Origin of the sequence: Actinomyces succiniciruminis (assembly GCF_900002405.1) — a bacterium.
GTDB lineage: Bacteria > Actinomycetota > Actinomycetes > Actinomycetales > Actinomycetaceae > Actinomyces > Actinomyces succiniciruminis.
In genome coordinates, this window is the sequence record NZ_LK995465.1 from 9,612 (window position 1) to 54,922 (window position 45,311).

Here is a 45,311-nt window from a genome sequence, read left to right on the forward strand (position 1 = left end):
CCCGCCGGCCCGTGCTGCACCTGGCCGCCCGCAACCTGGCCCGCAACCCGGGGCGCGCCGCCGCCACCACCGCCTCCCTGCTGGTCACGGTCACGGTCGGCGCCACCCTCCTGTCCGGCATTGCCACCACCAACGCCTCCGTGAACGCCATCCTCGGCGCCAGCGCGCCGGTTGACATCCGGGTGGACGGGATCGCCGCCGCCGACGACGCCGCGGCGCTGGCCGCGCGGGCGGAGGCGGCCGAAGGCGTGGAGCGCACGGCGGTGGTTCCCGTGCTGGACGTGGGCATCACCCCGAGCGCCGACGAGGTTGATGAGATCAGCGTGTCCGCGGTGGACCTGGCCGCGGCCGCCCCGGTTCTGCGTTCCGACAAGGGCCTGGAGGGGTTGGACGACGACACCCTGGTCCTCTCCCGCGAGTACCGCCTGGAGGAGGGGACGGCCGTCACTCTCACCGGCACCGGGGGCAGCAGGGAGCTGACCGTGCATCTGGCCGAGTCCGGCGTCGGGCCGGTAGTGACCCCGGCCGTCGCCGCCGAGCTGTCCGGAGGCGAGGTCACGGACGTATCCGTGTGGGTGCGCACCGTCGGGGACGGCACCGACACGAGCGTGGTCGACGCGGTGCGTGACGCGCTGCAGCGGCCGGACCTGGTGGTCAGCACTTCCGCCACCGAGCGCGCGAGCTTCAATAACCAGGTGAGCCGCATTGTCACCATCATTGTGGCGGTGCTGGCCTTCACCCTGCTGATCACTCTGTCCGGGCTGGCCAACACCACCGACGTGAGTGTGCTGGAGCGCTTCCGGGAGATCGGGGTGCTGCGCGCCACCGGGGTGCAGCGCGGCCAGGTGCGGCGCCTGTTCATCACCGAGGCGGTGCTCACCTCCCTGCTGGGCGGGGTGCTCGGGGCGATTATGGGGACGGTGTTCGGCATGGCGGCCGTGGTCGCCGTGTTCGGGCTCGACGCCGCGGACAGTCTGGTGCTGCAGGTGCCCTGGGTGGGGCTCGCCGGAATTCTGCTGGCCGCCGCGGCCATCGGCGTGCTCGCGGCGCTGCGTCCCGCCGGCCGTGCCGCTGCCGTCGCCCCGGTGAGCGCGCTGGCCCAGGAGTAGGGGGCGGCCCGGGGCGGGCGGGCGATGAGGAATGTCCGAGATCGGCATAAACGCCGGATCTGGCCGCCCCACCCGATTTCCCATCCGCATGATTCCAACGGTTGCGGGGGTGCGGCTCGATGCGGCAGGCTCGTTTATGCCGGTTTCGGACAATCGACAGATGGTGGGCCGGTGGGTTGTGCGGAGACGGGGCCGGCTTCAGGAGAGAGTCGGCGCGTTCTCCTACGGAGCAGGAGCCGATGGTTCCGGCCCGCCCTCGGGCGCGTCGGGGATGACGACGTAGCCTCGACGCGACTCGCGTACATGCTGGTCGCAACTTGTACAACAAGTCGATCGCCTTCTCGGTCTGCGAAGTAGCTCGGGACCTGTTTGCCAGGAGGACATGACCACGTCCACCTGCTTGGTGTATGCGCGGCCCAAGATTGTCGCATCCTGAGGGGCTACCGAGCGCATCCGCGTCGGTCGCCGACGCAAGTCGGCCGCCGTGCTGCTGGGCACGGCGGCCAACAGTCGAGTGATGTCGCGGGGAAGCACACGCGGATCTTCCGCCCGGGGCCAGACGCAGTCGGATTCGAAACCGGCCCTGCGGAACTCGTGCGCGAACCATGCATCCACACCCTTCCCAAGCAAGCCGCTCTGGGAGGTGGCGCCCTCGCCGAGGGGGATCGCGAGAATGCTCCCGAGCAGCTCGAGGTCGGGGACGAAGTGGCGGTTGGCGGCCTCACCCACCCAGGCAGGATGAGCAGGCGCGTCGGCTATGACCTCGTCGTAGCGAGCAATGCCTTTGACAGCGGCTAGGAGGTTCTCATCATCGGCCAGTTGTTGCGTCATAGTCGTCTCCTTGCCCGTACACGACGCCGCTGAATGAATCTGTCGTGGGTACCACGGATGGCAGCGAGGCCGTCTTCCCCGACCAGGGCGTCGAGCCCGAGTGCAGCGTCGACTTCGCGACGCACATTTCCGTCCTCTCCCCGGGCAAGCAGCGCCCGAGCATGGGGAAGCAGCGCCTTTTTAGGGACTGCGCGTGGCGACTGACCAAAGCAATCTCCGGGACGGGTAGTCGCCCCGCTTCCCGTGGCTCAAGTTTGAGTAGACCGCCGCCGTACGCCCTGCCGATGAACTCGGCGCCCAAACCGGTCACAGAGTTAGTCGCTGCGAGGGCCAACACATCGCGTTCAATCCGCTGTGACTCGCCCGCGAGGACCAGCCCGTGCACCGAGTTCAGGTGATGTACGCGGGCATCATTGGCGTAGAATGCGATGGTGCGTCATTCATATAGGTGACGAATAGATCCGCCGTCGGCGGCAGCGGGACTCGCCACCATGGATCGCGCACGCGGCATTTGTAGGCCGGATGGACGCCGGTTGCCTCTCCGGCAGTGATATACGTCCAAGCGGCCTCAGAAGGCTCGCGTGCGGGCGAGAAGAGTACGGTCGGCTTATCTGCCTCCGCCAGTGCGTGCATCGCAGCGGTGTCTAGGACCAGACCGCGTAGGTGCCGTGACCCCGGCGGGCTGAGGGGGACGACGTCGTCATCGGTCAGGCCGAGTTCGTTCGCTCGCCGAGCGGTGAGCGCGAAGAACCGGTTGGCTCCGGTTACCGCTCCAAGCGTGACTCGGCCCCAGTTGATCAGCTCCGTGAAGGCCCCGGTGTGCTCCTGATCATGCCATGCCGGGCGGTCCTGCTGCGGACCGCGGCTCGTGCAGGGCGGGCGACGCGGGGAACGGGAGCGTCAGGGACTACCCCGAGCGGTGTGACCGTGGTCTCGTCCTGGAGGGTGAGACGGGGGTGGTGCGGAGGTAGTAGACGGGGCTGGAACTTTCGTCCGCGGGCAGTCAAAAGTTCCGACTTTCAGCGGATTTCCAACGGATTCTTGGGATTCTAGCGTTGATCACGTCAGCCAAAGCAATCCGTTACGGAGGAACCCCCCGATGTCCGTCCCCACCGAATCCACCTACCTGGGCCTGTCCGGCGCCGACCCGGCCGCCCCGAAAGTGGTCGAGGCCCGCATGCTCACCAAGATCTACGGCACCGGCGGCGCGCAGGTCACCGCCCTGGACCACGTCTCCCTGGCCGTCAGCCGGGGCCAGTTCGTCGCCGTCATGGGACCCTCCGGATCGGGCAAGTCCACCCTGCTGCACTGCCTGGCCGGCCTGGACACCCCGAACTCCGGCAGCGTCTTCATCGCCGGGAAGGACCTGGCTCGAATGAACGACCGGCAGCTGACGGCGGTGCGCCGCGACCAGCTCGGCTTCGTCTTCCAGGCCTTCAACCTGCTGCCGCAACTGACCGCGGAGGAAAACATCCTGCTGCCGCTGCGGCTGGCCCATCGCAAGCCCGAGCGGGACTGGTACAACGCCGTCATCGACTCCCTGGGGATCGGAGACCGGCTGAGCCACCGGCCCAGCGAGCTGTCCGGCGGCCAACAGCAGCGCGTGGCGGTGGCCCGCGCCCTGGTGGGGCGGCCGGAGGTCATCTTCGCCGACGAGCCCACCGGGGCCCTGGACACCGCGTCGGCCGCCTCCCTGCTGGAGACGCTGGCCCGCATGTGCCAGGCCCTGGGGCAGACGGTGGTCATGGTCACCCATGACCAGAACGCGGCCGGGGCCACCAACCGGATCGTCCGGCTGCGGGACGGGCGGATCGTCGGCGACGACGCGGTCGCCCGCCCCGCCGGCCAGCACGCCGCGCCGGCGGCCGCCATGCAGGGGGCGCGCTGATGCCCGCCATGCTCGACCTGCGCCGCACCGTGGCCGCCCTGGTGGCGGTCGCCATGAGCGCGGCGCTCATCGTTGTAAGCCTTATCATCTCCGATTCCTCAACCGCGCAGATGACGGCGGCAGCTCGCGCCTCTGTCGGCGACGCCGATGTGGTCGTCATCGCCGACAGTCACGATGACGCCACGGACGGGACCCTGCCCCAACAGGCAGTCCAGGACGTCGCTGCCGCCGACGGCGTGGCCAGCGTGCGTCCCTACATCGAAGGTTCGACGTGGATTGATCACCCGGCCGGTTCCGCGTACGTGTCACATGTCTTCGTGCTGGAGGTGCCCGAGATAGGCGGCGGCATACGCTTGACGGCGGGCCGCCTGCCAGACAAGGAGGGAGAGGTCGCCCTCTCCCCGGCCGCCGCGCAGGTCCAGGACCTTGAAGTTGGAAGTACCGTCTCCTTCAAAAAAGCGGCCACAGACACCGAAACAAGCTCGACTGCAACGGTTGTGGGCATAATTGAGCCTGGTGCTGAGATAACCCGACACGGTGCCGCTAGCGAGTATGTCTTCGCGACCGCGGAAGAACGTACGCTGCTCGGAGTCCCGGATACGCCTGTGGTCCTTTACGTGACCGGTGCGGCAGGCACGAGCACCGAGGCGCTCATGAATTCGGTCGAGCAGGCTGCCCAGATTTCTCAGCCGGGCGCGAGTGTTTACACCGCTTCTGATATCGCAGTCATGCGGACTTCCGAGCAGAGTGCGGTGGATTCGCTCACGATGACACTGTTCCAGCTGCTGGGGCCGGTATGCGCCGTGGTTGCGGGGATCGTGATCGCCACGACGTTCAGTACGATGGTTGCCCGGCAGGCGCGCCAGACCGGTCTGCTGCGATGCATCGGCGCGACCCGCCGTCAGGTGCTCGGATCGGTGCTCCGTACCGGGCTTATCACCGGGTTGGTGGGCTCGGTTCTGGGCGCCGGGCTCGGCGTGGGATTGGCCGCGTTGGTGTCACGCGCAGGATTGATTGATGGTTTGGAGCGGCAGTACTTCACGGTTTCTTGGCGTTCGCTCCTACTGGGGGTACTCATCGGCACCGTGGTAACGCTGGTGGCGGTGCTGCGTCCGGCCCGTCGCGCCACCCGGGTCTCGCCGCTGGTGGCCCTGACCGGGCAGGTGGCCGATGATCGCTCGCTCAGCCGTTGGCGCGTGATCAGTGCGATCGCGGGGCTGGTGGTAGTCGTGATCGGTTTGGTCATTACCGGATTGAGCATTCAGATGCGGGTCATCGAGTACACGGCGGCGGGTGCAGTGATTCTGGTACTGGGTGTGCTAGTAGGACTGCCGCTGCTGGTTATCGGCGCCTGCCGTGCCACGGAGCGACTCGCTGGCGGTGCGCGTCGGCCGGTGCTGCAGCTCGCCACCCGCAATCTGGCCCGCAATCCGGGGCGCGCCGCCGCTACCACCGCCTCGCTGCTGGTCTCCGTGGCAGTGGCCTCCACTCTGGTCACCGGCATTGCCAGCGTACGGGCATCAATGGATGGATATATCAGTAGCGGCAGTCCCATAGACATCCGGGTCGGCGGTATTCCCGCCGATGCTGATACGTCTGCACTGGCCGCCCGGGTAGAGAACGTGGATGGCGTTGACCGGACGGTCCTGGTGCCGACCTTCGATGTGGGAATTTCTCCGGGAACGACGGCGGACAACGAGATCACCGTATCCGCAGTGGATGTAGCTGAAGTCACTCCGGTCATTCGTTCTCATACGGGGTTGGAGGGGCTTGATGACAACACACTGATCGTCGGCGGAATCTACGACCTTTCCGAAGGGACGCCCGTAATGCTCACAGGACCTGCGGGCAGTGCCGAGTTGAACGTGCACGTGGAGGAGGGCGGCTTCGGGCCGGTCATTACGCCCACTGTCGCTGAGAAACTGGTCGGGGACAATCCCACAATGACATCCCTGTGGGTGCGCACCGTCGGAGACGGCAGTAACGCTGCGGCAGGTTCGCAGGTGCATCAACTCCTACAGGGAGAGGGCTACTACATCACGACCTCTGCAACCAGCCGTACCACCTTCACTAACTACATCAACTGGATTATCGCGGTTATCGCCGTGGTGCTGGTCTGCACACTCCTGATCGCCCTGTCCGGCATGGCCAACACCACTGACGTGAGCGTGCTGGAACGGGTCCGAGAGATCGGTGTGCTGCGCGCCACTGGCGTACAACGGCGTCAAGTAGGAGGACTCTTCATAACCGAGGCGGTACTGACCTCGCTGCTGGGCGGCGTGATCGGAGTCGTCCTGGGGGCGGGCCTGGGCCTGGCCGGCGTAGCCGCGGCCATGGGAGCCGGCACCGGGTCAGGGCTCGTGCTGAGGGTGCCCTGGCTAGGGCTGACGGCGATCCTCGTTGCAGCCGTGGCGGTCGGTTTATTTGCTGCTCTGCGTCCCAGCAGCCGTGCCGCGTCGGTAGTTCCGATCACCGCGATTGCTCAGGAGTGAAGCAGGTTCGTCTGCGTTACTCCTTCCCATCGCCCATCACATAGAACACACAGACTTCCCCAGACCGGGGAAGGCGTGCGGAAATCTCCGTGCGCCAACAACTCCCAGGCGCGATCACGCCCGGGGATATCCGAAAGGAACACACCATGAAGAAGTTCATACGCCGCAGCAGCAGCCTTGATGCCGTCAGTTTCGAGCAGGCGCTCAAGTCCGAGACCCACGTGCCCCTCGAGGGTGCCGAGGGCTTCGGATGCCCCTTCCGCCCGGGGGACTGTTACAAGTACTGCCGCTCCAAGGGGTTCAGGGTGGGAGTGTGTGACAGCCTGGCCAACATGCGGTGCCACTGCTACTACTGATCAGCCGTGCCGTACCGGACTCATCACACCTCACCGCTCATCCATCTGACTCATTGACTCGGGACAAGATCCCGGAGAGGAACACACACCATGAAGAACTTCATTCGCCGCAGCAGCAGCCTTGATGCCGTCAGTTTCGAGCAGGCGCTCCGGTCCGAGACCCATGCGCCCCTCGAGGGTGCCGAGGGCTTCGGATGCCCTTTCAGCGAGAGGTCCTGTGACACCCACTGCATGACGAAGGGGTACCGCGGCGGGTACTGCAAGGGCGCTGTGCGCCAGACCTGCGTTTGCTACAAGTGAGCATTTCGTGGCCCTGTTCCGAGCCGTCGCACCGGCTCGGAACAGGGCCACGGCCCGAACCTCTGACAACCTCAAGGTCCACACCAATGAACCCACAGACTACATCTTCCGCCTCCCCCTGGACAGGGGCTACGGAACTGCTGCGCAACGACGCTGGCTCCTGTGATTCCGTGACAGAGGAGGCGCTGGCTGCAGGCCACGCCTCCGCCAGCCTGATGTTCGTGATCGCCGGCATTGCCAGCGTACGGCCGCCCTTCGGTCAGTCACTCTTCGATGGGGTGCTCCGCCGCACCCCCGGAACCCGCCTTGAAGGAGACTCGATCACTCCGTACGAGCAATCGCAGTATGACCTTGAGCCCCGTTCTCTCGGCGAGGCCGAGCGGGTGCTCGCGAAGGCGCTGCTCCAGCACGGTGTGGGTGAGGACGTCCGGTCGTCACACGTAGTCGATGACCTCGTAACTCGCTACGTCAGCGAGCTGGCCACTTCCGCGGCCGCGTCCTCATCCGAGCCTCCCGCACAAGTGGAAGCACAGGACATCGACCTGCGTGGCATACGTGACCTCATCGGTGCTGTGGAGGCCGAGCAAGAACAGCAACAGTCACGCGGTGGGTTCCTTGACCGATTACTGCGCAGCGGTCGCCAAAACTCCAAGGCCGATCAGAAGGAATACCAATCCACGTCTGAGGATGCCGTACCGGAGATCGAGATCGCCCCGCAATGGCTCACGGTTGACGCCATCAACATGATCGATGTGGCCCGCATAGTATCGCTCGCCTCATGGCAGGAGGCCATGAAAGGGTTGCCCCCGCGGGTGTGCCAACTTCTGTGGACCGCGGCGGACAACCCAGCAACCTCTCAGACCAGCGCCTACCGTCCCGCCCACGATCCGCAGGTGATCGCCGCCTTCGCCGCGGTCCCTTACGAGGAGCGCTCGGCGAGCGTACGGCCCGGCGTGCGCACCCATGACGCCGCCATCTGCCGCCGTTACGGACGAGACCCGATCGACGACGGCGCGGCCGCACGGCTCCAGGCGGTACGCGAGGCGGCAAGCACCTGGAGCACCTGGCAGGAGGAACTGGCCGACGGCAACCTGGCCGCCCGCGGGCTCATCGACACCGAAGGGTTGGCGCAGATCGGCAAGGACCCCTTCCTCAGGCAGCAGTACGCCCCGGATGTGAAGAACACTGTAAAGACAGAGAGGTGGGTGACGTCATGGCTGGACGCTGGCGGCTCGCTGAAGGAATGAGCCTCACACACCTTGAGAACGGTGGCTGGGCCATTGCCGACCTGCGCCGACTTTCCGTATACGAGCTCGATGAGGACACCGGCGCAGTGGTCGAGCAGGCCCTGCGCGGATACCTCGTGCCCATGGACTCGCCGGTTCTCCAGGAGGCGCTCACCTCCGGGGTACTGATCGACGTCGGCCTCAATGGGGCACCCGAAGCCGAACCCAGCGACTCGAAGCAATGAGGAAGAACTGAGGAAGAACAAGGAGACACAATCATGAATGCACTGATCACCGTCCTGATCGGGGGAGCAGCCGGGGTCCTGATCGGCACCGCCGGAGCCAAGCTCTGGGCCACTGCGCGCATGCGCCTGGCCTGGCCCAAAGGCGCCAACTTCCTCAACCTCCACCTGTCCAGCGGGTTCGTCATCGCCGTGGAGATCCTGGCCGCGGCTGCCGCGCTCGCCCTACCGAGTGCGCGCCTGGCCTGCCTCATACTCGCCGGTGTGTATGCCGCCTTCGTCATCGGCGCCACCACTCTGCGCGGGCAGGAATGCGGCTGCTTCGGCGTGACCGGAATGAAGGTCGGCAGGCTGCATATCTGGGGCTGCGCGCTCGCTGCCGCGGCGCTGACCGCGGCAGCCGTACTCGGCGACGCAGTCGCCTCGCCTCTGCTGGCGCGCCTGGCAGTCGCGGCGGCCTCGGCACTGGTCATGACGCTGGCTATCGCCCTGTGGAACAGTCGCAGCAAGCAGGCACATGCGCCCAGCGCGGAGCACGACCGCCTTCTAGTGGTGCTCTCTCCGACCTGCACCGCCTGCTCCGCGCTCAAGATCATGGAGAAGCATGATGTCAATGACATTGAGGCAGGCGGCACGATCCGCTGGGTCGATCGCGACTCCGAACCCGCCACTCGCCTGCGTGAGGTCGGCGTAGACGTATCCGCGTTCCCGGCTGTCGTCTCAATGTCCGCCGCGGACCCGAGCGAAGCACACGTGGAATCCGGACTACAAGAGTGTCGGGAGGTGCTGCAATCATGGCGGGAACGTCACCTGGCCGCCCAGCCGTGAACTCCATGCGGCACTTCCGGGCCTCCGCGTGCGGTAGAGCCACGCGGGCCATCCTGCCTGCCATCATCGGCATCTCCCTGCTACTGGCCGCCCAGGCTGGACTGGCCGTGGTCTCGCCACTCATGCTGCAGCGCATCATCGACGCCGCCGGCCCGGGCGTCTCCGTCACGGTGGTCATCATCCCAGGGCTGCTCGCCGCGGCCGCCGCACTGGCGAACGCGGTCGTCGACTTCGCCGCGCAGCGAATGACCGTAGTCACCGGGCAACGCTTCCAGGAGCGCCTGCGGGTACTCATGCTGGACAAGCTCACCCGGCTTCCGTCCTCGGCCGTTGCCGCGGCGCCGAACGGCGACGCACTCTCGCGCATCACCAATGACACGGCCCAGGCGCAGTCATTCGTCTCCAGCATTCTCCCGCAGCTGACCGGACTGGTGACGCGGTTGGGCGTGCTGCTGGGAGTCATGTGGTCGCGCTCCTACACCATCACCTTGACCGTCCTGGTGCTGGCGCTGGTGCTCATGGTGCCCACCGAGAAGGTCTCACGCACGCTGAGCGCCGCGACCGACCACATGCTCGAGGCGATGTCCGCCTTCAGCAATACGGTCGCCGACCGGATGGGGGTCTCCGGGCAGCTCTTCGCCCGCACTGCGGCCAGTATCCGGGGTGATCACCGTCGCGCCGAGCAGACAGCGGCGGGGGTGCGCATCTCCTACGCGCGCATGATCACGATCGATGGTCTCTTCTCAACGGCGCTGGACCTGATCGGCACGGTGGGGACCGTGGTGGTGCTCGTCATCGGGGGTCGCTCGGTCATTCGTGGTGAGATGACCGTTGGTGAACTCGCTGCACTCTCCGCCCTCGTCCCCCAGCTGTACGCGCCGCTGCAGGGTGCCTCGGGAATCCGTACGGGGCTGGCCACCTCCTGGGCGGCGCTCTCACGCGTGAACGAGTTCCTGGAGGCGGGCGAGCACTGGTATGAGCCGACTAACGCCAGCACCGCCATCACGCCGCACGGCAGTGAGAGTCTCGCTGTCCGGAAAGTCGACTACTCGGTCCCGACCGACACCGGCAGCACCGTACTGCTAGACGCCGTCGACCTGACCGCCCGCCCTGGGGAGATCGTCGCCGTGGTCGGGCCCTCCGGCAGTGGGAAGACCACGCTGCTGACCCTCATTGCCGGAGCCAATCCGCCCACGCACGGAAGTATCACCGTGGGCGGCTGCTCCCCGGCCGAAACCGGCACCGAGGCCTGGAACAGTATGGTGCAGTTGTGCCCGCAGGAGCCCTTCTTCCGCAGCGGAACCCTGCTGGAGAACTTCCGCGCGGTGCGGCCTAACATCAGCGAGGAACGCGTGCGACAGCTCTGTGCGCGCGTGGGCCTGGACCTGGATCGCCTGGGAGACCGTTCCGGCATGGACACCATGCTCGGTGAACACGGCATGCGCATCAGCGGCGGCGAGCGCGCACGCCTGGCGATCGCCAGGATGCTCGCGCTGGACCCCTACGTGCTGCTGCTGGATGAGCCCACCGCCGCGCTCGACGACGAGGCCGCAGATCGCTTCATTGCCACCCTCCTCGACCTGCGCCGGGATCACTGCATCGTCGTCACCACCCACGACGCGCGCCTCACGCCGGTCACCGACCGCAGGTACCGCATGGACGGCGGCCGGCTCACCCCGATGACCACCGCTACAGTGGGAGCAGCGGGCTCCGGAGTCCTGTCATGACGGGGCAGGCGACCGGACACGGCCCGTGGGAGGAGCACCCTGAAGCGATTGGTGCGGGCCTGGGGCGCGTGGAGGTCCACATACTTACCTACGCTCGGATGGGCGCACAGGTCCGGCTCGAACAGCCCACCTATACCGCTGCGGCACGCCCGCGCACGGATCTACTGCGTCACCGGGGCATCGCCTATGACCGCGTCAGCGGCGACTTCATTCCCACACCCGTCCCCGAGGGATACCTGGGCATTGTCGAACCGGGCGGGAAGAGCACGCTGCTCGCAGAAATCGCGCAGGGCTTGCCCCGCCGGCACGGCGAACACGGCTGGGTCTACTGCCACCGCTGGGAAGAGGGGCGAGTACAGGTCAACATGCGCGAGCATATGGAGGCCGACCCTGTCGACTGGGGCGCCTCCACCCGCTCGTTGCTCGGCCTGCGTCCGAATAACGCCGGACGGACCCGTCTGTGGCAGCTCGGCAGGCACGTGATTTGGCTCCGCCAGGAATACCCTGCCTGCCGGACGACTCCCCGGCACAGCACGGGGGAGGGGACGTGGCCGGACGCGATCGTTGAGGACCTGTTCTGCGCCGGGGCATGCACCGTCATGATGGATGACACCGCGTTACCCGGGCTGCCCACCGGAGCAGTAGTGCTGCTCGAGGCGGAGGACTCACTCATCCTCGGGATCGCCGCCACGGCGACCGAGCTGGCGATATTTCTGGCAGAAGACCACGTCAACCACTATGTCGTGTCGGCGACCTCGCAGGGAGACATGTCCGAGTCCTCGTTGATCGGGGACCTTTCCCGAACCTCGGTGGCCCACCGGGAAATCGAGGGCCGCAGGGTCGTGGTCTTCACCGAGCGCCTGCCGGACCGGACTACCTCCTACATGGTGGAGGACGGCACCGTCATCGCTACGCTGGGTGAGGCGGTCGATCACTACACTGGCGTACCCGGGCTCAACGGCGCCTGGGTGGAGCGTCGGAGACCGGACACCGTGCGCTGGCCCGGGGGATGGTGGAGTGACGGCAGCGAAGTGGAGCGGCTTCTACCGGGTGACGACCGCCGCCGGGTGCGGGTGACGACCGGACGCAGTCACGGATACCGGCAGATTGCGATCACAGCGGACCAAGCCGGAGGCCTTGTTGACCGTGATGCCATACCACCTGGTTCTGCCGACGCAGCGCCAACGGTGTACAGAAGGCACGAATCCGTGTCGCAGCCAAGCCGGACGTTATGGGCTCCTCCCGTTGACGACCCTGTGGCAGGCACTTCCGCATCGGTCGTTGTTCGCAGCGCACTGGGACATGAAGTTGAGTCGATTACCAGTGAGTCGGCTCAGGGTGCCGCACCGTTGGTCTGGTTCGACTCCTCCTGGACCGTCCCCGGGCTGGCCCCGCATCTGACGCACATTGACATTGGCTCGCTGCCGGTCGGGTCCGCCCAGTGGTGCCACGCCGACTCGCGCCCGGTGATCCGCGTCGGCATCGACTACGAGGCCCTGGCCCGCACGGACACCGACGGAATCATGAACCTCCTAACCCAGGCCTGGCAGGCGGCCCTGAGCGTGATCGCCGAAACGCTCCCCGGCAATACCGGCACACCGTTCCTCGGCGGCCATAGCTTCGGGGCCGCCCTGGTCGCCGTCGCCGTGCTCCGTGAACTGGTGTCACCTGCCGGAGTGATCCTGCGCAGTGGTGCCTACGACCGCTACGCCACTCCCGGCGGATTCGAGCATGACCGGCGCACCGTCGCTTCTGCTCCCGATCTGTACCGCCTGATGACCGTGGTACCGCGAGCGCATGCACACCAGGGCATACCGTTCCTGATCACCTGCGGCGGCGACGACGAGAACTCCGCCACTACGCCCCGCCAGTCCCAGACCCTCTACGAGAACCTCACGCTGTGTGGCGCCGACGCCACGCTCGCCGTCTTCGCCGGTGAGGGGCACGTCTTCGCTGCCAGGAAGTCGATCCTGGAGCAGCGCAGGCTAGAAGCCGAATGGATGTCCGAACACGTTGGGAAGACGAGCCTCGATTCCCAGGGCATCAGAAGCCAAACTACAGATTCAACACCGAACAACCTCTGACTCTGAAGGGCAGTAACCACTATGAACCGCAGCATGCGATCCGAACTCAAGGCCGCCGTCCGCACCGTCCGCTCCTCCCGAGAGGAAGCAGGCATACAGGACTGGACGCCACGCACCGGTGATCCCTCCCATGAATCCCTGGAACAGGTTGAAGCGACACTGCTGCGCCTACGCGACCTGCTGCAGAAGGAAGGACACGAACTCGTCGGGGACGTGGAACGCGACGCCGCCGTCGTCCTCGCCGCTAGACGCCAGGGCTACGTGGTCGATCTGGTGATCGGCAGGGAACGCGCACCCTACAGCGGTGAGGCCGGATTCCTGTCGTGGATCGAGCACAATGGCGAGGTTGCACTGACCACTGCGCCCGTGCGGCAGCTGTATGAGGAGGTCGCCAGGTGGTGAGCTCGAATTCACTGCTGCCTCCGTGTCCCCTGAGGTGCCGGTCGGGAGGCAGCCTTCCGGCCGCCGCGATCTTGCTTGTGTTGGCGCTGGTTGTCATGCCGCTCGCCTCGGCCGCGCCGCGGACGGAATACCGGCGTGCGGAGCCGCTTGCATCCCAGCAGTGGTACCTGAACTGGAATGAGCGTGGCATCCGCCCCTGGGACGGCACCGGAGTAGCGGTGGGGATCATTGACACCGGAATCGACGCCACCCACCCGGAACTGGCCGCCGCCTACAACACCGAGGACAGCCGCTCCTTCCTGCCGGACCAGGCTTGCGGCCTGGACCCCGGCTGTGCCGATCCCGGGGTGGATCCGCTCGGTCACGGCACCGGGGTTGCTGGCATCATCGCAGCGGCACGAGACGGCCGCGGCATCGATGGAGCCGCGCCCGGAGTCGACCTGGTCAGCCTGAAGGCGGGCGACGCCACCGGCAGTTTCTTCGCCGAGGCCGTATCCCAAGCGATCCGCTACGGGGCTGACGCCGAACTAGACATCCTGGTCATGGCCTTCACCACCGACCCGTGGTTCCGATACTGCGCGGAGGCCCCAGGTGACACTGCAGAGGAACGTGCCCAGCAGGCCGCCGATCTGGAGAAGATTGAGTCCGCCCTGAACTACGCGGCGGATCACGGGATCATCCTCATCGCGGCAGCCGGCAACGAGGGATTCGACCTCGACCACGGCACCGTCGACTGGTACAGCTCCGGCTGGTCCGGGCAGGGAACGCGTGAAGTCAATGAAGGGTGCGTCACCATGCCCGCCCAGTCCGACGCCGTCATTACTGTGGGCGCGGTCAACACGATGGGGGAGCGTGCGAGCTACTCCAACATCGGCCAGGCCGTGGATATCGTCGCTCCCGGCGGCGAGATGCTCTGGTACGACGAAGACGAGACGCTGCACGGGCAGGACACGGCCATCCTGACCACCGTTCCCGAGAGCCTGCTCCGCGAGGCAAACGTGATCGCCGACGACGGCAGTTCCACGTCCCCGGAGGTCATCGCCGGATGCGACCAGCGCACTGACACGTGCCGCTACTACTGGTACGTGTGCGGCACCTCCTACGCCGCACCACAGGTCGCCGCCGCGGCGGCCATATTGATCTCGCGCGGCACGCCCGCCTACCGAGTGGGAAACAAGCTCAAGGCGATGGCCTCACCGATCGGCTGTCCTGCACAGGAAGACAAACTTGTGTGTCAGGACCGGGCGACCGGGGGAAACACCTGGTACGGGTCCGGGACCCTCCGGCTAGGCCGGTACGGCAGGTGGTGACTTGGCAGGCTACGACTGTTGAGCCTTGGTGGCTTCAATAACGAGCCGCAGGCGTGAGTTGACGCCGTACTTGTGCATCAGACTGGACACGTGGCGTTTGACGGTGCTCTCCGCGACAGTCAGCATATCCGCGATTTCCGCGTTGGACATGCCCTCACACAGCAGGTCCAGGACGTTCTGCTCGGCCGGGGTAACGCCGTCGGCAGCATGACCTTGCCGCACCGGCCGCAGGTGGTCGGCGACCAGCCTGGAGGCAGCATCCGGTGAGATCGGGGTGCCGCCTTTGTACGCTGCGAGGACGGCCCTGACGACTTCACTCGGATCATCGGTTTTGTACAGGAAGCCGTTGGCGTGCTGAGTGAGCGCCGTCAGCATGGCGGTGTCGTCATCAAAACCAGTGAGGACCACCACGGTGACGTCTGGAGACTCCTGCTTGATGCGTGACAGCAGCTCAAGGCCGTCCATGCCGGGCATGCGCACATCGGTGAGCACAACGTCCACGTGCCTGCCGCGCAGGAAGTTGAGCGCGTCCGTGGCGGACTCGAAGGCGCGCAGGACCTCAATCTGCGGCGCTTGCTCAAGGTAGGCGCTTAGCGCGTGTAAGGCGTAGACATCGTTGTCGACTACGACGACCCGGATAAGGGCATCGCCGGTTCCCTCGGTCGTGAGCGCATCAGGGGCGGGCATGACCTAAGCTTAGCTTCGAACCCGTTCCCGTCGGGAGCTGTTGCCGTGTCTGTGTTCTCTTCGCTACGTTCATCCCTTGCCTCGTCGCAATCGTTGCTCCTGCCCGTACCGGACGAGCCGGGTCTGTGGCGACCAACGCGCCGGACGCACCTGCTGCACCTGGGCGTGGCCGTGTTCCTGTTGATCTTCGCATACCTCTTCACGGGACTGCCTCACGAACCGGTGCCAGTTGGGCTGACGGTGCTCGCCTGCATTGCGCTCCCTGTGTTCTCTGCGATGCCGGTAGCCGGCATGTTGCTGGGCATCGTGGCGACGTGGGCTGCTTCATCTGTTGAACAGGACACCGGTATCGTTGCGACTCTGGCGGTATGGGGTGTAATTGGCATATTGATTGCCCGCGGTCACCCTAGGTGGATAGCTTATTGCTTCGCGTATCTGGTTGCTGTTCCAGTAGTTTGGGTCTCGGCGCGTCAGGGGCAATGGGTTGATGGTTTTATTTGGATAGTGCTTGTTGGGATTCCCTGTGTGGTGCTGGGTGAACTATTGCGCCGTCAGCGCGACCGCGCCAAAGAAAACGCTCGTGACAGGCGTCAGGCGCTGGTACGGCAGCGTCGGCTTATCGCCTCCGAGCTACATGATACGGTCGCGCGTGACCTCACCTACGCGGTAATGACTGCCGAGCAATTGAAGTTCACTCACCCAGAAGACGATGATCTCTTGCGTGGACTTGATGCTGTGATCGAACCCGTGCGCACGGCCGTGGGCCAACTACGGCGCAGCCTGCAGAATATAACCGCGGCGGACAATGATGACGCTGTGCTGCTTTCGTCTGTCACATCGCCGCGGCCTATTACATCAGTGCTCGCGGATGCACGGCGCGTGCTAGAGGCGCGTGGAGCTTCGTTGGAGGTTGAAGGAGTGGAACTGTTCGAGAGTGAGGGAGTCCTCACTCCGGGTACGCGGCAACAGGTGCTGCGGGTGGTCAACGAGCTTATTGATAACGCTACTAAATATACATCCGTCGATGGTCGAGTCCGAATAACGGTTGAGATCAATGGCCGTGCGCTCGAATGTATGGTAACGAACCCCATTGATGTGAACCCCTCGAAGGATGTCACGCTCTCGTCGGGGATCGGTCTGGAGGGTGCGCGCCGACGGGTAGAGACCCTGGGTGGAGAGCTTGTCACTAACCAGGGCGGAGGGCGCTGGACGGCGGCTTTTACCGTACCTGTGCGGGGTGCGTGGCAGAACGCGTTGAAGCTGGGGTAAGTCAATCACCTGCCCGGTGTATAACTCTACTCCTTCCGGTGGACGCGGATGCTATAGAACTACTACCAAAGTTGCGTGCGAATATGGACCTACGTGGTATGGCCGTTGTGAGGTGTTGTGGTGCATGATGGACTTAAGCGTCCAAACGCAAAGGAAGGTTGTTCATGTCTTCGTGCGCCCGCATTCCTGCTCTGTTCGTCAGTGCCGCTCTCGTGGTATGTTCGCTGTCAGTTAGTGGTGTAGATGGTTCCGGTCAGCGGTTTATCGGTGATGCTGAGACTGCTGTTTTCGTTGCGCCGGCCAATATCAATTTTTGTCCCGTTATTGCTGGTCAACGTATTGGTCGCTGCGCTAGGTGACCGCACGGATTGTTCTCGGTGTGCCTGTGTGAGCCTTGACCGAGCTGACGCAGCTGGCCCAGGTTGGGGAACCGCATCTGCCGCAGATCACCGGCGTTGACCTGGGTATGGCCGGAGAAGACTCGGAAGTAATCGTCAACCGGTTTCGAGTTCAGCCAGACCGCTAAGCCGACAGCAACCTCGGGGTCCAGCCCGTGCCCAGCGCAGTGGATGTAGTTCAACTTGTTGTCGAACGCTGGCTGCCTGCCGTCGTCGGACCACACGGCGGCGACCAGGCGCCGCTTCTCCTCCTTCGCGGAGAAGCGTTTGACCAGAACATATGTGCCTGCCGGGACCAGGAACTTCGTGCGCACCGGTTCGGTCGCACGGAACCACTGCGGTTTCCTCACGCTATCGCGGGGATGCACTACTCGCTGCCGGGTGATATTGGCCGGGTACACCATCGGTACGGCACCGTCGGACGGCTCGTATGCCAAGTATTCACGGGATCGGAAGTTCACCACGCGTCCGGTTGAAACCGTCATGCCGAGGTCGGCAAGCGTGTATCTGGCGCAGTTCATCCACTTGACCGCCTCGGCGTCCTGTGAGGATGCGGGAACGAACACGAAGTCATTCGTGACTACCTGAGCTGCCGATACATGTCGCGTCACGGGCGTGTCATGGTGATCCACGGATGAGGAGAGACGAATCGTGTCCGGCTGTGGACCGTTTATGGCAGACACAATGATCGTCTCCTGAAGTACTCCCAGGTCGCCGAATACCTCGGAACGTGACTGGAAGGTGTGGATGGCGTCGATCCCAAACGATGCCAGCAGAGTGCGACGGAAGTGGCTGAAGTAGGTGCCGTTCATCCACGAGCGCGGTGTGATGGAGACCTGCTGTCCGCCGGCGTCCAGCAGGAGTGCGCCAAGCGCCATGAAACCAGCGTAGATATTGGGAACGGCTATGCCTGCGCTGCGAAGATCGGAATCCAGCGTCGAGCGAGAGCGGATCTTGTGGTACGGCGGATTCTGAATCACCAGGTCGAAGTGCTCATCCGTGTGCAGCGCCCACTGCACGAAGTCGCTCTTGACCAACGACGTGCGTACGCCCGAATCGGCAGCACAGTAGGCTCCCCAGTGCCGCCTGGCGCCGGTTCGCGGCACGCTCCAGAAGATTCATGCCAGCCAGCGTACCGGTCCGCTGTGACGCGAACTTGCTGACTAGTTATCGTCGGTGCGGAGAACTGCGTCCAGGCGCTCGGCCAAGTCGGGCAGGTCAGGCCGCGGCATAGAGTGTCTCCGCGTCGGCAAGGACCTGTTCTCGGATGAGCGGGCGCAGGGAGCGGCGGAGATCTGGTCGCCGCTAGTCCTGCGCCGTTTTCACCTCGCGCAGCACCCGGGCGGGCACGCCGCCCACCACAACGCCCGCGGGCACATCCCGGGTGACCACCGCCCCGGCGGCCACGATCGCACCGGCCCCGATACTCACCCCCGGGCAGACGACGGCGCCCGCCCCGATCCACACGTCGTCGCCGATGCTGATGGGGGCGGGCAGCAGCGTGCCGCGCTCGGCCACGGGCTCGGCATGGTTGAGGGTCGCCAGCACCACGCGATGGCCGATCAGCACCCGGTTGCCGATGCTGATGCCGCCCTGGTCCTGGAAGCAGCAGCCGGCGTTGATGAAGACATTGTCTCCGATGTGAATGTTGCGGCCGAAGTCCGTGTGGAACGGGGGCACCAGGCCCAGCGTCCGGTTCACCGGCGTGCCGCTCAGGTGCGCGAAGAGTTCCTGAACCTCGGCGGGGGAGTGGTAGGCCCCGTTGAGCTCGGCCGTCACCCGCAGGGCCTCCTGCATCGTCCGGCCGGAAACACCCTTAAGCGGCGAGTCAGACGTGATCGGCAGTCCCGCGGCCGTGTGGGCCACAAGGTCCTGCGGGCCGAGGACGGCGCCGCCGCCGGGCTGCATGCCCGACGACGGCGCCGCCTCCAGCGATTGAGCCGCGGATGTCATCGGCTCAGACCTCGAGCAGGACCTTGATCTCGCGGCGCTCGTCCATGGCCTTGTAGCCCTCGGCGGCGTCGTCGAGCGGAATGCGGGTGGTGAAGACCTTGCCGGGGTGGATCTCGTCGGCCTGGATGCGCCTGATCAGGTCGGGCAGGAAGCGGCGCACCGGGGCGGGGCCGCCGTGCAGGTGCACCTCGGCGAAGAACAGGCCGGTGCCGTCGATCTGCTGATCGTGGCCCACGCCGACGAAGCCGACGTAACCGCCGGGCCGGCAGGAGGCGATGGCCTGGTCCATGGAAACCTGGTTGCCGACCGCCTCGACCACGCCGTGGGCGCCGTAGCCGCCGGTCAGCTCCTTGACCTTGGCCGCGCCCTCCTCACCGCGCTCGGCGATGACGACGTCGGCGCCGAACTCGCGCGCCAGGGCGGCCCGGTCCTCGTGGCGGGAGAAGGCGATGACCTTCTCGGCGCCGAGCGCCTTGGCGGCCAGCACCGCGGACAGGCCCACGGCGCCGTCGCCGACGACGGCGATGTTCTTGCCCGGTCCGGCCTCGGCGGCCACCGCACCGAACCAGCCGGTGCCCAGCACGTCGGAGGCGGCCAGGTAGTCGGCCAGGCGGTCGGGGTCGTCGGGCTCCCCGCCGGGCACGGCCACCAGTGAGCCGTCGGCCAGCTCCACGCGCATGTACTGCGCCTGGGAGCCGGTGTAGGAGCCGGCGTTGGCGCAGCGGGACGGGTAGCCGGCCTGGCAGATCTCACAGGTGCCGTCCGAGAGCATGAAGGAGCCGATCACGAAGTCGCCGACCTTGAGGGTCTTCACCTCGTCGCCGGCCTCCACGATGGTGCCGACGTACTCGTGCCCCATGGGGCGGTTCTCCACCGGCTCCAGGCCCCGGTAGGGCCACAGGTCGGAGCCGCAGATGCAGGCGGCGGCCAGCTTGATGACGACGTCGGTGGGCTTGACCACGCGGGGCACCTCCACGTCCTCGACGACGACGTCGCCGGGGGCGCGCATGATGACGGCGCGCATGGTCTCGGGCAGAGTTGTGGCGGTCACGAATACTCCTCGATTCGGGATGATGCGGGCGGACAACCCGCATCGGTTGTTCCTCGCCGACAAGGTTAAAACCGTCCCGGCGTCCGTCGCCAGGTATTGCCAGGGCCTGGCGACACGCCGCCGCGCCTGCCGACTATTGCCTCCTGCGCGGCAGCGGCAGAACCAGCGGGGTGTCCGTGAGCGGGTCCGGGGTCACGTGCACTTCCAGGCCGAACACCTCCTGCACCAGCTGCGGGGTGACCACCTCCCGCGGGGTGCCATTGGCCATAATGCGGCCCGAGCGCATGGCGATGATCCGATCCGCGTAGCGGCACGCCTGGTTCAAATCGTGCAGGACCGCCACGATCGTGGTGCCCAGCTCGGCGTTCAGCTCCCGGCACAGCTCCAGCACGTCCACCTGGTGGGCCAGATCCAGGTAGGTGGTGGGCTCATCCAGCAGCAGTACGTCGGTGCGCTGGGCCAGCGCCATGGCTATCCACACCCGCTGCCGCTGCCCGCCGGACAGGGAGGCGACCCGCCTGCGGGCCAGGTCGGCCACATGCGTGCGCTCCATCGCCGCCGTCACCGCCTCGTCGTCCTGCTCGGACCACTGGTGCAGCAGCGACTGGTAGGGATAGCGGCCGCGGGCCACCAGCTCGTGCACGGTGATGCCGGTGGGGGCGATCGAGGACTGGGCGAGCATGCCGACCCTGCGGGCGAAGGACTTCGGGCGGATGTCGGCGGCGTCCTTACCGTCGAGCAGCACCTGCCCGGCGGTGGGGGCGAGCACCCGGCTGAGCGCGCGCAGCAGCGTGGACTTCCCACAGGCATTCGGCCCCACAATCATGGTCACCGCGCCCGGCTCGACGCGCACGGTCAGTTCGTCGATGACCGGATGCTCGGGGTGGTAGGACAGGCACACGCCCCGGGCCTGGAGCACACTCCGGCCCGGGGCGGTCTCGGCCATGGTCTGCACAGCGTTCGCGCTACTGCTCGTGAGCGGCGCTCACTTCACCGTCTGGGTGACGGTGTCCAGGACGAAGCGGGCCGCCGTCGGGCCGGCATTGAGATAGAAGGGATCGTCCTCCACCTGCACGGCCTGGTCGGCCTGCACCGCCGACAGCGTCGGCCACAGCGACATGCCGGTCAGCTCGGAGGCGTCCCCGCCCTGTACGCCGAACAGGATCCAGTCGGCGTCGGCCTGGTCGAGCTGCTCCTCGGAGATGTCGATGGAGGTGTCGTCGGTGAAGGTCTGGGTGTCCGGGCGGGCCACGCCCATATCGGCCAGCACCGAGCCGGCGAAGGAGACGGTCCCGAAGATGCGGGTGCGGTCGCCGTTCTTGCGCAGCAGGGACACGGTCACGTCATCGGCGATGCCCTCACCGGCGGAGGCGGCATCGGCGTGGAAGGCCTCCAGCCACGCCTGGGCCGTCTCCGGCTTGCCCAGGGCGTCCGCCAGCAGCAGGAAGTCCTGCTTCCAGTACTGGCCGGTGCCCTGCGTGGCCACGGTCGGGGCGATCTCGCTCAGCGAGCCGTACAGGGACTCGGCGTCCTTGCCCGCGATATTCATCAGGATCAGGTCGGGAGAGAGATTTGCGATCGCCTCCACGCTCGGCTCTGTGCGCGAGCCCACGTCGGTGATCGCCGCCAGCGCGTCGGCGTCGTCGGGGAAGGCGGTAGGCAGGTAGTCGGGGACGGTGCCGGCCCCGTCGCCGGAGGTGGCGCCGACCGGGACGATGCCGAGCGTCAGGGCGGCGTCCAGCTGGCCGGTGGAGATGATCACGACTCGTTCGGGCGCGGCTTCGATGGTGGTGTCCCCCAGGAAGTGGGTGACGGTGCGGGGGAACACGTCGTCGCCCTGACCGGAGCCCATGCCTTCGGGGATCGCGGTGGGCACGGTGGCGTCCGCCGCGGTGGTACTGGCCGCCTCCCCGGCTGCGGTGGAGGCGTCTGCCGACGCCGAGCCGGTCGCGGTGGAGGTCGTGGAGCCGGAGCAGGCGGCGAGGACGGGGACGGTGACGGCGGCGCCGAGCACGCCCAGGGCGGTGCGGCGCGAGAACAGAGAACTCATACGGTGAGGCTATCCTAAAGAACTATGTTCCGTGCAAGTGGCCTCCGTCCCCTCGCCCTGGACGCGGGGGCGCTGTGCGGCGGCCTCGGCGTACTCGTCGCACTGTGTCTGCTCAGTCTCGCCGTCGGCTCCCGGCCACTCGGCCTCGCCGAGGCCTGGGAAGGGCTGCGCGCCCACGACAACACGGTCGCCTCCCTCATCGTGTGGCGGCTGCGCCTGCCCCGCACCGCCCTCGCCGTCGTCACGGGTGCCGCCCTGGCCGAGGCCGGGGTGGTGATGCAGGCCCTGACCCGCAACCCGCTGGCCGAGCCCGGCATCCTCGGCGTCAACGCCGGCGCCTCCCTGGCGGTGGTGTTGTCCGTCTGGCTCGGCGGCATCACCACCGTGTCCGGCTATCTCTGGTTCGCCTTCGCCGGTGCGGCACTGGCCGCCGCCCTGGTCCAGCTCATGGCCCGTCGCAGCGGGGAGACCGGCCCGGCTCGACTGGTGCTGGCCGGCATCGCCCTGGGTGCGAGCCTGAACGCCATCACCGGCACCATCACGATGTACGACACCAGCGCCTTCGACTCCTACCGCTTCTGGGTGGTGGGCGCCCTCGAGGGCCGCGACGCGGCGCTGCTGGCCTGGGTGGCCCCATTCCTCGCGGTCGGGCTTGCGCTCGCTCTCGCCTCCGGACACACCCTCAACGTCCTGACCCTGGGCGAGGAACAGGCCGCCGCGCTCGGCGCCCGGCTGGGACGGGCCCGGATGCTCGCCCTGGCCGCCATCACACTGCTGTGCGGGGCCTCGACGGCGGCGGTGGGTCCCATCTCCTTCATCGGGCTGGTGGTGCCCCACGTGTTGCGGCTGGTCCTGGGGGCCGATCAGCGGCGGCTGCTGGCGGCCTCCCTGGTGGCCGGGCCGATACTGCTGCTGGCCGCGGACATCGTCGGCCGACTGGTCATCCGCCCCGACGAACTTGAGGCGGGCGTGGTCACCGCCTTCATCGGCGGGCCGGTGCTGCTGGTCATGGTGCTGCGACGTGGGGAGACGGCCGGATGAGGGCGTGGGGCAACGGTGCGGGGGCGTCGCGCGGCCAGGCGGCGCGTTCCGCGGGCTTGCGCACCGTCGCGGGGCCCGATGCCGACACACGGGCCGCGCATGCCGTGGGCCCGCCCGCCGGGCGTCTCCTGCTGCGCCCGGGCCCGGGCCGCAGTTTGATGGTGCGCCGTCGCGCCCTGGCTGTGGCGACGGCGCTGGTGGCAGTAGCCGCCGCGGTCGGCGCCTACACGCTACTGACCGGTGCCTATGAGCTGTCCGCCGCAGATGCCCTGCGCGTACTTGCCGGCGGCGGCAGCGAGCTGGACCGGTTCATCGTGTTGGGGCAGCGGCTGCCCCGCATAGTCGCCGCCGCCCTGATCGGGGCCATGCTGGCGCTGTCGGGCGCCATCTTTCAGAGCCTGTCCCACAACCCACTGGGCAGCCCCGACATCGTCGGCTTCACCACCGGCGCCACCACGGGCGGCCTACTGGTCATTCTCGTGTCCGCTACCTCCTCCACTGCCACCATCGCCCTGGGCACCACCGTCGGCGGCTTCGCCACCGCCGCCGTAGTGGTGATGGTGGCCTTGCGGCGCGGCGGGGCCGGCGAGAACCTGGTGCTGGCGGGCGTCGCCCTGTCCCAGACCCTCTCCGCACTCAACGACTACCTGCTCTCGCGCGCCACCATCCAACAGGCCGAGGTGGCCCGTGCCTGGCAGTACGGGTCCCTGAACGCCATCACCTGGGCACAGGTGCGGCCGCTGATCGTGGGGGCCGCCCTTCTCATTCCACTTTCCGCCTGGATGGGTCGGCCCGCCGCGGTCCTGGAGCTGGGTGACGACGCCGCCACCTCCCTCGGGCTGGGCGTGGGACGGCTACGGGCCGCGATGGTCGGCTACGGGGTGGTGCTCGCAGCCGTGTGCGTGGCCGTGGCCGGCCCCATCGGATTCCTGGCACTGGCAGCACCCCAGTTGGCGCAGCGACTGGCCCGGACGGCGGGGCTGACGCTGTCCGTCTCCGCCGCCATGGGCGCCGCGCTGCTGGTGGTCGCCGACCTGCTGGCGCAGCGGCTGCTGGCACCCTTCCAGATCCCGGTCGGTTTGCTGTCGGCCGCCTGCGGCGGGCTGTACCTCATGTGGCTGTTGGGGCTGCGAGCACCAGGCGGACCTGGGCGGCCTTGATCACCGCCGTCACCGGACGGCCTGGGCGCAGCGCCAGTTCGACGACGGCGGCGGGGGTGAGCCGTGCCCGCAGGAGTTGCCCGTCGGCCAACTCCAGCACCACCGCCACCAGGCCCCCGTTTCCGTCGATCTCGTGCACCGTGGCACATAGGGCATTGCGGGGGCTGCCCGCCGGCATTCCGCCCGCCACGGAGCCGTCTGCGGACGAGGAGTCGCGGACGTAGAGGGCGACCGCCTCGGGTGGAAACAGTGCAGAGGCCGTTGTGCCGATGCGGAAATCCGCACGGTTGGCGGCTCCGTCCAAAGGCGCGGCCACCACTTCGGTGCCATCCCGCAGGCGCAGGCGCGGCTGCTCGGGGCTGCCGGCGAGCGTCCCGCGCAGCAGCGTGGTCCCGGTCAGACGGGCGGTGAAGGCACTTGCGGGGGCGGCCAGTACCCGGGCGGCGGGCCCGGACTCAACCACTCTTCCGCGGTCCAGGACGGTGACGTCGTCGGCCAGGGCGGCCGCCTCCGCCACGTCGTGGGTGACCAGCAGGACCGTCAACGCGGACTGGGCGGCGCGGTGGGCCACCAGAGAACGCAGTTCCTGGCGCGCGGTCACGTCAACGGCGGCGGTCGGCTCATCCAGGACCAGCACCGCGGGTCGAGTGGCCAGGGCGCGGGCCAGGGCCACGCGGGCCGCCTGTCCGCCGGACAGCTCGTCTCCGCGGCGTGTCGCCAAGTGCGTAGCGCCCACCGCCGCCAGCTCTGCCCGGGCCAGCTGCCGGGCGGCGGCGCGGGAGGCGCCCCGGCAGCGCGGGCCGAAGGCGACGTTGTCCAGCACCGACATGTGGGTGAACACGCCCGGGGCCTGGGAAAGCAGAGCGACGTCGCGTCCTCCGGCGGGCACGAACCCATCCGGCCCGTCCACCACCCGCTCGCCTAGGCGGACCTCCCCAGCGGTGGCGTCCAGCAGTCCGGCGACCACCTCGCAAACGGTCGACTTGCCCGAGCCGTTGGGGCCGATCAGGGCCAGGGTGCGGCCTGCCGGGATACTCAGGTCCACGGCGACGTTGCGGGCGGCGGAGGCGAAGCGCACATGCACGGCCACTCCACACGGGGAGGCCGCAGCGGAGGACTGCGCTTGAGGGACGGCGGGGGCAGCGGCGTCGTCGAGCGAGGCAGGGTCACCCTCGGGGGAGCCGCCGCCGCGGACGGCCGCCCCAAACCGGAACAGGCGACGAACAAGCACGTTCCAGCGCACGCTCGTGGCGCCGACCACCAGGAACGATGCGGCGATCAGTACCACCGCCAGCGCCAGGGCGGTGGGGGTGTCGTGTTCCCGCTCCAGGTAGACCGCTAGCGGCACGGTTCGGGTGACGCCCTCGCGGGAGCCTGCGAAGGCGATGGTGGCGCCGAACTCGCCGAGGCTGCGCCCCAGTGCCAGAGCCGTGCCGCGCGCGAGGGCCGGAGCGGCCAGTGGCAGCGTGATACGGGCAAGCACCGTCGTCGGTCCGGCTCCGAGCGTCCGCGCAATCGTCTCGGGGCGAGTGTCGCGTGACCGCAGGGCCGCCTCCAGGGTGACCACCAGGTAGGGCATGGAGACGAATACCTGGGCGATCACCACGGCGGCGGTGGTGAAGGACACCTGGAGGCCGAGCCGCTCCAGGAGGGGACCGAGCATGCCCCGCTTGCCCAGAGTGGCCAGCAGGGCCGTGCCGGCCACCACCGGCGGCATGGTCATGGGCAGTACCGCTAGTACTCGGGCCGCGCGCACGCCGGGCCACTCGTGGGCGAGCACGATTGCGAGCGGCACTCCCAGCACCACCGAGATGGCGGTTGCCAGTAGGCAGGTGCGTAGTGACAGGCCGAGTGCCAAGCGGGCGGACTGCGAACCGAGCAGAGCGGGCAGCTGCATCCAGGCAACACGGGTGCCCAGGCCGACGAAGGGCAGGATGGTGGCGCAGGCGCCGACGACGGCCAAGAGGACCACGGTCACCGGCAGGCGGGTGCGGGCTGCACGGGAACGCGCGGACGGTACTCCGGCCAATACGGTGGAGGCCGCCTCCCGCACAGTCCGGGGGCGGGAGGCGGATCTGGGGCGGGTCACTTGCCTGCCGGGGCGCCGAAGCCGTACTCGGCCAGAATCGCCTGCCCGGCGTCGGACAGGGCCAGGTCGATGAAGGCCTGGGCGGCATCGGGGTTCGTGGCTCCCCGCGTGAGCGCGATCGGATAGTGGTTGACGACGTCGTTGTCGGGCAGGGCGATGACCTCGACGGCGTTGCCCGCATCGGTGGCGTCGGTGGTGTAGACGATGCCGGCGTCGGCCTCGCCCGACTCCACCTTGCCGCGTACGTCGGTGACCTTCTGTTCCTCGGAAACCGGTGTCAGCGTAACGTCGAGTTGGGTGGCAAGTGTTTGGGTGGCCTCGCCGCAGGGCACCTCCGGGGCGCAGATGACCAGGTCGGCTCCGTCCAGGGTGCCGTCGTCGAGGCCAGTGACGCCGGCGGGGTTGCCGGCCGGGACGATGAGGGTGAGCACGTTGGTGGCGAACTCCGTCTGGTCCTCGACCAGTGACTGGGCGGCGGCGTCATTCATGGTGGAGTTGTTGGCGGTGGCGAGAACGTCGGCGGCCGCGCCCTCGGACAGGGCGGCTACCAGATCCTGCGAGCCCTGGAAGTCGAAGGTGACGGAGACGTCTGGGTTGGCCTTCTGGAAGTCCTCGGCGAGATCCTCGAAGGCGTCCTGGAGGGAGGCGGCCGCGAAGACGACGACCTGGCCAGAAACGCCCGCGCTGGTTGCGGTGGAGCCGGGCAGAGCCGTGTCGGAGGACGACGAATCGGCGGCGCCGCAGGCCGCAAGCGCCAGGGCAGCGACGAGCGCGGCGGCGCTCAGAGCGGTGCGGCGCGTGGGCAAGGCCGAGGTTCTGCGACGTGATGGGTGCATGGCGGGCGTTCCTTTCGAATCGTGGGCGTTTGCGAGGCCGGGGCGTGCGCGCGTGGGCGACGCCGGATCGGCCCCCCGGGAGTTTCCGCGGCCCGGCAGCGCAGGTGCGTTGTCGAGCTAGGGCTCCACGGGCCAGGCTACCGGCGCCCGATGCCTCTCCGTCCCCTCGCCGAGATCGGTGAGGGGACGGGGAGTGGTGTGGATGTTTGGCTAGGCGCCCTGGGAAGGGGTGAGGTCGTCCGTGCCCTGGTTGCCGGTGCCCTGGGTGTGCACCGGCCGCCAGCCGCGTCGCGGCGGTACGGTGGAAGTGACGCCCGGGCGGGAGCGGTAGACCACGTAGGGCCGAGTCACATACCCCACCGGTGCGGAGACCACGTGGACGAGTCGGGTGAAGGGCCAGATGGCGAACAGCAGCAGCCCCGCCACAATGTGCAGCTTGAACACCATGGGCACGTCCGCCATCAGCTCCGGGCTCGGGTGCAGGGCGAAGATCGAACGGAACCAGGGGCTTATCGTCTCCCGGTAGTCGTAGCCCCCGTCGGCGCCGCCCAGCAGCTGCGTTGACAACGTCGCCCACGCGCCCAGACACACGGGCACCACCAGCAACACGTACATGATCTTGTCATTGGTGGTGGTGGCCAGGCGCACCGATTTCACCACGATGCGCCGATAGAGCAGCGCCGCGAGCCCCACGAGCGTCATCACCCCGGCCAACGATCCGGGAATCACCGCCATGAGGTGGTACACGTGCTCGGGGATACCGGCCGCCTCGGTCCAGCTCTTGGGAATCACCAATCCCATGAAATGGCCGAGCGCAACCAGCAGAATCCCGAAGTGGAACAGGGGAGAGGCCCAGCGCAGGATCGCTGACTCCTGCCACTGCGAGGACCGGCTGGTCCACCCGAACTGGTCATTGCGGTAGCGCCATATCAGTCCCGCCACCAGCAGGATGAAGGACACATAGGGCAGGGCGGTCCACAAAACCGCCGACTCGAAGGTGTTCATGACTGCTCCTGGTTACTGGTGGGAGTGAATCCGGGGGGAGGCGCCGATGGGCCGGAGGATGACGGCGGTACGGTGCGGGCGGCGTGAACAGGCTCGTGGTGCAGCGGTAGGCCAACCGTTGCCGCGGGCGGCATGCTCGGGAATGGCAGCGTGTCGGTGACCCCCACCGTCTCAGTGGGCGGGCCGGCCGCTACCAGGGCCCGCACCCGCTCGGCGGTGGCGTCATCCACCGGCGGCAGGGTGGCGACGACGGCGTCGAGCAGGCGGGCGTACGGGGAGGCGGCGTCGGTCAGGGCCCGGCGCAGCACCTCCAGGCCGTCCCGGTGGGAGGACAGCAGCACATCGGCGACCTCATCACCGCTGCGGGCACTCAACTCCAGCACCACTGGCAGGTAGTCGGGCAGCTCGTCGCGGTCCAGCTCGTAGCCGACCGCGGCCAGGGCCTGCTTGAAGGTGACCAGAGCGGCACCCCGGTAGCGGGTGTCGCCGACGGCGTAGTAGCTCAGGTACAGGCAACAGCGGCGCCGCCGGTCGAAGACCTCCACATAGTGCTCGGCCAGGGCGCGCGTGCCCTGCGCCCGTGCCTGCGCCACGAACTCCGCCAGAGGCCGGGCAGCCGCCTTGGGCAGCGCGGGGCAGGTGGCCAGAGCCGCGGCGACGGCGTCGAGCCGCTCGCTGAAGAGGTCCTCGGCCGGGTAGTCGAGCAGCAGCGAGGCGCTCATATGGACGATCGCCCGCCCGGCGGCATCGATATCCGCCGGGGCGGTTGCCGGCGGACCCATGCCTGCGCCCGTCTTCGCATCCATATCAGCGGCCCCCGACGTGGCCGGCTACGCCCACTCCGACGCCGGGGCCCGCCGTCGGCATCGGTTCACGGCGCACGGTCGGCAGCGGCAGCGACACCGGCCCTTCCGTGCCCTGGCCGACGGCGGAGCCGCAGGCGGCCGGAGCGCCCTCACCCAGCAGGGTGCGCACGTCCTCGCCCATGGCGGTCATGCCGCGCGGCACCTCCGGGCTGGCGGTGGGGATGACATAGCGGTCGTCGTACTTGGCGATCGCCAACAACCGGTACATGTCCTCCAACTGTGCTCCACTCATGCCGACGGCGGCGGCGATGGCCGGGTCGGCCTCACGTCCGAGCCGAACCTCTCGCATGTGGGAGCGCATGGCCGCCAGCCGCCGCAGCACCAGCTCCACGGCGTCGGTGTCCCCGGCGGTGAACAGGCCCGCCAGGTACTCCAGCGGGATGCGCATCTCGGACACGGCGGTAAGCAGCACCCGGTGGTCCTCCCCATCCAGGCCCGCGGCGGCTACCTCGTCCACCACCGGCGACAGCGGCGGGATGTACCAGACCATCGGCATGGTGCGGTACTCCGGGTGCAGCGGCAGCGCCACGCGGTAGGTGGAGATCAGGTCCCACACGGGGGAGTTCTGGGCGGCCTGCACCCACGAGGCGGGCACACCCGCCTGGCGGGCCGCCCGCACCACCTCCGGGTCATGGGGGTCCAGCAGGATCTCCCGCTGCGCCGCGTACAGGTCCTGCGGGTCGGCGACGGCGGCCGCCTGGGAGACCCGGTCGGCGTCGTACAGCAGCACCCCCAGGTAGCGCAGGCGCCCCACGCAGGTCTCCGAGCAGACGGTGGGCTGGCCGGCCTCCAGGCGCGGGTAGCACAGGGTGCACTTCTCGGCCTTGCCGGTGGTGTGGTTGAAGTAAACCTTCTTATACGGGCAGGCGGACACGCACATGCGCCAGCCGCGGCAGGCGTCCTGATCCACCAGCACGATGCCGTCCTCGCTGCGCTTGTACATGGCGCCGGAGGGACAGGCGGACACGCAGGTCGGGTTCAGGCAGTGCTCGCAGATGCGCGGCAGGTAGAACATGAAGGTCTGGTCGATCTCGGCGGCGATCCTCCGGCTCATGCCCGCTACGATCGGGTCCTCGGTGAGAGTCTGGGGGGAGCCGCCCAGGTCATCGTCCCAGTTGGGGCCCCACTGGATGGTGGGCATGTACTCGCCGGTCAGTTGGCTCTTGGCCCGCGCCACCGGGATGTTGGGGGAGTCCTTCGGGGCGGACAGCAGCCGGTCGTACTCGTAGGTCCACGGCTCGTAGTAGTCCTCAACGCCCGGCATGTCCGGGTTGGCGAATATCTGTGCGAGGCGGCGCAGCCTCCCGCCGGAGCGCGGCCGCAGCCTTCCGCCGGCGGTGCGCTCCCAGCCGCCGCGCCAGCGGTCCTGGTCCTCCCAGCCCTTGGGGTAGCCGACGCCGGGGCGGGTCTCGACGTTGTTGAACCACATGTACTCGGTGCCCTCGCGGTTGGTCCACGCCTGCTTGCAGGTGACCGAGCACGTGTGGCAGCCGATGCACTTGTCCAGGTTCATCACCATGGCGATCTGGGCCATCACCTTCATCAGAAGGTCACCTCCTGGTTGGTGCGACGACGAATGAGTGTCACCTCGTCGCGGTTGTTGCCGGTGGGGCCGATGTAGTTGAAGGCGTAGGACAGTTGGGCGTAGCCGCCCGCGAAGTGGCTGGGCTTGAGCACGATGCGGGTCAGCGAGTTGTGGGTGCCGCCGCGGCGCCCGGAGGCCTCGGTCAGCGGCGTGTTCATGGTGCGCTCCTGGGCGTGATGCATGAACACGGTGCCCTCGGGGATGCGGTGGGAGACGACCGCCCGGGCGGCCACGATCCCGTTGCGGTTGTAGGCCTCGACCCACTCGTTGTCCTGTACGCCGATCTTGTCCGCGTCTGCGGGGCTCATCCAGATCGTCTGGCCGCCCCGGCCCAGGGTGAGCATGTGCAGGTTGTCGTAGTACTGGGAGTGAATCGCCCACTTGTTGTGGACCGTCAGGTAGCGCACCGCCACCTGCACGGCGCCGTCGGGGGCGGTGCCCACCTGCCCGGGGGCGGTCTCCCCGTACAGGGCGGCGAAGTCCAGCGGCGGGCGGAAGGTTGGCAGCGACTCGCCCATGTCCCGCATCCAGTCGTGGTCCAGGTAGTAGTGCATGCGGCCGGTGAGCGTGTGCCACGGCTTGGCGTGCTCCACATTGACCACGAAGGCCGAGTAGCGCCTGCCCCCGTGCTCCGAGCCGGACCACTCCGGGGTGGTGATCACCGGCTGGGGCCTGAGCTGGGTGTCGGCGAAGGTAACCTGCTTGCCGGCCTCTTCCTCGCTCAGCTCCACCAGGGGAGTGCCGGTGCGCCGGGACAGGGTCTGCCAGCCCTGGGTGGCCAGGTGTCCGTTGGTGGCGCCGGACATGTGCATGACGGCGTCGCCGGCTCGGATGGGGGTGTCGATCAGCGGACGGCCCGTCGCCGCGCCGACGCCGGTGCCGTGGGCGCGGCGCAGCCGCTCCATCTCCCGCTCCGGGTGCAGCATGATGCCCTTGATGGGGATGCCGGGGGACTCCACCAGGGGGCCGACGGCGTCGAACTTGTTGCGGATCTGGGTGTAGTCGCGCTCGATCGGTACCAGCTTGGGCATGGTCACTCCCGGCACCCACGCCTGCGGCAGGGCGGAGACATCCCCGTGCGGCATGGTCATGGCGTCCGGGGTGTCGTGGGTGAGCGGGGCGGCGACGACGTCGGTCTGGGTGCCCAAGTATTTGGGCGCCCAGGCGCTGACCAGCTCGGCCAGCTGCTGGTAGATGTCGAAGTCGCTGCGCGCCTCCCACGGCGGGTCGATCGCCATGTTGAAGGAGTGGATGAAGGGGTGCATGTCAGTGGTGGACAGGTCGTACTTCTCATACCAGGTGGCAGCCGGCAGCACGACGTCGGAGTGCAGCGTGGTGGAGGTGTTGCGGAAGTCCGCCGTCCACATCAGGTCGAGCTTGCCCTGGGGCGCCTCCTCCCGCCAGGTCATGGAGGCCGGGCGACGGTCGGCGGGGGTCTCGGCCGCGTTGACGTCTCCGCCGGAGCCGACCATGTGCCGCAGGAAGAACTCGGTGCCCTTGGCGGAGGAGCCGAGCAGGTTGGTGCGCCAGGAGGCCAGGATGCGGGGGAAGTTCTCCGGTGCATCCGGGTCCTCGCAGGCGAAACGCAACTCGCCCCGGGTCAGCTGGTCGACGACGTAGTCCTTGGGGTCCATGCCCGCGGCGGCGGCCTGCTGCCCCAGCAGCAGCGGGTTGCGGTCGAAGGTCGGGTAGGAGGGCGTCCAGCCGCGCCGCATCGCCTCCACCAGCGTGTCGGAGGAGGTCTTGCCCGCCAGGGTGCCGGCGCCCAGCGGGGAGGCCAGCCGGTCGGCCGGAGTATCGTCGTAGCGCCACTGGTCGGTGGTCAGGTACCAGAAGCCGGTGGAGATCATCTGGCGGGCGGGCCGGTGCCAGTCCAGGGCGAAGGCGAACTGGGACCAGCCGGCGATGGGGCGGACCTTCTCCTGGCCGACGTAGTGTGCCCAGCCGCCGCCGTTCACGCCCTGGGTGGCGCACATGGAGGTCAGTGCCAGCAGGGTCCGGTAGATCTCGTCGGCATGGTAGTAGTGGTTGATTCCGGCACCCATGACGATCTGGGAGCGGCCGCCGGACTCGATGGCGTTGACGGCGAAGTCGCGCGCCACCCGGATCGTGGCGGGCCCGGGCACACCGGTGAGCTCCGCGGCCCAGGCGGGCGTGCCCGGGACGGTGGCGTCGTGGTAGTCGGCGGGCCACTGTCCGGGCAGCCCGGGGCGGGACACCGCGTAGTTGGCCAGCAACAGGTCGTAGACGGTGGTGACCAGGCGCCCGTCGGGAAGGCGGGTCGCGGGCACGCCCCGCCGGATCACGCCCCCGCCGACGGACCCGGTGGGCGTCTGGGAACCGGGCAGGTCGAAGCGGGGCAGCAGGATCTCTATGGGCTCGACGACGACGCGCGCCGACGCGGTGTCGGCCGGGGAGGACGAGTCCGCTGCGCCGTCGTCGGTGAGCTCGGCGATGGACATGATCGGGTCCACGCCCTCCATGAGCAGGTTCCACTTGCCCTCGCCCTCGGGGGTGAAGCGATCGGCGAGCGTGCCGCCGGGATCGGCGGGGCCGCGCTCGCGGTCCCACACCAGGGGCCGGAACTCGCCGCGGGGAAGGTCGTCCGCCACCCCGGCCACGCCGTCGGCGGTGACGAAGCGGCCCGGCACCGTTCCCGAGCCGTCGGGGGAGGGGACCAGCTCCACCAGGAACGGGGCGTCGGTGTGACGGCGCATGTAGTCCAGGAAGAAGGGCTCGCGCCGTCCGACGTGGAACTCGGACAGGATCACGTGCCCCATGGCCATGCCCAGGGCGCCGTCGGTGCCGGGGGCAACTCGCAGCCACTGGTCCGCGAACTTGGTGTTGTCGGCGTAGTCGGGGGAGACGGCCACCACCTTCTGTCCGTGGTAGCGGGCCTCGGTCATGAAGTGGGCGTCCGGGGTGCGGGTCAGCGGCAGGTTCGAGCCCCACATGATCAAGTACTGGGCGTTGTACCAGTCGCCGGCCTCGGGCACGTCGGTCTGGTCGCCGAACACCTGCGGGGAGGCCGGCGGTAGGTCCGCGTACCAGTCGTAGAAGGACAGCATGGTGCCGCCAATGAGTTCGTGGAAGCGGGCGCCCGCCCCATAGGAGAGCATCGACATCGCCGGGATGACGGAGAACCCGGCGCAGCGGTCCGGCCCCCAGGTGCGGATGGTGTGTACGTAGGCGGCGGCGATGAGGTCCATCGCCTCGTCCCAGCCGACGCGCACCATCCCGCCGCGGCCGCGCGCGGACTTGTAGGCGCGGGAGGTGGCCGGGTCCCCGGTGACCTCCGCCCAGGCGGCGACGGCGTCGCCGTCGTGCCGCTGGCGGGCGGCGCGGAATGCGTCCAGCAGCACGCTGCGCACATACGGGTAGCGGATGCGCGTGGGGGAGTATGTGTACCAGGAGAAGGCGGCGCCGCGCGGGCAGCCGCGGGGCTCGTACTCGGGCATGTCCGGCCCGGTGGTGGGGTAGTCGGTTATCTGCTTCTCCCAAGTGATCACGCCGTCGGTGACGTACACCTCCCAGGCGCAGGAGCCGGTGCAGTTCACGCCGTGGGTGGAGTGGACCATCTTGTCGTGGCTCCACCGGTGCCGGTAGAAGGTGTCGGCGTCGCGGCCGCCCTCGAGAAACAGTCGGCGGGCGTCGGCGGAGGCCTCACCCCGGCGCAGGTAGGAGCCCAGGGTGAACAGTCCCGGGGCGTTTTCGACCCTGGCGTCGGGTCCGGGAACGATCGGGGTGGCGGCTGTGCTCATCACGGTTCCTTGACGGGTGTGGACGGTGTGTAGAAGCGGTGTGGGGTTGGGGCGGCGTGTGGCGCCGGGGCGCGGAAGGTACGTCCGACGCCGCCGTCGTCGGGGGATATCAGCCGGGCCGCTTGGCGGACGGGCCGGCGTAGCGGATCCAGCAGATGACGGCGCACAGCACGCAGAAGGCGGCGCAGCCGTAGAAGAACGTGTAAGTGGGCATCAGGGTCAGAGCGATACCGACCAAAAACGGGCCGAGCGAGGCGACGGCGGCCGTGAAGCCAATGGCTCCGCCGGCCTGACGCTTGGGCATGATCATGGGCATCTGCTTGAAGGTGGAGGCATTGCCCACCCCGGCGAAGAAGAACATGGCCAACAGGCCGATCATGAATACGCGGAAGTCGCCGGCGTCGTCGGCAGTGGCGACCTGCCAGCCGCAGAAGGTCATGGTGACGGCCATGCCGACTGCGGACACGAAGGTCCAAATGGCGCCGCCGAAGCGGTCGCACAGAGGACCCCAGGCGAAGCGCAGGAAGGAGCCCAGCAGGGTGCCGATGAAGGCGTAGGAGGCGCCCTTGGGCAGGTCGGCTGCGGCCAGCGTCTGGGCCAGTGGGGAGGAGGCGCCGTAGTTGTTGTTGATGATGTTGGCGGTCTGGGCGGCGAAGCCGGAGAAGATGCCGAAGGTCATGATGTACAGGACCGTCATCAGCCAGGTGTCGATGTTGCCGAAGATGTCCAGCTGCTGGCGGATATTGGCCTTGACCGGCACGTCCTTGATGTAGGCGAAGGCCAGGGCGGCCGCGATCAGGGACCACGGCAGGAAGAAGACGGTGGCGTTGAAGACCCTGGGGGCGCCGTCGGTGTGGGGGGCCACCCAGGTGAGCCCGAACAGGCTCGTGCTCATCAGGAATGGCGCGGCCAGCTGGATCACGCTCATGCCCATGTTGCCCAATCCGCCCTGCAGGCCGAGGGCCGTGCCGGACAGGCGCTTGGGGAAGAAGAAGCCGGTGGAGGGCATGTAGCCGGAGAAGGTGGCGGCACCGATGCCGCAGGTGAAGGACAGCGCCAGCAGGGTGCCGAATGAGGTGGCGGGATTCTGGACGGCGAAGAACCAGCCGAGCATGGGCAGGATGTATAGCAGGGAGGACCAGCCGATCATCTTGCGCGAGCCGATGGTGGCGGGCAGGAACATGTAGATCAGCCGCAGTGCCGCACAGGACAGGCCCGGCATGGAGGTGATCCAGTAGATCTGGTTCTTCGTCAGTTCGAAGCCGATCTCGTTCAGCCGCGGAGCGACGGCGCTGGGCAGAAACCACACCGTGAATCCGAGCATGAGGGAGAAGGTGGTGATGGCCAGCGTGCGCCAGGCGATCGACGCCGACCAGCTGTCCGGCTCCTCCGGGTTCCAACCGGTCAAGACGCGTCCGGAGGTGTCGAGCTGACTCATGTTGTTATGACTCCTGGGAAGTAGTGGGCGTGTAACCGTGAGTTCACCGGGGCGAGCCGATATCGCTGTCCGTCGGGTGACCTCCCCGTGGGGTGATTCGGCAATGATGCCCTGGCGTCTGGGCTTCCCGGCGGAGGGGGCATATTCGGTGTGATTGTGCGGGAAAGTTGCACGGATTTTTCCCGGTGCGATCCGTAATAAGAAAGGTGAATGTGAGCTAATAGGCATGGCGGGGGTGTGGCCGGCGGCGGACAGTAAGCGCTGGTCGGGCTGGCCATGCCGCCGGAGCCGACTACCGTGGTCGACATGAGCCAGCCGAAATCGCACCGTCCCTCCGCCGCTCCGGAGACGGCACCCGTGCGTCAGAAGGGACTCCATCCCCTGCCCGAGCCGGTCAAGGGCGCAGTCATCACCGTGTCCGACCGCTGCGTGAGCGGCGAGCGTGAGGACGTCTCCGGGCCGCTGGCGGCGCGGCTGCTGGCCGAGCACGACGTCATCGTCGACGCCGTGAAGGTGGTGCCCGACGGCGTCGAGTCCGTGCGCGGCGCAATCCAGGAGGCGGTATCGGCCGGGGCGCGGGTGGTGCTCACCACCGGTGGTACCGGAGTCACGCCGCGGGATCTGACCCCCGAGGGCACCGCGCCCCTGTTGGCGGTGCGACTTGAGGGTATTGAGGCGCAGATCCGCGCCTACGGGCTGACTCAGACCCCGCTGTCGAGTCTGTCGCGCGGGCTGGTGGGGGTCACCAGCCGCGACGCCGATGGCGTGCTCGTGGTCAACGCCCCCGGCTCACGTGGTGGCGTCAAGGACACCATCGCCGTGGTGGGGCCTCTGGTGCCGCACGTGCTCGAACAGCTAGGTGGCGGTGACCACTGAACCCGCCTCACCGCCTCCGCCGAGGTCGGTAGAACTTACATGCCGAGGTCGGTTGATGTTACGTGCCGAGGTCGGTAGAACTTACACGCCGAGGTCGGTTGATGTTACGTGCCGAGGTCGGTTGATACGCCGTCCCACATCCTCGCCGTCGTCCACAGGTCGTGTTCAACACAGCGCTGCGCATTCGCATCCACAGGCCGCCAGCGTCGATCAGGCTGGCTCCTGCACGCTGTCCCCATGGATAACGAGTTATTTCCCCACAAGCTACCAAGCGTGATTCCTCCGGCGCTGGTGCGGCGCTCCACCGTGGGACGCAGCCTGCTGGAAGACGGAGTCGACTCAGGGCGACTCACTCAGGTACGTCGGGACGTCTATGTGCACGTCTCATGCGACGCCGACGCCTGGGAACAACGCGCAGCCGTGCACAGTGCAATGCTTGAAGCGTTTCGAGCTGACGCACTCGAAGGGATAGTTGTGCTGGAGAGCGCCGTCCTTCTTCACGGAGGCATGACCTGGCGCACACCCAAGTCGCTGCATTTGGCGGTCCGTTATCGGCCGGCGGGTTTGCAGCGGCCTCCGACACGGCGCGACCCGATGCGCCCGCCCAGTCGGGACCTGGGGCCGCGCGACCGCCGTCGTGCACTCGCGCGACGCCCCGTGATCCGCCACCATTTCCCGGTACCAGATCAGGACATCGTCGTCATCGGCGGACTGCGCGTCACCGGAATTGAACGCACTATCGAGGACTGTGCCCGCTACTTGGAGCCTGACGCCGCATTGGTTGCCGTTGACTCGCTTTTCGCAGTGGCCACTGGGGCGCTGCCCCATGGCGGAGTTGAACGCTCCGGCCCCGACGACTTCGATCGTCCTTGGGACCGTGCTGCCGAGATTAACCAGTTGGCGGCGGTCACGCGCGCGAGTCCTGGCGAGGTTGAGTAAGCGGAGAGGAGAGCGTGGGGTGCGACGCGCTCGCGCCGTCATCGAGGCCGCAACCCCCTGGAGCCAGTCCCCGTATGAGACGGAACTGCGCCGAATCTGCCTGGTCAATGGTATTACCACACCAACGCCGCAAATGCCCCTACGTACTGCGTTCAAAACCTGCTACGCAGACCTTGGCTGGTTGAACCTGCGCAGGGCGGCCGAAGTAGATGGTCTTATCAAATACGTGCACGACGCAGATACCGTAGAAGCAAAACAATCTGCGCGCGATGAGCTCTTCGTGGAGAATGGCTTCGAGATTGCACATTTCTCGCCGGATGATGTAGTTGATTCTGAGCGGGCGCTAGAGATGTTGCGCGCGTTGCTGCCCCGGACGGCATGTGAGGGGAGGCCGGTCACTGGCCTGCGAACCAAGCGAGAGCGTTCACAGACACACGCCTGAGCCATGCGCTGGAGCGCCCGGGCTTGAACCATATCTACCGACCTCGGTACGTAAGTTCTACCGACTTCGGTACGTAAGTTCTACCGATCTCGGCGGGAGTAGGTGCGGATGTCCTCCCAGGTGTCCAGATCGTGGGCGGCACCGGAGAGCGTCTCTCCCCGCCCGGCGAGGTCTACGCGAACCAGATCCAGCCCGTTCAGTACTCGCCGCACCGCCACATCCCGCAGTCCCACGCCTCCCGGGGCTACCGCCGCGGCCAACACGGCGGTCCGGTACACGCCCAGTAGGTACTGCACATGATCGCCGTCGACGATGCAGGCGCCGTCGCCGCCCACACGCCCCTCCAGCGCTTTCGTCAACTCCGGCAGGAGCCGCCACGACTCCGGGGCATCGCAGGTTACGACGGCGGTCAGGCGTCCGCCGCTCATGTCGCCCGTCGATCCGACCGGCCCTGGTGTCGGCACCTTTTCGGCGGCTGCCAGCCGCACCAGCCCGGCCGCGATCCCCGCCACCGGCCCTCCCAACGGCGGATCCTCTAGGGTCTGCAGCACTCCGGCCGGAACCGCGACGGTAGGCGGCGCCACCACAACCACCCGGCCGGGCGGCAGTTGAGCGCGCACGTGCTCAATGCCGCTCAGCACGTGATCGAGCAGGCGGACGCCGCTAACCAGTACGTCCGGCTTCGACGCCCCACCCAGGCGTCGCGCGGTTCCGCCGGCGAGCACGATGACGTCGAGTCGGCGGGCTCCGCCCGACCGGCCGCTCGCGCAGTTCGCGACGGTGCTCTCAGCGGTGCTCATCGCCACGCCCCCGCACTCCGGAGAGTACGCCGAAACAGTGCCCATCAAGCACGAGTCCGCCAAGCATCGTCCGCGCCGGAGTCGTCTTCCGGACGCACCCAGTCGCCGGAGCTTCCGCCTGACTTGGACGTCACCTTTGCCTCGCGCAGGGCCACGCCCCGGTCCACGCCCTTGACCATGTCCACCAACGCCAGGCCCGCGACCGTAGCCGCCGTCAGCGCCTCCATCTCTACGCCGGTGCGGTCGGCGGTGCGCACAGTCGTCTCGATGCGGACGCCACCCGCTTCGATGCGCAGGTCCACGCTGCAGGCGTGCACTCCGATTACGTGTGCCAGCGGCAGCAAGTCCGGCACGCGCTTGGCTGCGGCGATCCCGGCGATGCGCGCCACCGCGAGCGCATCGCCCTTAGGGACGGCGTTCTCGCGCAGAGCTGCGACGATCGTCGGGGAGCAGGCCACGAAGGCGCTTGCGGTGGCCGTGCGAACAGTGGGGTGCTTGGCGGACACGTCCACCATGTGCGCGGCCCCGGACTCATCTAGATGAGCCAGGCGGAGGGAATGGCCGGAGGGCGGTCCAGCAGGCGTGAAGGAGTCCTCGGGTGCTCCGGGCTCGGGGCCGTCCGCGGCTGTTTCGTCCCGGGCAGGGGCGGGTTTACGGTGGAACAGGCGCATAAGTCTCCTCGGGGTGGGAAGCGGGCGATTTGGGGCTTGGACGGTCTGCTACCAGACCGAGCCCGGCACCGGGGCGGCGGGAGCCGACAGCGCGAGCAGCTGGACCGGGTCGCCTACATCGACGGCGTCGACATCGGCCTCGACCACCGCGAGCGCCTGTGCCGCAGGCAGCGAGGCGACCAGGTGAGATCCGGACCCCAGCCGGTGTGACGGCGCCACCCAGACGGTGCCCGGTGGCGACCCGGCTGGCACTGGTTCCGGCGGGGCGACGAAGCGCACCGGCACATGTTGGCGGCGTCCCCGTGGGCTGCGCCAGCGGACGGCGGCCCGCGCCGTCGCCCGTGTTCCGCCATCCCGGGGTGCGCCCGGCTCGGCGGCGTCGTGGCCGGACAGGCGGGCCAGGGCCGGAGCGACGATCGTAGTGAAGGACACGAGTACGCTCACCGGATTTCCGGGCAGGCCGAGGACCGGCACCCGCCGCCCGTCTCCGGTCCGAACGGACCCGTAACCCTGCGGCTTGCCGGGCTGCATCGCGACCTTGGCGGTTGCCAGGTCGATGTCATTCCCGGCCGGTCCCTCCGCCTGTCCGCGGGCGGCGGCCAGTATGGCGAAAGGATCGTAGGCGCCCACCGAGACACCCCCGGAGGAAACGACCAGATCGGCGTCGGCGGCGGCCGCGCGTAGGGCCTCGGCCAGCGCCGACGGCGTGTCGGCGCTGTGGATGACAGCGGTCAGCCGTGCCCCGTGCTCGGCCACCAGCCCCGACAGCAGCGGGCCGTTGGAGTCCGGGATGGTGCCGGCGGCCAGTTCCCGCCCCGCATCTGCCAACTCCGCGCCGGTGATCACAACGGCCACGCGCGGTCGGGGCACTGCCCGCACCGCCGAGCGGCCCACGGAGGCGACGGCCGACACGGCGGTGGCCTTCAGCGCCGTTCCCGCCCGCAGTACAACCTGACCCACGGCGACGTCCTCACCCGCGTGGCGCACATTGGCGCCCGGTTCGACGGCGGCGCGTACCTCCACCTGCTCCGGCAGCGGGAGCGCGCCCGGAGACTGGTCGGTGTCCTCCACCCTGACCACGGCGTCGGCGCCCGCGGGCAGCATGGCGCCGGTCATGATCCGCTGCGCCGTGCCCGCGGCCAGCCGCATCGGCCTCGCCCCCGCCGGCACGTCGCCCGCTACCGGCAGTGTGACCGGGGCTGTGCGCGCGCCGGCTACGTCCGCAGCGCGTACGGCGTATCCGTCCATGGCGGAGTTCGTCCAGGGCGGTACCGGCACGGTGGCCCGCACATCCTCGGCCAGCACCAGGCCGTGTGCCTGCTCCAGCGGAACCTCAAGTGCATCCAGTGGTGTCAGCGTGCTCAGCACCCGGTCGAGGTACTCCTCGGGCGGAAGCATGGGGAAGGTCATCGCGGAGTCCTTGTCATGCGCTTACGTTGACGGCGGAGTTACTACGGTAGGCCACGGCGGCTACTTTCCGGTTCATCATGCCCCGACATCTTCGGTGGCCCCAGCTCTGGTTGCGCGACCGCGCAGTCCAAGTCCTGGGCGTGTACCCTCCCGGGGGCGGGCCGCAGCGGCGTCGACCGTGCGGGTACGGAGCGGCCGGAACAGTAGGTGTTAGGAGGAAATGACAATGACCCAGACGAATCCGACCCCCGAGCGCATAGACGTCACCGGTGCCTGCACCCCCTCCACGGCCCGGATTGTGCGCGCCGAAGTCACCTCCGCCTCGCTCGATACCGCTCGGCTCGCCGTCGCCGTTGCGGATCCGGCGGCCGGCGCCGTCGCCACCTTCGACGGCAGGGTACGCAACCACGACGACGGGCGCGGGGTAAGCGGCATCAGCTACTCGGCCCACCCCAGCGCGAGCGAGGTGATCGGCCAGATCGCGGCCCGGATTGCCTCGAGGGATGGATTGCGTGCACTCGCGGTCGCCCACCGCGTGGGTGAACTGGGCGTGGGCGAGACGGCGCTGGCGGTGGCGGTGAGCGCAGACCACCGCGCTGCCGCTTTTGCAGCGGTGAGCGACATCGTTGAAGAGATCAAGGCACGTTTGCCCGTCTGGAAGCAGCAGATCCTCGCGGATGGCTCGCGCGTCTGGTCGAACACGCCCTGAGTCATGGGCGGGTTTCGGCGGGATCAGCCGCCCGCAAAAGGCGGAAGGATGTCGACCCGGTCGCGGTCGTGCAGCTCGGCCAGCGAGTCGGCCGGAGTGGACAGCGAGTTGACCAGGTAGCTGGACACGCCGATGATCTTGGCCAACTCCAGCCCTCGTCCGGCCAGTAGCTCCCGCAACCCCGCCAGGGTCGTGCCCACGGGCAGTTCCAGCCGCTCCTCGGTGTGGCCCGCGGCCTGCGCGGCGGCGGCGAAGTAGTGCACGTCAATGGCAATGGTGCCGGCTGCGTGCGTGTGAAGGTCGGGCAAGTGCAAGCTTTTCTCCTCGTTGTCTCGTGAACTGTTGGCTGCCGTGCGAATCGACGGCAACCTCGGGGCGCCCAGGGGGCGACTGTATAACTATGGAAATGTGAGCAGATTCGGGACAAACGATCCTTACAGCCCTGACGAATGTTCGTGAGATTGGAAATATGCGCTCTGCTCCGATGAAGGCGCGCGGTACCAACCGCTTTGCCCAATGTTTGACAACCATAGGAGCATCATTGTTGGCCCGTGATGCGCGTGATGCTGGGCGGATCAGCCGCCGATGGCGGACATGGTCCGAGCCGGGGCGGTGAAATCTGAGGGCGCCTGCAAATCGTCTGCGCCGTGTGCGCGGGGCTTGCTCCAGGTGGCCTCCGCCCAGATGCGCATTATCTCCTCATCGGCGGCACCGGCGCGCATGGGGCTGCGCAGATCGGTGTCTGTGGCCGAGAACAGGCAGGTCAGCAGCCGCCCGTCGGCCGTCAGCCGGGTGCGGTCGCAGTCGGCGCAGAAGGGCGCGGTCACCGAGGCGATCACCCCGATTCGTCCGGCCGGGTAGTCCGCCCCGTCCGGGCCCCTGCCTGCGGCCACGTCCCACAGCGCGGCCGGACGTCGGTCCGGCCGGCCCACGGGCGCCAGCTCGAAGCCCGCCCGCCGCAGCACCGTCAATACCTTGTCGGCGCCGACGACGTCGCCCGCCCGCCAGGTGCCGCGCGGCCCCAGTGGCATGTGCTCGATGAAGCGCAGTTGCCAGCCGCGACGCAGGCACTCCGCGGCGAGCCGTGGCGCACGTTCGCTGAGGCCCTCGGGTACGGCGACGGCGTTGACCTTGATGGGGTCCAATCCCGCCGCCTGTGCTCCGGCGACGCCGCGCAGTACGTCCTGCAGGCGGTCGCGGCGCGTCAGGGCGGCGTAGTTTTGGGGGTCTAGGGCGTCGATGGAGATGTTGACGCGGTCCAGGCCTGCGGCGCGTAGCGCGGCTGCCCGCTTGTCCAGCCCCAGACCGTTGGTGGTCAAGCCGATGTCCGGCTTAGTGCCGATGCGGGTGCGCAGCGTGGACAGGGCGGCAACGATCTGCTCCAGGTCCCGACGCAGCAACGGCTCACCACCGGTGAGTCGGATCCGCTCCATACCCAGCCGCTCAACAGCCAAGCGTGCGAGGCGGGCGATTTCTGCAACTGTCAACAACTGCGGGCCGGGCAGCCAGGCAAGGCCCTGCGCCGGCATGCAGTAGGTACAGCGCAGGTTGCAGCGGTCGGTCACCGATATTCTGAGGTCCCGCACGGTGCGCCCGAAGCGGTCCACCAGCTGCTCGGGGACCGCCGTGGGCACGACGGTGATGGCCTGCGCGCTCATGCGGCGATGGTACTCAGCCGACGCGCACGATCTCCACGCGGGCGAAGCCGTCCGCGGCCTCCAACAGCGTGTGCCGGATGGACATCGGCAGCTGGTCGATCTGTGCCAGCAGCGGCGTGGGCACATGCGGGGCGACCAGATCGAAGCTCTCGCCGATACCGAGTGAGGACACCGCGCCGAGCACTGCCGGATGGCGCAGGCGGTGGGGGATCGGTCGCACGTCCAGGGTCAGGCGTTCGGTGTCCGCCTCACCGCAGCCACAGGCATGGTGGGAATGGGTCTCCTGGATCGGAATGAGCTTCGGGTCCTCGCTCATATTGCCTCCTGATAAGTTTCAGCGGTGCCGTGGTACGCCGGCTCGGTGTGATGCAACCGGGCGCAGCCACGTCGTACTGGTTCGGTTGCCGTTGGCCGACACATTTTATTACGGTGTTTGGCGTGAAAAACAAGATGGTGGTCGGCCGGGCCGCCGGGCGGTGCTCCTCCGGGCGAGCCCGCACACCCCGGCCTCATCGCCGTCGCCGCACCCAGGTCCGCCGCAATGCGGTGGTGCTGGTCTGGCTGGTGGCCGCGGCTGCGCTCGCGATCGGCGTCATCGGCGGGCCGCTGGCGGCCTGGGGCACCTGGCTGCCGCTGCACGCCCTGCTGCTCGGCGGCATCGGTTCGGCGATCACCATCTGGTCGGCCCACTTCGCCGATACCCTGCTGCACCGTCCCGCGCTCGGCGGCGCCGGGCTGCTGGACGTGCGCCTGTATGTCCACAGTCTCGGTGCCATCGCGGTGCTGGTCGGCATCACCGCCGGGCGTCCCGCCGTCACCCTGGCCGGGGTGACGGTGGTGCTCGCTTGCGCGCTGTTGGGCGTGGCTGCGATCGGCGTCCAATACCGCCGCGCCCTGGCACCCAGGATGGCGCCCCTGGTCTTTCATTACCTGGCCGCACTGAGCCTGTTGGGAATCGGCGCGGTCCTGGGCTACCTCACCTCCTGGGCCGACCGGCGCGGTGCCGCCGCCCTCGCCGACACCTACTACCTCGCCCACACCACCACCATGCTGCTCGGCTTCGTCGGCATCACCGTGCTGGGCACGCTCACCGTGCTGTGGCCGACCATGCTGCGCACCCGCATGGAGCCGACCGCCGCCCGCTGGGCGACCCGGGGACTGCCACTCCTCGTGGCGGGCGTCGCCATAACCGCCTGCGCGGGCCTGTGGCGTATGGCGGCGGGAATCGGCGTGGTCGTGTACCTGATCGGTGCCGCCGCCGTGGTCCTGCCCGCCGCGGTGACGGCCCGGCGCGTGCCGCCTACCTCCTTCGCCACCATGAGTGCGGCGGCGTCGGTGGGCTGGCTGCTGGCCTGCGTGGGCTACATCGGCACCGGTATCGTCCTGGCCGACGACGTCGCCGCCGCCCGCGAGGTCATCCACACCGTTCGCGTGTCCCTGGGCGCCGGATTTGCGCTGCAGATTGTGGCCGCCGCGCTGAGCTACCTCACCCCGGTCATGCTGGGTGGGGGCCCGGCCGCCGCCCGCGCCACCAACGCCATCCTGGACCGGGCCGCCGCCTGGCGGGTGGTGACGGCCAACGGCTGCCTGCTGATCGCCGTCGCCCAGATACTGCCCGAGGCGGTGCGGCTGGCCGCGGCGGTCGTTGCCGCCGCCGTGGCCGGCTACGTGCCGGTGGGCATCGCCCTGGCGGTGCGGCGGGTGCTGCGCGGCGAGAAGCACGAGGGAGGAAACCCGTGAATGATCGCGCCGAAGACGACGCAGACCGTCCCCCGGCGGCTCCGGCGGCCCGCAGCGGCGTCGGCACCCCGCAGGGGCGCGC

General features: G+C 68.2%; 41 protein-coding genes and 1 pseudogene. 20 read left to right on the top strand and 22 right to left on the bottom strand.

The window, feature by feature from the left end; translation table 11 throughout:
- The coding region (locus tag BN1056_RS00945) for an ABC transporter permease (RefSeq protein WP_210578358.1) at positions 1–1,109 on the top strand (1,109 nt) is incomplete at its 5' end.
- A gap of 222 nt (positions 1,110–1,331) precedes the next feature.
- On the opposite strand, the gene BN1056_RS00950 is transcribed toward BN1056_RS00945, so the two are convergent.
- The 3 genes and pseudogenes from BN1056_RS00950 to BN1056_RS15170 all read right to left on the bottom strand — a co-directional run.
- Positions 1,332–1,940 (bottom strand): hypothetical protein, encoded by a 609-nt coding sequence (locus BN1056_RS00950; protein ID WP_210578359.1) that lies wholly within the window; start codon positions 1,938–1,940, stop codon positions 1,332–1,334.
- Positions 1,918–2,370 (bottom strand): hypothetical protein, encoded by a 453-nt coding sequence (locus tag BN1056_RS15165; RefSeq protein WP_483297520.1) that lies wholly within the window; start codon positions 2,368–2,370, stop codon positions 1,918–1,920. The genes BN1056_RS00950 and BN1056_RS15165 overlap by 23 nt, the downstream gene beginning before the upstream one ends.
- Positions 2,331–2,753 (bottom strand): annotated as a pseudogene (locus tag BN1056_RS15170) (hypothetical protein); the annotation flags it as partial. The pseudogene BN1056_RS15170 and the gene BN1056_RS15165, both read right to left, overlap by 40 nt.
- A 286-nt stretch (positions 2,754–3,039) precedes the next feature.
- Between BN1056_RS15170 and BN1056_RS00955 the strand changes: the two are divergent.
- From BN1056_RS00955 to BN1056_RS01005, 11 genes are all read left to right on the top strand, one after another.
- The gene (locus BN1056_RS00955) at positions 3,040–3,828 is read left to right on the top strand and encodes an ABC transporter ATP-binding protein (RefSeq protein ID WP_210578360.1); all 789 of its coding nucleotides are present in this window, start codon (positions 3,040–3,042) and stop codon (positions 3,826–3,828) included.
- Positions 3,828–6,320 (top strand): FtsX-like permease family protein, encoded by a 2,493-nt coding sequence (locus BN1056_RS00960; RefSeq protein ID WP_210578361.1) that lies wholly within the window; start codon positions 3,828–3,830, stop codon positions 6,318–6,320. Before BN1056_RS00955 ends, BN1056_RS00960 begins: the two co-directional genes overlap by 1 nt.
- Before the next feature lie 146 nt (positions 6,321–6,466).
- Positions 6,467–6,676 carry an actinodefensin gene (locus tag BN1056_RS00965; protein ID WP_210578362.1) on the top strand — a complete coding sequence of 70 codons (210 nt, stop codon included), beginning with the start codon at positions 6,467–6,469 and terminating at the stop codon, positions 6,674–6,676.
- Between the two features lie 90 nt (positions 6,677–6,766).
- Entirely contained in the window at positions 6,767–6,976 is a 210-nt protein-coding gene (locus tag BN1056_RS00970) for an actinodefensin (protein ID WP_210578363.1), read from the top strand.
- Between the two features lie 86 nt (positions 6,977–7,062).
- On the top strand, positions 7,063–8,223 hold the full coding sequence (gene adfA, locus BN1056_RS00975; RefSeq protein WP_210578364.1) for an actinodefensin-associated protein A: 1,161 nt from the start codon (positions 7,063–7,065) through the stop codon (positions 8,221–8,223).
- The gene (gene adfB / locus BN1056_RS00980) at positions 8,220–8,447 is read left to right on the top strand and encodes an actinodefensin-associated protein B (RefSeq protein ID WP_244671428.1); all 228 of its coding nucleotides are present in this window, start codon (positions 8,220–8,222) and stop codon (positions 8,445–8,447) included. Before adfA ends, adfB begins: the two co-directional genes overlap by 4 nt.
- A 33-nt stretch (positions 8,448–8,480) precedes the next feature.
- Positions 8,481–9,272 (top strand): hypothetical protein, encoded by a 792-nt coding sequence (locus BN1056_RS00985; protein ID WP_210578366.1) that lies wholly within the window; start codon positions 8,481–8,483, stop codon positions 9,270–9,272.
- Entirely contained in the window at positions 9,239–10,999 is a 1,761-nt protein-coding gene (locus tag BN1056_RS00990) for an ATP-binding cassette domain-containing protein (RefSeq protein ID WP_210578367.1), read from the top strand. The genes BN1056_RS00985 and BN1056_RS00990 overlap by 34 nt, the downstream gene beginning before the upstream one ends.
- A 98-nt stretch (positions 11,000–11,097) precedes the next feature.
- Positions 11,098–13,083: an alpha/beta hydrolase family protein gene (locus tag BN1056_RS00995; protein ID WP_244671429.1), complete on the top strand. Its 1,986-nt coding sequence runs from the start codon at positions 11,098–11,100 to the stop codon at positions 13,081–13,083.
- 33 nt (positions 13,084–13,116) lie between these two features.
- Positions 13,117–13,485, top strand: a complete 369-nt coding sequence (locus BN1056_RS01000) for a hypothetical protein (protein ID WP_244671430.1) — start codon at positions 13,117–13,119, stop codon at positions 13,483–13,485.
- A 95-nt stretch (positions 13,486–13,580) separates the two neighbouring features.
- Entirely contained in the window at positions 13,581–14,795 is a 1,215-nt protein-coding gene (locus BN1056_RS01005) for a S8 family serine peptidase (protein ID WP_210578370.1), read from the top strand.
- Positions 14,796–14,804: 9 nt separating this feature from the next.
- Here BN1056_RS01005 and BN1056_RS01010 read toward each other — a convergent pair whose 3' ends face one another.
- Positions 14,805–15,482, bottom strand: a complete 678-nt coding sequence (locus BN1056_RS01010; protein WP_210578371.1) for a response regulator transcription factor — start codon at positions 15,480–15,482, stop codon at positions 14,805–14,807.
- A gap of 45 nt (positions 15,483–15,527) precedes the next feature.
- Here BN1056_RS01010 and BN1056_RS01015 point away from each other — a divergent pair, with 45 nt between their 5' ends.
- Positions 15,528–16,751 (top strand): sensor histidine kinase, encoded by a 1,224-nt coding sequence (locus BN1056_RS01015; protein WP_210578372.1) that lies wholly within the window; start codon positions 15,528–15,530, stop codon positions 16,749–16,751.
- A 331-nt stretch (positions 16,752–17,082) separates the two neighbouring features.
- On the opposite strand, the gene BN1056_RS01020 is transcribed toward BN1056_RS01015, so the two are convergent.
- From BN1056_RS01020 to BN1056_RS01040, 5 genes are all read right to left on the bottom strand, one after another.
- On the bottom strand, positions 17,083–18,255 hold the full coding sequence (locus tag BN1056_RS01020) for an Eco57I restriction-modification methylase domain-containing protein (RefSeq protein ID WP_210578373.1): 1,173 nt from the start codon (positions 18,253–18,255) through the stop codon (positions 17,083–17,085).
- Positions 18,256–18,454: 199 nt separating this feature from the next.
- Positions 18,455–19,102, bottom strand: coding sequence for a DapH/DapD/GlmU-related protein (locus BN1056_RS14910; RefSeq protein WP_280516422.1), 648 nt, complete (start codon positions 19,100–19,102; stop codon positions 18,455–18,457).
- Between the two features lie 4 nt (positions 19,103–19,106).
- Positions 19,107–20,126, bottom strand: coding sequence for a zinc-binding dehydrogenase (locus BN1056_RS01030; protein WP_210578414.1), 1,020 nt, complete (start codon positions 20,124–20,126; stop codon positions 19,107–19,109).
- A 160-nt stretch (positions 20,127–20,286) separates the two neighbouring features.
- Positions 20,287–21,099 (bottom strand): ABC transporter ATP-binding protein, encoded by an 813-nt coding sequence (locus BN1056_RS01035; protein ID WP_210578374.1) that lies wholly within the window; start codon positions 21,097–21,099, stop codon positions 20,287–20,289.
- Positions 21,100–21,138: 39 nt separating this feature from the next.
- A complete protein-coding gene (locus BN1056_RS01040) occupies positions 21,139–22,203 on the bottom strand; it encodes an ABC transporter substrate-binding protein (protein ID WP_210578376.1) in 1,065 nt (354 codons plus the stop codon).
- A 24-nt stretch (positions 22,204–22,227) separates the two neighbouring features.
- Here BN1056_RS01040 and BN1056_RS01045 point away from each other — a divergent pair, with 24 nt between their 5' ends.
- Positions 22,228–23,244: a FecCD family ABC transporter permease gene (locus tag BN1056_RS01045; protein ID WP_210578378.1), complete on the top strand. Its 1,017-nt coding sequence runs from the start codon at positions 22,228–22,230 to the stop codon at positions 23,242–23,244.
- Positions 23,245–23,402: 158 nt separating this feature from the next.
- The gene (locus BN1056_RS01050; RefSeq protein WP_244671434.1) at positions 23,403–24,404 is read left to right on the top strand and encodes a FecCD family ABC transporter permease; all 1,002 of its coding nucleotides are present in this window, start codon (positions 23,403–23,405) and stop codon (positions 24,402–24,404) included.
- Here the strand turns inward: BN1056_RS01050 and BN1056_RS01055 are convergent.
- The 7 genes from BN1056_RS01055 to BN1056_RS01085 form a co-directional block, all read right to left on the bottom strand.
- Positions 24,355–26,376: an ABC transporter ATP-binding protein/permease gene (locus tag BN1056_RS01055; protein WP_210578415.1), complete on the bottom strand. Its 2,022-nt coding sequence runs from the start codon at positions 26,374–26,376 to the stop codon at positions 24,355–24,357. The two genes, BN1056_RS01050 and BN1056_RS01055, sit on opposite strands and share 50 nt — an antisense overlap.
- A gap of 113 nt (positions 26,377–26,489) precedes the next feature.
- Complete coding sequence (modA, locus tag BN1056_RS01060; RefSeq protein ID WP_210578381.1) at positions 26,490–27,329, bottom strand: molybdate ABC transporter substrate-binding protein; 840 nt, start codon at positions 27,327–27,329, stop codon at positions 26,490–26,492.
- A gap of 210 nt (positions 27,330–27,539) precedes the next feature.
- Complete coding sequence (gene narI, locus BN1056_RS01065; protein WP_210578383.1) at positions 27,540–28,334, bottom strand: respiratory nitrate reductase subunit gamma; 795 nt, start codon at positions 28,332–28,334, stop codon at positions 27,540–27,542.
- Positions 28,331–29,116 (bottom strand): nitrate reductase molybdenum cofactor assembly chaperone, encoded by a 786-nt coding sequence (gene narJ / locus BN1056_RS01070; protein ID WP_244671431.1) that lies wholly within the window; start codon positions 29,114–29,116, stop codon positions 28,331–28,333. Before narJ ends, narI begins: the two co-directional genes overlap by 4 nt.
- Positions 29,117–29,141: 25 nt before the next feature.
- Positions 29,142–30,743 (bottom strand): nitrate reductase subunit beta, encoded by a 1,602-nt coding sequence (gene narH / locus BN1056_RS01075; protein ID WP_210578387.1) that lies wholly within the window; start codon positions 30,741–30,743, stop codon positions 29,142–29,144.
- Positions 30,743–34,546 carry a nitrate reductase subunit alpha gene (locus tag BN1056_RS01080; RefSeq protein ID WP_210578389.1) on the bottom strand — a complete coding sequence of 1,268 codons (3,804 nt, stop codon included), beginning with the start codon at positions 34,544–34,546 and terminating at the stop codon, positions 30,743–30,745. The genes narH and BN1056_RS01080 overlap by 1 nt, the downstream gene beginning before the upstream one ends.
- Positions 34,547–34,655: 109 nt before the next feature.
- Positions 34,656–35,984, bottom strand: coding sequence for an MFS transporter (locus tag BN1056_RS01085; protein WP_210578391.1), 1,329 nt, complete (start codon positions 35,982–35,984; stop codon positions 34,656–34,658).
- 306 nt (positions 35,985–36,290) lie between these two features.
- Here BN1056_RS01085 and BN1056_RS01090 point away from each other — a divergent pair, with 306 nt between their 5' ends.
- The 3 genes from BN1056_RS01090 (at position 36,291) to BN1056_RS01100 (ending at position 38,241) form a co-directional block, all read left to right on the top strand.
- Positions 36,291–36,860, top strand: coding sequence for a MogA/MoaB family molybdenum cofactor biosynthesis protein (locus tag BN1056_RS01090; RefSeq protein WP_210578393.1), 570 nt, complete (start codon positions 36,291–36,293; stop codon positions 36,858–36,860).
- 237 nt (positions 36,861–37,097) lie between these two features.
- Positions 37,098–37,799: a hypothetical protein gene (locus BN1056_RS01095; RefSeq protein ID WP_210578395.1), complete on the top strand. Its 702-nt coding sequence runs from the start codon at positions 37,098–37,100 to the stop codon at positions 37,797–37,799.
- A gap of 19 nt (positions 37,800–37,818) precedes the next feature.
- Complete coding sequence (locus tag BN1056_RS01100; RefSeq protein ID WP_210578397.1) at positions 37,819–38,241, top strand: hypothetical protein; 423 nt, start codon at positions 37,819–37,821, stop codon at positions 38,239–38,241.
- Between the two features lie 80 nt (positions 38,242–38,321).
- Here the strand turns inward: BN1056_RS01100 and mobA are convergent, their stop codons facing one another.
- The 3 genes from mobA to BN1056_RS01115 all read right to left on the bottom strand — a co-directional run bounded on the left by mobA (position 38,322) and on the right by BN1056_RS01115 (position 41,122).
- Positions 38,322–39,041 carry a molybdenum cofactor guanylyltransferase gene (gene mobA, locus BN1056_RS01105; RefSeq protein ID WP_244671432.1) on the bottom strand — a complete coding sequence of 240 codons (720 nt, stop codon included), beginning with the start codon at positions 39,039–39,041 and terminating at the stop codon, positions 38,322–38,324.
- Between the two features lie 44 nt (positions 39,042–39,085).
- Complete coding sequence (gene moaC, locus BN1056_RS01110) at positions 39,086–39,589, bottom strand: cyclic pyranopterin monophosphate synthase MoaC (RefSeq protein ID WP_273100686.1); 504 nt, start codon at positions 39,587–39,589, stop codon at positions 39,086–39,088.
- A 171-nt stretch (positions 39,590–39,760) separates the two neighbouring features.
- Complete coding sequence (locus BN1056_RS01115) at positions 39,761–41,122, bottom strand: molybdopterin molybdotransferase MoeA (RefSeq protein ID WP_210578402.1); 1,362 nt, start codon at positions 41,120–41,122, stop codon at positions 39,761–39,763.
- A gap of 226 nt (positions 41,123–41,348) precedes the next feature.
- Here BN1056_RS01115 and BN1056_RS01120 point away from each other — a divergent pair, with 226 nt between their 5' ends.
- Entirely contained in the window at positions 41,349–41,831 is a 483-nt protein-coding gene (locus BN1056_RS01120) for a molybdenum cofactor biosynthesis protein MoaE (protein ID WP_210578404.1), read from the top strand.
- A gap of 23 nt (positions 41,832–41,854) precedes the next feature.
- Here the strand turns inward: BN1056_RS01120 and BN1056_RS01125 are convergent, their stop codons facing one another.
- The 3 genes from BN1056_RS01125 to BN1056_RS01135 all read right to left on the bottom strand — a co-directional run bounded on the left by BN1056_RS01125 (position 41,855) and on the right by BN1056_RS01135 (position 43,805).
- Positions 41,855–42,145 (bottom strand): MoaD/ThiS family protein, encoded by a 291-nt coding sequence (locus BN1056_RS01125; protein WP_244671433.1) that lies wholly within the window; start codon positions 42,143–42,145, stop codon positions 41,855–41,857.
- A 261-nt stretch (positions 42,146–42,406) separates the two neighbouring features.
- Entirely contained in the window at positions 42,407–43,489 is a 1,083-nt protein-coding gene (gene moaA / locus BN1056_RS01130; protein WP_210578406.1) for a GTP 3',8-cyclase MoaA, read from the bottom strand.
- Between the two features lie 13 nt (positions 43,490–43,502).
- Positions 43,503–43,805 carry a DUF2249 domain-containing protein gene (locus BN1056_RS01135; protein WP_210578408.1) on the bottom strand — a complete coding sequence of 101 codons (303 nt, stop codon included), beginning with the start codon at positions 43,803–43,805 and terminating at the stop codon, positions 43,503–43,505.
- Between the two features lie 122 nt (positions 43,806–43,927).
- Here BN1056_RS01135 and BN1056_RS01140 point away from each other — a divergent pair, with 122 nt between their 5' ends.
- Complete coding sequence (locus BN1056_RS01140) at positions 43,928–45,229, top strand: hypothetical protein (protein ID WP_210578410.1); 1,302 nt, start codon at positions 43,928–43,930, stop codon at positions 45,227–45,229.
- Positions 45,230–45,311: the final 82 nt, after the last annotated feature.

Bases quoted from the DNA above. Each gene is read 5' to 3' on its own strand.
- BN1056_RS01095 (WP_210578395.1), top strand. From the start codon at position 37,098: ATGGATAACGAGTTATTTCCCCACAAGCTACCAAGCGTGATTCCTCCG.
- narJ (WP_244671431.1), bottom strand. From the start codon at position 29,116: ATGGGTCCGCCGGCAACCGCCCCGGCGGATATCGATGCCGCCGGGCGG.
- BN1056_RS01120 (WP_210578404.1), top strand. From the start codon at position 41,349: ATGACCCAGACGAATCCGACCCCCGAGCGCATAGACGTCACCGGTGCC.
- BN1056_RS00995 (WP_244671429.1), top strand. From the start codon at position 11,098: ATGGGCGCACAGGTCCGGCTCGAACAGCCCACCTATACCGCTGCGGCA.
- BN1056_RS00950 (WP_210578359.1), bottom strand. From the start codon at position 1,940: ATGACGCAACAACTGGCCGATGATGAGAACCTCCTAGCCGCTGTCAAA.
- BN1056_RS01080 (WP_210578389.1), bottom strand. From the start codon at position 34,546: ATGAGCACAGCCGCCACCCCGATCGTTCCCGGACCCGACGCCAGGGTC.
- BN1056_RS01040 (WP_210578376.1), bottom strand. From the start codon at position 22,203: ATGAGTTCTCTGTTCTCGCGCCGCACCGCCCTGGGCGTGCTCGGCGCC.
- BN1056_RS00970 (WP_210578363.1), top strand. From the start codon at position 6,767: ATGAAGAACTTCATTCGCCGCAGCAGCAGCCTTGATGCCGTCAGTTTC.
- BN1056_RS01000 (WP_244671430.1), top strand. From the start codon at position 13,117: ATGCGATCCGAACTCAAGGCCGCCGTCCGCACCGTCCGCTCCTCCCGA.
- adfB (WP_244671428.1), top strand. From the start codon at position 8,220: ATGAGCCTCACACACCTTGAGAACGGTGGCTGGGCCATTGCCGACCTG.
- narH (WP_210578387.1), bottom strand. From the start codon at position 30,743: ATGAAGGTGATGGCCCAGATCGCCATGGTGATGAACCTGGACAAGTGC.
- mobA (WP_244671432.1), bottom strand. From the start codon at position 39,041: ATGAGCACCGCTGAGAGCACCGTCGCGAACTGCGCGAGCGGCCGGTCG.
- BN1056_RS01035 (WP_210578374.1), bottom strand. From the start codon at position 21,099: ATGGCCGAGACCGCCCCGGGCCGGAGTGTGCTCCAGGCCCGGGGCGTG.
- BN1056_RS00965 (WP_210578362.1), top strand. From the start codon at position 6,467: ATGAAGAAGTTCATACGCCGCAGCAGCAGCCTTGATGCCGTCAGTTTC.
- narI (WP_210578383.1), bottom strand. From the start codon at position 28,334: ATGAACACCTTCGAGTCGGCGGTTTTGTGGACCGCCCTGCCCTATGTG.
- moaA (WP_210578406.1), bottom strand. From the start codon at position 43,489: ATGAGCGCGCAGGCCATCACCGTCGTGCCCACGGCGGTCCCCGAGCAG.
- BN1056_RS01005 (WP_210578370.1), top strand. From the start codon at position 13,581: ATGCCGCTCGCCTCGGCCGCGCCGCGGACGGAATACCGGCGTGCGGAG.
- BN1056_RS00985 (WP_210578366.1), top strand. From the start codon at position 8,481: ATGAATGCACTGATCACCGTCCTGATCGGGGGAGCAGCCGGGGTCCTG.
- BN1056_RS01135 (WP_210578408.1), bottom strand. From the start codon at position 43,805: ATGAGCGAGGACCCGAAGCTCATTCCGATCCAGGAGACCCATTCCCAC.
- BN1056_RS00955 (WP_210578360.1), top strand. From the start codon at position 3,040: ATGTCCGTCCCCACCGAATCCACCTACCTGGGCCTGTCCGGCGCCGAC.
- BN1056_RS01010 (WP_210578371.1), bottom strand. From the start codon at position 15,482: ATGCCCGCCCCTGATGCGCTCACGACCGAGGGAACCGGCGATGCCCTT.
- BN1056_RS00960 (WP_210578361.1), top strand. From the start codon at position 3,828: ATGCCCGCCATGCTCGACCTGCGCCGCACCGTGGCCGCCCTGGTGGCG.
- adfA (WP_210578364.1), top strand. From the start codon at position 7,063: ATGAACCCACAGACTACATCTTCCGCCTCCCCCTGGACAGGGGCTACG.
- BN1056_RS01090 (WP_210578393.1), top strand. From the start codon at position 36,291: ATGAGCCAGCCGAAATCGCACCGTCCCTCCGCCGCTCCGGAGACGGCA.
- BN1056_RS01045 (WP_210578378.1), top strand. From the start codon at position 22,228: ATGTTCCGTGCAAGTGGCCTCCGTCCCCTCGCCCTGGACGCGGGGGCG.
- BN1056_RS01115 (WP_210578402.1), bottom strand. From the start codon at position 41,122: ATGACCTTCCCCATGCTTCCGCCCGAGGAGTACCTCGACCGGGTGCTG.
- BN1056_RS01030 (WP_210578414.1), bottom strand. From the start codon at position 20,126: ATGCGCGCCGTCATCATGCGCGCCCCCGGCGACGTCGTCGTCGAGGAC.
- modA (WP_210578381.1), bottom strand. From the start codon at position 27,329: ATGCACCCATCACGTCGCAGAACCTCGGCCTTGCCCACGCGCCGCACC.
- BN1056_RS01050 (WP_244671434.1), top strand. From the start codon at position 23,403: ATGGTGCGCCGTCGCGCCCTGGCTGTGGCGACGGCGCTGGTGGCAGTA.
- BN1056_RS14910 (WP_280516422.1), bottom strand. From the start codon at position 19,102: ATGACATCCGCGGCTCAATCGCTGGAGGCGGCGCCGTCGTCGGGCATG.
- BN1056_RS00990 (WP_210578367.1), top strand. From the start codon at position 9,239: ATGGCGGGAACGTCACCTGGCCGCCCAGCCGTGAACTCCATGCGGCAC.
- BN1056_RS01085 (WP_210578391.1), bottom strand. From the start codon at position 35,984: ATGAGTCAGCTCGACACCTCCGGACGCGTCTTGACCGGTTGGAACCCG.